The organism is Luteibacter sp. P1_D3 (assembly GCF_056406135.1).
Genome location: NZ_JBFUAT010000004.1, coordinates 113,344 through 168,791 on the forward strand (window position 1 = coordinate 113,344; position 55,448 = coordinate 168,791).

Consider the following 55,448-nt stretch of genomic DNA (forward strand, 5'->3'; position numbering starts at 1 on the left):
TTCGCGCCGACAATGTCGAGTCCTTGATCCGCGATCACGACGTGGTGATCGACGGGGCCGACAACTTCGCCACCCGCTATCTCCTGGCCGCGGCGACGCGACAGCTCGGCATCCCGATGGTCTATGCGGCGATCGAGCGATTCACCGGTCAGGCGAGCGTCTTCGATCCGCGTCGTGAGGACTCGCCGTGTTATCGCTGCCTGTTCCCCGAACCGCCGTCAGCTGCCGACGCCCCGAACTGTAGCGAGGCCGGCGTGCTCGGTGTCTTGCCCGGTCTGGTCGGGCTCGTCCAGGCGACCGAGGCGATGAAGCTCATCCTGGGTATCGGCCAGCCGCTGGTGGGGCGACTGCTGACGTACGACGCCCTCGGTATGCGTTTCCGGGAATTGACGCTGAAGCGTGATCCGGCGTGCCCGGGATGCGGGAGCGATGCCCGGTTCGCAGGCTACGTCGACCTCGAGCGGATGTGTGCAGCGGCGGGCTAATGGCCAGCGTCATCGCGTCAGTAGCGGGCGTCCGAGTAGCTAGAGAAGATCGTCCGGAACCAGCGAATACATCGCAGCGTCAACCGATGATCCGTTAACAACCAATCGGTTACGCAATACTCCTTCGAACTTACCTCCGATCCGTTCAGCCGTTTTTCGGCTCGGAAGGTTGTCGTGGGCCGCGACGATCTCCAGGCGTGACACGCCGACGGTTTCGAAGGCAAATCGCGCTGCCAGTCGGCCACAATGTCCCGCAATACCAGTGCCTTGGGCCGACTCCCTCACCCAATACCCGAGGTTGGCAAAGCGGTGCTCGCGGTTGAGATGGTTGACGCCCATGCCGCCGAGGATGGCGTCGGTGGCCGCATCGACGATGAGCATCTCGAAGCCGTCGCCGAGCAACCAGGTCTGCCGACAGAGCCCGATCCAGCTTTCGGCGGCAGCGTCGTCGTAAGCCTCGGTGCACCAGTCCTGCCAGCGGCCCACCGTGGCCACCGATTCGCGCACGGCCTCGGCCAGCAAGGGGGCGTCCGTCATGCGGTGAGCGCGCAGGCTGAGAACGCCGTCGGTGAGGTCGTGCGGGTAGGGAACGGTATCGAGGGTCATGCGGGGAGTATGCGCGTCCCGACTATCTACGCATGGTGCTTTGCAGCGATAATGTGTCGTTTCCGTAGGGCGAATTCTTCATGACGGCACGTATCCTCGACGGTAAGCGCATCGCCCACGAACTGCTCGAGCACATCGGGCGTTGCGTCGCCAAGCGCGTTGCCGAAGGCCGTCGAAAACCCGGGCTCGCGGTGGTGCTCGTGGGGGAGGATCCGGCCTCGGCCGTCTACGTCAAGAATAAGCGCAAGGCTTGCCAGCAGGTGGGCTTCGAGTCGTTCGCTTACGACCTGCCGGCAACGACCACGCAGGAAGAGCTGATCGCGCTCATCGACGAGCTCAATGCCGATCCCGCCGTCCACGGCATCCTGGTCCAGTCCCCGCTGCCCGGCCATATCGATGAAGACGCGCTGGTCGACCGGATCGATCCGGGCAAGGATGTCGATGGCTTTCAGGCGGTGAATGTCGGCCGCCTCGCGCTGCGTCGCTTCGGCCTGCGTCCGTGCACGCCCAAGGGCGTCATGACCCTGCTTGGCCACACCGATCATCCGGTACGGGGCCGCCACGCGGTCATCGTCGGCGTGTCCAACCATGTTGGCCGGCCGCTCGCGCTTGAGCTACTTATTGCCGGTTGTACAGTGACTTGCTGTCATAAGTTCACGCAGAATCTCGAAGGCTTCGTCGGTCAGGCGGACATCCTCGTGGTAGCTGCCGGCAAGCCGGGCCTGGTCAAGGGCGAGTGGGTCAAGCCGGGTGCGGTGGTCATCGATGTCGGCATCAACCGGTTGGAGGATGGCCGGCTCGTCGGCGATGTCGAGTTCGCACCAGCGGCGGAGCGGGCGTCGTGGATTACGCCGGTGCCCGGTGGCGTGGGGCCGATGACAGTCGCCACGTTGATGGAAAACACGCTCGAGGCCGCCGAGGCTATCGACGCGTAGGATGTCGAGCGTCATTGCGCTGTCGCTTTGTTGCAACGCACGGTATAATGCCGCGATTTACTCGCGGGACTAATGCTCATGCGCATCCTTGCTGAGGCACTCACTTACGACGACGTGTTTCTGGTACCCGGCCACTCCACGGTCATGCCTCGCGACGTGGACACCTCCACGCGGTTCACGCGCGGTCTTCGCCTGAATATCCCCATCGTGTCCGCTGCCATGGACACCGTGACCGAGGCCCGCCTCGCCATCACCATGGCGCAGAACGGCGGCATCGGCATCATCCACAAGAACATGACCCCGCTGCTCCAGGCCGCCGAAGTGCGTCTGGTGAAGAAGTTCGAAGCCGGCGTCATCCGCAGCCCGATCACGGTCCGCCCGGATACGTCGATCGGCGATGTCATGGCGCTGACCCGCGCACACAACATCTCCGGCGTGCCGGTGGTCGACGGCGAAAAGCTCGTCGGCATCGTCACCAGCCGCGACCTGCGCTTCGAGCGCAAGCACGACGACCCGGTCCGTAACATCATGACCCGGGAAGATCGCCTGATCACGGTCAAGGAAGGCGCTTCGCACGACGAAGTGCTGGAACTGCTGCACCGCAACCGCATCGAGAAGGTCCTCGTCGTCAACGACGGTTTCCAGCTCCGCGGCCTGATCACGGTCAAGGACATCCAGAAAGCCCGCGACAACCCCAACGCCGCCAAGGACTCGCATGAGCGCCTGGTGGTCGGTGCGGCGGTCGGCGTCGGCGGCGACACCGAGCAGCGTATCGAAGCGCTCGTCGATGCCGGCGTGGACGTGATCGTGGTCGACACCGCCCATGGCCACTCGCAGGCGGTCATCGACCGTGCGGGCTGGGTCAAGAAGCATTATCCGCAGGTCCAGGTCATCGCCGGCAACATCGTTACGGGCGAGGCGGCGCGTGCGCTGCTCGACGCCGGTGTCGACGCGGTCAAGGTCGGTGTCGGTCCCGGTTCCATCTGCACCACCCGTATCGTCACCGGTATCGGCGTGCCGCAGATCACTTCGATCGACCTGGTCGCGACCGCCCTCAAGGGCGAGATCCCGCTGATCGCCGATGGCGGCATCCGCTATTCGGGCGACATCCCCAAGGCTCTCGCCGCCGGTGCCTCCTCGGTCATGCTCGGCTCGATGTTCGCCGGTACCGAAGAAGCCCCGGGTGAGGTCGAACTGTTCCAGGGTCGCTCGTACAAGAGCTACCGCGGCATGGGCTCGATCGGTGCCATGCAGCTCGGCTCCAAGGACCGTTACTTCCAGGACGAAGCCGACGCCGACAAGCTCGTGCCGGAAGGCATCGAGGGTCGCGTGCCGTATCGCGGCCCGATTCGCAACATCATCCACCAGATGATGGGCGGCCTGCGTGCCTCCATGGGTTACATGGGCGCGGCCAACATCGACGAGATCCACGAGAAGGCCCAGTTCGTGAAGGTGACCGGTGCCGGCGTGCGCGAAGCGCATCCGCACGACATCCAGATCACGAAGGAAGCGCCGAACTACCGCCTGACCGACGCCTAAGGCGCTCGCTCCAGGTGACCCAGGACGCCCGCCACAAGTGGGCGTTCTGCTTTTTCAGACTTTCGAACTGCAGGCTGCCCCGATGACCGACATCCACAGCGACAAGATCCTCATCCTCGACTTCGGTTCGCAGTACACGCAGCTGATCGCCCGCCGCATCCGCGAGATCGGTGTGTACTGCGAAGTCTGGGCCTGGGACCATGCGCCCGACGAGATCCGTGGCTTCAACCCGCGTGGCGTGATCCTCTCCGGCGGCCCTGAGTCGGTCACCGAGGACGAATCCCCGCGCGCGCCGCAGCTGGTCTTCGAGCTGGGCGTGCCGGTGCTGGGCATCTGCTACGGCATGCAGACCATGGCCGAGCAGCTCGGCGGCAAGGTCGAAGCCGGTCACCACCGCGAATTCGGTCCGGCCACGATCACGTTCGGCAGCTGCGCGCTGTTCGACAGCGTCGTCGAGGACGGCGAGGCGCTGGGTGTGTGGATGTCCCACGGCGACCGCGTGACCGCGATGCCCGACGGCTTCACCGCGACTGCTTCAACGTCGAGCCTGCCGCTGGCCGCCATGGCGGACGACGAGCGCCGCTTCTACGGCGTGCAGTTCCACCCGGAAGTGACCCACACCAAGCGTGGCATGGAGCTGCTGCGCCGCTTCGTCGTCGATATCGCCGGCTCCGCCACGCTGTGGGATGCCGCCCACATCATCGAAGATGCCGTTGCCCGCGTGCGCGAGCAGGTCGGCAGCGACCGCGTGCTCCTCGGCCTCAGTGGTGGCGTGGATTCGTCCGTCGTCGCCGCGCTGCTCGAGAAGGCTATCGGCGACCAGCTCACCTGCGTCTTCGTCGACACCGGCCTGCTGCGTTACCAGGAAGGCGACCAGGTCATGGCCACCATGGCCGAGCACATGGGCGTCCACGTCATCCGCGTCGACGCGCGCCAGCGCTACTTCGACGAGCTCGCCGGTGTCGAAGACCCGGAAGCCAAGCGCAAGGTCATCGGCCGCCTGTTCATCGAGATCTTCGACGAAGAATCCGCCAAGCTCGAAGGCGTGAAGTGGCTGGCCCAGGGCACGATCTACCCGGACGTCATCGAGTCCGCCGGCAGCAAGACGGGCAAAGCCCACGTCATCAAGAGCCACCACAACGTCGGCGGCCTGCCGGAGCACATGAAGCTCAAGCTGGTCGAGCCGCTGCGCGAGCTGTTCAAGGACGAAGTCCGCCGCATCGGCGTCGAGCTCGGCCTGCCGCGCGACATGGTCTATCGCCACCCGTTTCCGGGTCCGGGCCTGGGTGTGCGCGTGCTGGGCGAAGTGAAGGAAGAGTACGTCGACCTGCTGCAGCGCGCGGATGCGATCTTCATCGAAGAGCTGCGCAAGCATGGTCTGTACGACCGTGTAAGCCAGGCGTTCGCCGTGTTCCTGCCGGTGAAGTCGGTGGGCGTGGTCGGCGATGGCCGGGCTTACGAGTGGGTGATCGCGCTGCGTGCAGTCGAGACGATCGACTTCATGACGGCGCACTGGGCGCACTTGCCGTACGACTTCCTTGATACGTGTTCGACGAGAATTATCAATGAGTTGCGTGGTATTTCTCGTGTGGTTTATGACATCTCGGGGAAGCCGCCGGCAACGATTGAGTGGGAGTGATTGAGCCCACCCGCGTGTCGATTCCGACATGACGGGCCATGCAAGCCACGCCCGTCACGTCGTTCTCCAGGCCCAGCCTCGTCGGCGCCAGCGCAGCTAGATACTGTTTTTCCAATAAGGCGGCTCGCCAGGGACGGCTGAGAATGATCGCAGTGACATTATTCTTTCATTTTCCCGTGGAAAGTGATTGAATAATGTCATTATGGCTAACAAGACCTCTCACCTCCTCCCTTCGAGCGAACTGCGCCTGCAGCAGTTCGGTGAGCGCTTGCGTCTTGCGCGGCAGCGGCGTCATCTCACGGCAAAGCAAGTGGCCGAGCGGGCGGGGATGACCGTCGTCACACTCAGGAGCCTTGAACGGGGGAGCCCAGGCGTCACGGTCGGCGCCTATCTGTCCGTCATGCAGGTGTTGGGTCTGGAGCAGGATCTGGATCTTGTGGCGATGACTGATGTCACAGGGAGGGCCATTCAGGATGCCTCCCTGACGCGCCGGCCATCGGCGGCGACCTTGCCCAGTCCCAGCAACGATCGATATCGCCGGGTAGAGCCGCCGGCGCCTGCGTCGGTAAACGAACCGCGTGCCTCGTACGCCGCCAAGATCGAGTCCCCCCAAGACGACGAATTCGTCAGTTCGAAGGACCTGATCTCGCTGATCGTCCCGCTTGCCGCGCGCGAAGAGGACTGAGCCATGGCTGATGATGTCATTGCCGTGTACACGGACTGGGACAGATCGCGTGATCCCCGACACCTCGGTCGTCTTTATTCGCATCGGACGAATGGTCGTGAGGTCTTCGAGTTTGAATTCGACCACGCGGCGCTCGGCGATTCCCAACTGCTGAATCCGCGATTGGATCCGCGGCTCGGCTTATACGCGGGCCGACAGTATCCGGCGCAGAACCAGGGATCGTTCGGGCTATTCGCTGACGCCAGCCCCGATCGATGGGGAAGAATGCTTATGCGTCGTCGACTGGAACGTGAGCAGAGGGCAGGGCGTCAGGACCCGAGACGGCGTTTATATGAGTCGGACTACCTGTTGGGCGTTCACGATAGCTACCGCGTGGGTGCGCTTCGGTTCCGCCTTAATGACGAAGGTCCCTTTCTTGACGATCAACACGGCATGGCTGCGCCACCATTCGTGCAGTTGCGCGCCCTCGAAGCGGCAAGTCTTGCGCTGGAAGACGACGACCAGAACACATCCCCACACGCGGACGAGTGGCTGCGCCTGCTGATTGCACCTGGCGGATCCCTCGGAGGCGCTCGCCCGAAGGCTAGTGTCGTCGATCCTGAGGGTGCCCTCTGGATAGCCAAGTTCCCCAGCGTCCGAGACGAACATGATGTCGGGGCGTGGGAAATGGTCGTTCATACCCTCGCCGGCGCATGCGGCCTGACCGTGTCCGAAGCGCTGGTACGCCGGTTCAACGGGCAGCACCACACGTTCCTGGTAAAGCGATTCGATCGAACCGGCGCAGGCTCGCGTTTGCATTTCGCTTCGGCCATGACACTCACGGGCCATGTCGATGGGGATGATGCATCAAGTGGCGTCAGCTACCTGGAACTCGCACGTGTACTGATGAACGAAGGATCGTCGACCGATGCCGATCTACGCGAGCTCTGGTCGCGGATCGTGTTCAACCTGATGGTTTCGAATACCGACGATCATCTGCGGAATCATGGATTCCTTTTGCATCCGGGGCGCGGGTGGGGCCTGTCGCCAGCGTACGACATGAATCCCGTCACCGGCGCCCAAGGCCTGAAGTTGAACATCAGTGAGTTCGATAATGCGATGGACCTGGATCTCGCGAGATCGGTCGCTCCTTACTTTCGCATTTCACAAGACGACGCCGACCAGATCATTCGGCGCCAGCGAGCTGTCGTGGCACAGTGGCGTGCTTTGGCGAATCGACTTGGGATTCCGAGTAGGGAGCAAGCAAGCATGGAAGAAGCGTTTCGCGCATCGACCTGACGCCGATGGTCGGGAGCACTATCGCGCCCCCTTCCCCAACCACCGTGCCAAATTCGCCACATAAAGCTCCGTCGACCGCTTCGCCTCCGGCGTCACACGCAACGTCCCACCCGGCGCCTCACTGACAAAACTCGGCTTCCCATGATCCGGATCCCAGTTGTAGTCGGCAAAGTGGTGAAACGTCGATTGCGCCACGGCGGGGCCCATGCCATCAGGTTGCGGCTCGAAGGCAACCGCAATCGCGAACGGCGCACCGGTCACCTCGCTCTTGCCCGTCGCGATCACGCGAGCACTGGCATCGCCAGCCGGCGCCGTCACATCGCCTTCGTGCGGATGGGAGGGCAGGTAGCGCAAGGCGAGCCCCGGGGAGTCTGGATCGGCCAGGATCGGGTGAACTTCGCCCACCGGCTCGATTTCCTGGAAGTCGCCGTTGGCACCCGAGTGGAAATTCGGCCAGAGGATCGCGGTGGTGTACGGGTCATCGACAACGCGGCGCGACACATCCGGGTCGGGATTGTGCGTATGGAAGTGATGGGCCTTGCCCACGCCCTGCAGGTCACACACTGAGCAACCCAGGTCCATGTGATCGCGCGCGACCAGCAGGCCGCCGCCGCGCTGACGGAACCGGTCGATCGCCGCGCGCTCCTCATCGTTGAGCCCATCGCCGACATCCACGGCGAACAACCACAACTGGTCGAAGTCGCTGCTGTCGAGACCCGCCAGAACAGGATCGGACACGCCTGGCGGGGCCCCGCGATCCCGCGCCACCACGTCGTAAAGCGGCTCGCCATCGGCGGCCCGTGCCCGCCCGAGAACCTCGCGCAGCAATGAGAAGCGCGCGATGCTCCAGTCGTCGGCCGTGGGTTCGATGGTGGTCTGTAGAAGAATGCGTTGCGAAGTCATGGCAGCAAGTTTACGTGACGATGGAAGAATGATCGGCAAGGGAGAGATCAGCCGAGACGAGCCTGCGCAAGCGTATTACCGATCCACTGCACGATGGCCTGCGTCGGCATGGCGCCCGAGGTGCGGGCTATCTCGCGACCTTTGTGGACCATGATCATCGTGGGGATGCTGCGGATGCCGTAGCGGGCGGAGATTTCCGGCATGGCCTCGGTGTCGAGCTTGGCCATGCGAACGCGCGGCTCGAGTACTTTCACCGCCGCCTCGAAATTCGGGCTCATCGTCCGGCAGGGGCCGCACCATGCCGCCCAGAAGTCGATAACGACAGGTAGCTCGCTCTTCGCCGTGTGGCGTTCGAAATTCGCCGCGGTCATCTCGACGGCCTTGCCCGGAAAGAGTGCGTTATGGCACGTGCCGCATTTCGGGTCTTGTCCCAACCTGTCCCGCGGGACGCGGTTGAGCGCGGCATCGACGGGGCAGGCGACGATGACCGAGTCGGTACGGCTAGTCGCCGTGGACGCTGCAGGTTGTTCGGACACGCGATGTTCCTCGTTCGAGCGTTGCGATCCAGAAGGCAAGGGCAGTCAGACTGACGGCGGCGCCCAACAGGCAGACGCCCGTCCATCCGCCGGTCGCGTAGACCGTGGTCGTCGCCATCGCGCCCAGGCCGCTGCCGGTTGCATAAAACAGCATGTATACACCGACCATACGACTGTGGGCGTCGGGTCGTCTTGTGAAGATCATGCTCTGGTTAGTGACATGAATGGCTTGCGCGCCGAGGTCGAGCAAGACGATGCCGAGCAGGAGCGCCGCGATCGAGGTACCCATCAAGGCCAGCGGCCCCCATGCGACGAGTAGCAGGACGAGCGCGACCCCCGTCGTGCGTTGACCGAGCCCCTGGTCCGCCCACCGGCCCGCGCGGGCGGCGGCGAGAGCGCCGAGGGCGCCCATCAACCCGAACGCGCCGATCGCGGTATGGGAGTAGTCGAAGGGCGGACCGCTCAGTGGCAGGACCAGGGCGCTCCAGAAGATGTTGAGCGCGGCAAACATGAGCATGGCAAGCGTGCCGCGCACCCGGAGCACGCGCTCGCTGCGCAGCAGCTCGAACATCGAGCCAAGCAGGCGCAGGTAGCTCATGGGTTGGGCAGCGACAGGCAGACGAGGCAACGCACGCCAAAGCAAGGCGGCGAGAACCAGCATGGCCATCGCCGAACCGGCATAGACCGCGCGCCAGCCCGCGAGGTCACTGATGCCGCCGGAAAGAACACGGGCCAGCAACAGGCCGACGAAGACACCCGACTGCGCGGCGCCGACGACGCGACCGCGCTCGTCCGGGCCGGCAGCGCTGGCCGCGTAGGCGATCAGTCCCTGGGTCATGGCCGTACCCAGCAAGCCGGCACCAAGCATCCCGACGAGCAGCGCCACCGGCGCCGTGGAGAGGCTGATGCCGGTCAGGACGACGGCCAGCAGGATGGCCTGGGCCAGCATCAATCGGCGACGGTTCCACAGGTCGCCCAGGGGCACCAGCAGGAGCAAGGCCAGCGCGGAGCCCAGCTGTGTGGCCAGCACGACGGCGCCGATCGCGGCGCGGGGGATCGCGAAGTCGTTCGCCAGCGCGTCCAGTAGCGGCTGCGCGTAATAGACGTTGGCGACGCTCAGTCCGCTCGCGCACGCAAATAGCGCAACGAGGCCGCGGGGCAGGGCAACAGGCATGACCCTTCCTTTAATCTAGTTGCAAATCGAAACCTGTTGAAGGGTAGGCAGTGTAGTTGCAAAATGCAACTTCAGTAATGAAGAGCCGAAGGATCTCCCATGACAACGAACCTCATCGATAACGATCGAACCTGCCCTGTAGGTCGGGCGCTCGACGTCATCGGCGATCGCTGGTCTCTGCTGATCGTCCGCGAGGCGTTCGACGGCGTCAGTCGTTTCGGGGACTTCCAGCGCGAGTTGGGTGTAGCTCGCAACATCCTGACCGATCGTCTGCGCAAGCTGGTCGATGCCGGCATCCTGCTCAGCCAGCCGGCGGCCGATGGCAGCGCCTATCAGGCCTACGTGCTCACCCCGAGCGGCGAAAGCCTGTTCCCCATCGTCGTGGCACTGCGCCAGTGGGGTGAAAAACATCTCTTTGCGCGTGGCGAGAAATACTCTCGCCTCATAGACATCGGCACGGGCAGGCCGGTGCCGCTCATGACGCCGCGTACCGGTGAGGGACGCGCGCTATCGGCCGGCGAAACTCGGGTGAAAAAGGTGGTATGAGCCAACGGCTCAATCCCGCCGGAACCAATCCTCCGACGCTGGCACCCGCTCGGCGAGGAAATCCACGAAGGCCCGTATGCGCGTCGCCAGATGCTCATGACCGACAAACACGGCATGCGTCACCTGGCGCTCGCCGGCATTGAAGTCCTCGAGGATGGGCACCAGTCGACCGGCGGCGATGTCCCTGTCCACGTGATACGACGACAGCCGGCCGATTCCCAGGCCGTCGACAGCCATGCGCCGCAGCGTCTCGCCGTTGTTGGCCTGGAAGTTACCGCTGACCGGTACGGATCGGCTCTTCCCGGTGGCAGGATCCAGGAACGGCCAGGCATTGAACGACCGGGCCAGGTTGAAGACCAGGCAATTGTGCGCGGCCAGATCGTCAGGGCTGGCCGGCGTGCCGCGTTGCTCCAGATAGGCCGGTGAGGCAAACACCACATGCCCCGCCTCGCTGATCTTGCGCGCCTTCAGGCCGGAGTCGGGCAACACGCCGACACGAATCGCAACGTCGGCTCGGTCTTCCACCAGGTCGACGATGCTGTCGTTGAGCGACAGGTCCAGCTCGACCAGCGGGTAGGCAGCGAGAAACTCGGGAATGAGCGGGACGATCTTCCAGACCCCGAATGACACGGAGGAATTCACCCGCAACTTTCCCGAAGGCGTCGCGGCGCCGCCATGCGCCACCAGGCGCTCGGTCTCGTCAATGTCAGCCAAGACGCGTAGCGCCCGCGCGTAATAGGTTTCGCCCTCGGAGGTGAGTTGCAGCGTGCGTGTGGTGCGCACGATCAGGCGCGTACCCAGGCGGCTTTCCAGCCGCGCCAGTAGCTTGCTGATTGCCGAGGGCGACAGGCCGAAACTGCGCGCGGCGCCGGCAAAGCTTCCCGCCTGCACGACGCGCATGAAAGCCTCCATCTCACCCGCCCGGTTATCCATGCCGCCACCTATTCGTGAATTCAAAGCATGAGTGTCGATAGCCGCGACCGCCTTGCCGCCAACACTCCCGGGTTTCATATTACTCGTCGTACACCGTGATGAGGCCAGCTGCTGGCCTCCCGTGTCGATTCCCCCAAGGTCACATTCGTGATGACACGGAACGAATCGGCCGCCACGGCCCCCTCTTTGAACTGGAGACACACACCATGACCATCCGCGACAAGCTCCTGGCCGGCCCACTGGGCTTCGGTACCGCCCCGCTGGGCAACATGTTCCGCGACATTCCCGAGGACGAGGCCACGGCGACGGTCGAGGCGGCCTGGGCGCAGGGCACCCGCTTCTTCGACACCGCACCGTTCTACGGCGCCGGCCTCGCCGAGATCCGCCTGGGCAAGATCCTGGCGAACCACCCCCGCGACGAGTACACCTTGAGCACCAAGGTCGGCCGCATCGTCCTGGACGAGGTGGAAACCGGCGCGCGCGAGTTCGGTGAGAAGGGCGGTGTGTTCGCCCACGGCCGTCCGAACAAGGTCATCAACGATTACTCGGAAAAAGGTACGTACCAGTCGATCGAAGACAGCCTGAAGCGCATGAATGTCGGGCATATCGACTTTGTCTGGGTGCACGACATCGCACAGGATTTCTACGGCGACGAGTGGCTGGCCATGTTCGAGACAGCACGTACGGGCGCGTTCCGCGCGCTGGACCGCATGCGCGACGAGGGCGTCATCAAGGGCTGGGGTCTGGGTGTGAACAAGACCGAGCCGGTGGAAATCCTGCTGGGCCTGAGCAACGCCCGTCCGGATGCCACACTGCTAGCCGGTCGCTACACGCTGCTCGATCACGCCCACGCCCTCCAGCGCCTGATGCCCGCCGCGGCTGAGCGGGGCGTCGACATCGTCGTCGGCGGTCCGTACAGCTCGGGCATCCTCGCCGGTGGCGCGAACTTCGAATACCAGGCGGCGTCGCCCGAGATCATCGCGCGTGTCGACCGGATCAAGGCCCTGGCCGCGAAGCACGACGTCCCGGTGAAGGCAGCTGCGGTGCAGTTCGCGCTGGCTCATCCGGCCGTCGCGGCAGTGATCCCCGGCGCGAGCAAGCCGTCGCGCATTGCCGAAGACCACGCCGCTGTGAAGGCCGTCATTCCCGCCGACTTCTGGCGCGACATGCGCGCGCAGGGGCTGGTGTCTCCGGATGCACCGTTGCCCGGAAACGCCTGAACGGGGCCTTTTGTTCAAGCCGCCGACACCCCACCACAGGTATCCAGCAGCATTCCGTTAGTCGTTCCCGAGGAGACATCTTCATGGCGCAACCCGCGCTGTTCAAACCGATCCGCGTACGCAACCTCGACCTGAGCAACCGGATCGTGATCGCGCCGATGTGCCAGTACTCGGCCGAGCATGGCCGGATGAACGACTGGCACCTGATGCACCTTGGCCAGCTCGCGAACTCGGGCGCGTCCCTGATTACCATCGAAGCCACCGGTGTGTTGCCTGAAGGGCGCATCACCTGGGCCGATGTCGGCCTGTACGACGACGAGACGGAAGCGGCGATGCGGCGGACGCTGGAAGGCGTGCGCAAGTGGTCCAACGTGCCCATCGCCATCCAGCTCAACCACGCAGGGCGCAAGGCGTCGACCGACACACCCTGGGTCGGCGGTGCGCAGCTGGCGCCTGACGATGCCCACGGCTGGCAGACCGAGGCGCCGTCCGCGATTGCCTTCCTCGACGACTACGTGCCGCCCACCGCGCTGGATCGCGAAGGCCTTGCCCGTATCCGTGACGCCTTCGCCGCCGCCGCGGTGCGTGCGGCGCGGCTGGATATCGACGTCGTCCAGTTGCACGGGGCGCATGGGTACCTGCTGCACCAGTTCCTCTCGCCGATCTCGAACCAGCGCACCGACGAGTACGGCGGGTCGCTGGAAAACCGCATGCGCTTCCCACTCGAGGTGTTCGACGCCGTTCGCGCCGCGTTCCCGTCCGATCGTCCCGTTACGATGCGAGTGTCGGCGACCGACTGGGTCGAGGGTGGCTGGGATCTGGAGCAGACGATCGTCTTCGCCCGCGCGCTCGAAGACCACGGTTGCGACGCCATCCATGTGTCCACGGGCGGCCTCGACGCCGCGCAGAAGATTCCGGTCGGCCCCAGCTACCAGGTGCCTTTCGCCCGTGCGGTCAAGGCGGCGGTGAAGATGCCCGTGGTCGCGGTGGGCCTGATCACGGAGGCCGAGCAGGCCGAGGCGATCGTCGCCACCGGCGATGCCGACATGATCGCCCTGGCGCGGACGGTGCTCTACGACCCGCACTGGCCGTGGCATGCGGCGGCGCAACTGGGTGGGCAGATTCACCATCCGCCGAAGCAGTACCTGCGGTCGCAGCCCTCTCGTCACCGCCATCTGTTCGCCACACCCGAGCACATGCGGGCCGAGGCGGGCTGGACCGAAGACGGCGAGGGGCATTTTTCCTAAGCTTTGCCGCCGCCCGCTGCGACAAGATGCGCCAAGCGCGCCAGTGTACCGATCGGTACACTGGCGACTCCTAACCCACAGGAGTGCCTCCGATGGCCGCGCCCGTTCCCCCGTTCACCCACGAATCCGCCGTGCAGAAAGTCCGTCTGGCCGAAGACGGCTGGAACAGTCGCGACCCGGCCAAGGTCGCCCTCGCGTACACGGTCGACACCCAGTGGCGGAATCGCGCCGAGTTCGCCAGCGGCCGTGACGAGGTCATCGCCTTCCTGACCCGCAAGTGGAAGAAGGAGCAGGAGTACCGGCTGATCAAGGAACTGTGGGCCTTCACCGGCGACCGTATCGCCGTGCGCTTCGCCTACGAGTGGCATGACGACAGCGGCAACTGGTTCCGTTCCTACGGCAACGAGAACTGGGAGTTCGATGCCGCGGGCGAAATGCATCATCGCTACGCCTGTATCAACGATCTGCCCATCGCCGAAAGCGAGCGCAAGTTCCATTGGCCGCAGGGGCGTCGTCCGGACGATCATCCCGGTCTTTCCGACCTGGGCCTCTGATGGCGCGTGCCGTTTTCGAGCGCGCCGACGTCATCCCGTTGGTCGCGGAGGCCTTTCGTGAGCTCGGGTACGACGGCGCAAGCATGAGCCGGATCACGGAGCGCACCGGGCTGGGCAAGGGCAGCCTTTATCACTTCTTTCCGGGTGGCAAGGAGGAGATGGCGGCGGTCGTGCTGGCCGACGTGGACGACTGGTTCGAACACCATGTCTTCGTGCCCTTGCGCGAAAACGAGCCGCAGGCGGCTATCGCCGCCATGTGGCGGGATGTAGACGAATACTTCCAGTCGGGTGGCCGTGTGTGTCTCGTCGGTGCGTTTGCCCTGGACGAGACCCGTGACCGTTTCGCCGCAACGATATCCGGCTATTTCGTCCGCTGGATCGAGGCACTGGCTTCGGCCCTGGTCCGCCTGGGACATGGCGAGGCGGACGCGCGCGAGCAGGCCGAAGACGTGGTGCTCGGCATCCAGGGCGCGCTCCTGTTGTCCCGCGCGACACAGGATCCGGCAACGTTTCGGGCGGGGCTGCAACGGATGGCGCGGCGCCTCGGAACCACGCATCATGCCCAGCTGTGAATGCATCCGGGAATGATCGATGAGCAAGGACATCAAGCGCTGCGCGTGGGCTGGCAGCGATCCGCTATATACCGACTACCACGACACGGAGTGGGGCGTCCCGCTGCACGACTCGCGGATGCTGTGGGAGCAACTGATGCTGGAAGGCTTCCAGGCGGGTCTCGCCTGGATCACCGTCCTGCGTAAACGCGAGACCTTCCGCAAGGCCTTCAAGGGATTCGATCCGGCCAAGGTCGCGCGTTTCACCGAGAAGGACATCCTGCGCCTCCTCGACGATCCGGGCATCATCCGCTCGCGCGCGAAGATCGAAGCCACGATCAACGGCGCGCGCGTCTATGAAGAGATGAAAGCGCGGGGCGAAAGCTTCGATGCCTATTGCTGGTCGTTCACGAATGGCAAGGTGCTGCGCGGCGACGGACGTACCGTGCACGCGCAGACACCTCTGTCGGTAACGATCTCGAAGGACCTCAAGAAGCGGGGCTTCAAGTTCGTCGGCCCGACGATCACCTACGCCTGGATGCAGGCCGTCGGCATCGTCGACGACCATGCGATCGGCTGCTTCAGGCGTTGATTACAGCTTGACCTTGACACCCAGGTTGAAGAACCGGCCGATGGCGCCGTCCTGGGCGTAGGTCGGGTTGTAGTTGTTGCCTGCATAGTTGGCCACGTCCAGCGGCGCCTTGCGATCGAATGCATTCATGACCGACGCGGTCACGGCGATCTTCGGCGTGAACTGGTAGCTGCTGGTGAGGTTGAACTCGGTGAACGAGCCGACGCGGCAGCTGGAATAGCCGTCGGGAATGCAGTCGCTGCCATACACGTCCGGCGCCGTGTTGGTCATCCCACTGGTGTGATAGAACGTGCCGGTGACGGTGAGGTTGTTCCAGATCATCGTGTTCGACCACGACTCGCGATAACGCGGTGTACCGGCGCCTGAGGACAGGTTATACGGACCATGCGTGCCCGCGAACGATTCCACCGTGCCATCGGGCAGCGTCAGCTTCCACGTGAAGATATCCGTACCGCTGAAATCGGAGATGTACTGGATACCGTTGTCGAAGGTGAAGTGCGCCTGCAGATCGACATCGAGGCCGTTGGTCTTTAGCGAATTGGCATTGATATAGCTGCCAATCACCTCGATCGGGCGAGCCAACGCGGTGGGATTGAGCGGATCGGGTTTGTCGGCGATGACCTGGGTGCCCGCGGGCAGGGGTTGGCCTGCGTAGTACGCGTCCAGGATCGAACCGGCGTCGGTCGACGTGATCACATCGGTCTTCTTGATGTGATAGTAGTCGAATGACGCGTTCAGCCAGGTCGTCGGCTGCAACACGATGCCCAGCGTGTAACTCTTCGCCCGCTCCGGTTTGATGTTCTTGTTGGCATCGGTGAACTGGGCCAGCTGGTACGCCTGGACGTAGCCGTTATTGCCATGCGCGGCCGCGAAGTCTGCCGGCGGGTTGTACGTGACGAAGCCTTCATTGGAGCTGGAGCCATTCTCGGAGAAGCTCGGCGCACGCACGCCCTTCGAGAACGTGCCGCGCACGGCCAGCCAATCGAATGCCTTCCACTTCAGGCCCAGCTTGGGCGCGAACTCGGTGCCGATATCGGAGTAGTGATCGACGCGGCCGGACAGGTCCGCCTCGAGCGAATCCAGCAACGGTGCATCGAATTCGAGATAGGCGCCCTCGACGTCGCGGCTGCCCTTGGTCTGCGCATTGCCCAGACCCTGGAACTCGTTGTCCGGATTCAGCGTCGGGTCGTTCTGTGCTTCGTGACGCAACTGAATGCCGGCGGCCATACCGAGGGCGCCACCGGGCAGGTCGAACAGCGTGCGATTGGCCGCCAGGTCGATCGCATCGAGGTCCGAGGTCGAGGTCTTGTTGTAGCCGGGCGCGAGGGCATTACGTACAGCGGCGCTATTGGAGGAGGGGTTGAGGAAGTTGTAGCTGCCGGTATTGACCGCATTGATCAGGCCCGCATACGTCAGATAACCGTAGAGCTGGGTATCCAGGCTGGTGTGGTTGAGGACCAGTGACGCGTCGTAGTTCCACTCGCCCCAGGTGCCGGCGACATCGCCGACGATGCGCAGGTTGTGGTTGTCGTAGGTACCGCCGCGGGGGATGTCACCGAAGGCATAGTTGATCAGCGCGGCCTGGCCGCTGGCTGCGTAGGGGTTGTTCGGGTTGAGACTGCCGTTGCTCAGATAGGCAGGGAGCGCGATGTTATTGGTGTTGTTCGGCGTCGATCCCTGGATCTGCGCCGGCGTGGTCACCGTATCGGTCTTGGTCTCCATGTAGCTGAGCGACACGTACGCCTTGGTCGTGTCGTTGATCTTCACGGTGAAGCGGCCGTAGACGCCGCCTTCCTTCATCTTGGCCTGGATCTGGTCGTACTGCGCCACGGTGTTCTGCTGGCAGTAGGTGCCCGAGCTGTCGTTGGTGAGCTTGCCTTTGGGACCGCAACCGCCGGTCAGCAGGCTGGCGGTCGCACCGGTATTCGGAACGCCCGTGGTGACATCGCCGGGCGTACCCAGGGTGCCCGGGGTGACCGAACCATAGATTGACCCGGAGCCGTTCGCCGGCTGGCCGGTCTGCAGATTGGCACCACCGATGCCGCTCAGATCCGCCGTGTTGTAAGGGAAGCCGCGGTCGCCCGCGCTGATCGCGTTGTCTTCCTGGTACTGGGCACTGAAGTAGGCGTTGTAACCGTCCTTGTTCAGATCGCCACCGCCTGCCAGGAAGGTCGCCTTGCGAGTGAAGCCGCCACCATGCGCGGAGTTGCCGACGTCGGCGGTCGCCTCCATGCCTTGATAACCCGGCTTGAGGATCACGTTGACCACGCCGGCGATGGCGTCGGCGCCATAGAGCGAGGAAGCGCCATCCTTCAGCACTTCGATGCGATCGACCGCAGCCAGCGGAATCGTATTCAGATCGACGAACGAACGCTGGCCGTCGTCGGCGACGGCATAGTTGGCGGCGCGGTGCCCATCGATCAGCACCAGGGTGGAATTCACCGTCAGGCCGCGCAGGGCGACACCCGACGAACCCGCGGCAAAGCCGTTGGTGAAGCTGTTGGGAATCGAGCCGCTGTTATCGGCGGAGATCGAACGCACCACGTCGGAAATCGTGGTGTAACCGCTACGCGCGATGTCCTTGGCGGAGATCGTCGTCACCGGCGAAGCGGTTTCGGTATCGATACGTGGAATCGCCGAGCCGGTCACCGTGATGGTCTGCAGCGTGCTGGGATTGGCAGCGGTGTCTTGCGGGGCGGCATCACTAGTGGCCGACTGCGCCCACGCGCTGCTTGCGACAGGTGCCAGAAGGAGCGCGGCCAAGGCGCACGCGAGCTTGTTACGTTTCATGGTGACGACCCTTACGCTTATTTTAGGCAAAGTGAGCTCGCCCGACACGATTGTCGGGTGGCTGGACGGCGCTTGAAATAACGAGGTCGTTACTAGGGGAAGGCCTCGTCTGGTATCGAGTCTTTCATCATCACCAGGCGTATACAAGCAATTAACAGCTGCACGGGGAATTGCGACGACGCTCGCTTTTTCGACGCAGATCGCAGGCTCGTGCGAATGGCGCGGTCGTCGATATGGCCGTTTTTCAGGCCTTTACCGAACGCGCTCGCAAGATCGTGAAATGAATTCGCGTCAAGATCCCACGTTGGTTTCGTTTTCATTTCGTCTAGATGAATCGCAGCCAACGCGACGTTGAACCCGGCGGAATCTCGGGTTCCATTGTCACGTGCAGGTGACCAACGTGGGGGCGTCGACTCAATACGAGCCGGGCGGTGCTTTCTCGCCCAGCCACCCCTCGTCGGGACGCTTGTGTGCTTTCACACCGTGCCAGAAAGTCAGGGCGCGCAATGTCCATTGCCGGCCGATCGCGAACGCGAGGCCGAGGGGTGCCTTCATGGCATCGCGCCATGGCGAGACGCCCGGGTCGCTCGGTACGACATGCAGGTATTTCCGACAGGCACGATTGAACTGATGCACGCGGGCCAGATGCACGGTGTGTCGGGTATAGAAGGTGACGCCGACGGAGACCGAGACGCCATCGCCCGGCTTCACCCAGTCCGTCGTAGTATGGGTCATGTGCGGCGACGTGGTCGGGAAGTACACGCCGTCGCCGGGGCCGCTGTCGAATTCATGGCTCGATGCGCGCGAGGATGCCTTGAGCCTGACATCGCGCAGTGTGTGGCTGACGATGAAGTCTTCGACATGGGCGGCCGTCACGGCCTCACGATCGGACGGTTCCCAGACGCTCAATACTTTCCGGCCATGCAGCTGGAGCCAGAAGTTGTTCTCGCGATCGATGTGGAATGGCGTCACCGAGGGTGGCGCCGAGATGAAGATGAAGCCCGTGACGTTGAAGATGCCCGGCTGCTCCCGCTCGATCGTCGCGCGGACCCCGTCGATGATGGATTCCAGCAGGGCGCGATAACGAGGTATCGACTCCACGTTGTAGAGCGCGATCCACGAGCCGGTCTCTTCGATCCGCGCGAACACCTCGTCGATGTCTTTACCGTCGGGATGTCGCGCGTCATGACGGAAAGCCGAGGCCTGGGTCATGCCCGGCTTGACGAAGCGGCATTGCTCCCGCGGCATGAGCTCCTTCGCCAGTCGCGCGAGTTCCGGCAGTTGGAACAGCGGATGCGTGTCGAAGTCATGGCGCAGCCGGTTGATCCGGTGCGTCGAAAATCCGTGTGGATCGAGAGGCCGCACGCCCATGATGATCGCTCCCCTGATGGCCAGAGCCGCCCTGCCAGGCTTGGGAAAAGCGTCGTACTAACCGGTGCGCATCGCCACATCACCAACGGTCTAACCGCAAGGTATTGCGTATTCTTACCGGTTGCCGTCGCACGGCACGGTAACGGAAAGAGGCCCTTGCGGGCCTCTTCATCGTTTCCGGAAACGCTCAGGCGGCCCTGGCAAGCCGCGATGCCGTCACCGGTTTATTACGAAAGGCCACTCCCATTCGGTTGAACGCACTCATCAGCGCGATCGCAGTGGAGAGGTCGGCGAGTTCCTTGTCGCTGAACTCGGCGGCAGTGGCCTCGTAGTCTGCGTCCGGCACGCCGGTGTCGGCCACCAGGGCGAGCGATTCGGCCCAGGCCAGGGCGACCTGTTCCCGCTTGCTGAAAACATCGCCGGCTTCGCGCCAGGCCGACGTGAGGATCAGCTTTTCGAACGGAACGCCGTGCTTGTGCATGTCCTGCGAGTGCATGTCGATACAGAAGGCACAACCGTTGATCTGCGAGACGCGGAGGAAGACGAGGTCGATCAGGTGCTTGTCCAGGCCGCTCTGCGCCAGGTAGCCGTAGACGGCGACGAAACCCTTCATGGCGTCGGGAGCGATCTTCATGTAGTCGATGCGGTGGCTCATGGCATGTACTCCGGGAGAGGAAGAGGGGTGATTCGGTACGGGTCTAGCTTGCGATCGGTACGGGTCACCGAAAAGAGCCAAGAACATACTTTTTGGATGTACCATCCCGGCCATGGACGAATCGTTCGGCATATCCATCGATCGGACCGGGCGGCTCTCGCTGTCCGATCAGATCGCGGACGGCATCCGAGACGCCATCCGCGAAGGGCGCCTCGCGCCCGGTGCGCGCCTGCCGTCGTGGAACGATCTCGCCACCCAGTTGGGCGTGGCCCGTGGCACGGTGCGCAGCGCCTACGAGCGGCTGGCCGACAGCCAGTTCATCGTGGCGGCTGGCGCGGCGGGCACGCGCGTCGCGCGACGCCCGCCAGGGACGCGGCCGGAGCCGGAAGCACCCCGGCCCCGCCGGGCCTTCGGCGCCTTTGCTTCCGGACCCACGCTACCGGCGCCGTTCCAGGTCGGCGTGCCGGCGGCGGACTTGTTTCCCACCGCACTGTGGTCACGCCTGCTTGCCCAGGCCGCACGCGATGCCGCCATGGTTCCGGCGGGCTATCCCGATCCTCGTGGCGAGCCGCGCCTGCGCGCGGAGATCGCCGGCTACCTCGCCGTGGCACGCGGTTTTGCCTGCCATCCATCCCAGGTGTTCGTCACCAACGGCTTCGCCGGCGCCCTCAGCATCGTCGTGCGCGCGCTCAAGCTCCACGGCGCACAGGCCTGGGTCGAGGATCCCGGCTATCCCTTCGCACGCACGGCGCTGGCCTGGGCCGGGCTCACATGCGTGCCGGTTGCGGTCGATGGCGAAGGGATGAACGTCGCGGCGGGTATCGCCCGTGCGCCCGACGCGCGGGTCGCCCTGGTGACGCCGGGGCAGCAGGCGCCGCTAGGGGTCACGCTTTCGCTGGATCGGCGGCATGCCCTGCTGGACTGGGCCCATGCGGGCGATCGCTGGATCATCGAGGACGACTACCTCGGCGAGCTCCAACTGGCCCGTCGCGCCGCGCCTGCGCTGGCCTCCATGGATGCGCGGCGCGTCGTCCATATCGGCACCTTCAGCAAGACGATGTCCCCCGCCTTGCGGGTGGGCTATCTGGTCGCGCCACTCGACCTGATCGATCAGGTCGCCGAGGTCGTCGGCACCCTCGATCCCGCGCCGCCGCCGTCGGTGCAACTGGCGCTGGAGGCGTACATGCGCGGCGGACATTACCTGCGTCATCTGCGTCGCATGAAACGCGCCTATGCCGAACGTCGCGACGCCCTCATGGCGGTGCTTACCAGCCTGGGCATCGACCACGAGCCTGCCGGGCTCGCGATTCATCTCCACTTGCCCGACGGTGCGGACGACGTCAGCGTGGCGCGGGATGCACTGGCCGAATACCTGTCGCCGATCCCGGTATCGCCCTGGTACGCCGGCGGCGTCGAACCGCGAAGTGGATTGCTCCTGGGCGTGACTAATGTGCCGCCGGAGCACGCCGTGGCTTTCGCCGAGCGACTCTGGCGCATCGTGCAGCGCCAGGTCACATGAGATAATCGTCCTTTCACCGGAACCCTCGCTTGTCCATCACCCTCGATACCCTCCCTGAGCCGACCGCTCCCTTCAGCGACGCCGACCACGCGTGGATGACGCGCGCCCTCGCGCTGGCTGAGCATGCGCGTGACGTCGAGGGCGAAGTCCCGGTGGGGGCCGTGCTGGTCATGGATGGCGTCATGGTCGGTGAGGGCTGGAATCGCAACATCACGCTCAACGACCCGACAGCGCACGCGGAGATCCAGGCTTTGCGGGCCGCCGGGCAGGCGGTGTCCAACTATCGCTTCCCGGGCTCGACGCTGTACGTGACGCTGGAGCCTTGCGCCATGTGTGCGATGGCCATGGTCCATGCGCGCGTCGGGCGGGTCGTGTTCGGTGCCACCGATCCAAAGACGGGTGCGGCAGGCAGCGTCTTCGATACGCTGGTGTCTGAGCGGCACAACCATCGGGTCGCCGTGCAGGGTGGCCTGGAAGCCGAAGCAGCCAGCGCGATGCTGCGCCAGTTCTTCCGCGCGCGCCGCTAGGCGTAAGGCGCCAGCGCTTCGGCGCAGGATTGCTCGATTTTCAGCGTTATCAACGCATCGGCGCGCGTCACACCGAGATTGATCGATGCGATGGGAAGCCCGCGCCGTGAGGCTTCGAGCACGAAGCGATATCCCGAATAGACCATCAGCGACGAGCCGACGACGAGCATGGCGTCGGCGCGGGCCAGATGAGCCCATGCGGTATCCACTCGCGCGCGTGGCACGTTCTCGCCGAAGTACACGACATCGGGCTTGAGGATGCCGCCGCAGACGGTGCATTCGGGGACCTCGAAACGGGAGAAATCCACGCCGTCGAGATCTGCATCGCCATCCGGTGCGATCCGTGCATGAAGCGATAGCCAGTCCGGGTTCGCTGCTTCGAGCCGGGCCTGCATGCCGTCGCGACGGGTGATATCCCCGCACTGCATGCAGCGCACGCGATCGAGGCGCCCGTGCAGGTCGACGACGTTAAGGCTGCCGGCGGCCTCATGCAGGCCATCCACGTTCTGCGTGAGCAGGAGCTCGATGCGTCCCGCGTGCTCCATCGCGGCGAGGGCGCGGTGGGCCACGTTGGGTTGCACGCTGCCGAAGTGTCGCCAGCCGATCATGCCGCGCGCCCAGTAGCGCGCTCGCGCCGGTGGGCCGCTCATGAACATCTGCAGGGTCATCGGCGGACTGCGTTTCCACGCGCCCTGGACATCGCGGTAATCGGGGATGCCGGAGTCCGTGCTGATGCCGGCGCCAGTGACGACGAACAGGCGCGGATGCATCTGCAGGAACGCGCGAAGCGGATCGTCGTCGTCGAGGGCGGGCAGGGTGTTCACGGCCCGGAAACTATAGCCGATCGCCGTCACGGTGTTCACGAAGCAGGGCCAGGACGGCACCGGCATCGTCACCGAAGTCGCGGATGGCACGGTCGGTGAGGTTGTGGCGGCCGGCAGCGAGGTCGCGCTCCAGCATCAGCCCGGCATGCGCCAGTCCCGTGGCTTCCGCCATGCCGAGTACCCCCGACACACGGTGCAGCCAGGCCTGGAGATGATCGACGCCGGCTTTCGCGAGCAGGTCGTCGAGTGCGACGAGATCGCGGCCGAGTGCCTGGTCGAGGGCGGTGATCACTTCGGACAGGGCGGCCTGTCCACCGAGCGTCGATCTCAGCGCGTCGACATCCACGCGAGGCAGGCGTCGCGGCATGGCAAAGGTCAACTCGACGATGACGCGCGTGCCGACATCGGGGGCCGGCTCGACATGGAGGCGACCGCCGAGCCCTTCGATGATGGCGGCAGGTATGAGGAATTTCGTATCGTCCGCGGTCGTGCGATCGCCGTCGTCGGCGACGGTAAGGTGCACCGTCTGGCTCGTACGGGTTTCGCCGACGAGGTCGACCTGGAGCGCTGCGTAGCCGCCGGCGGCGACCTCGATCGCACGCTCCAGCAGGCAACCGAGAACCCCTCCCAGCTCATCCATTGACCCGGTCAGGTCCGGTGCCAGGGCTGGGTCCACGTCCAGTTCCAGCGCCGTTCCGCGCTTGCGGGCCAGGGGTGAGTAACGACGGCCGAGGTCGGTAAGCAGCGTGGGCAGGTCATGCGGCCGGTGGCGTCGACGGAAGCGTGACGCGAGGCTGCCGAGCCATCGCGACACGGACGCGAGTACGTGTTGCACGCGTGGCGTCGGCGGCTGCGATGTGCTCAACTTCGCGCCCCGTCGGCGGCGTTCCGGAAGGACGTGTCGCGGTATGGACCGCACATCGGGAAAGGATCACTCATGGTGTACCGCGTTATCCTGGCCGACGATCACCCCGTCGTGCTCAAAGGTCTCAGTCTGGCGTTGGCGAAAGACGGTCTGGCGACCATCGTCGGTGAAGCCCAGTCGCCCGATGAATTGCTCGCGCTGCTCGCCGAGACACCGTGCGATGCATTGATTACCGACTTCAGCATGCCCGCACCGGGCCGCGACGGCCTGGCCTTGCTTGCCGAGGTGCGCACGCGCTTTCCGGAGATGCCGGTCATGGTGATTACCACGCTGGCGAACCCCGCGCTTTACCGCGAGATCCTCGCGACGGGCGTGCGCGGCCTGATCGGTAAATCCGGCGATGCGCGGGAGATTCCGGAGGCGCTGATGGAGATCGTGTCGAACCATGTCTACCTCGGATCATCGGTGCGGACCTTGCTCGGTGCGCCGCAGGGCGCGCCGATAGGGAAGTCGGGAACCCTGGCGGACCTGTCGCCACGCGAGTTGACGATCCTTCGCCTGTTCGCCGGGGGCAACAGCGTGACGGACATCGCCCGGGAAACCGGGCGAGGCCTTTCGACCATCAGCCAGCAGAAGACCAACGCGATGCGCAAGCTCGGGCTCGAGACCGACGCGGAAATCTTCGAGTACATCGACCGCTTGCGGCTGTAGAACGTGCAGGCGAGGGACCGCCATCACCATAGCGGCGTGACGGGGCAGGGACCATGGAACAAATCTGAAAATCTGCACGCCCGTTTGACAACGCGGGCGGGCCGCGGGGCCTACAATGCCGGGTCGAGGTGCCGCGCGCGCACCGCCCAAGGAGATAGCATCGGTGAGTGCCAAGATCAGTCCGCTCGCGGGCAAGCCTGCGACAGAAATCCAGCCGGTCGACATCGCTGCGCTCCTGGCTGCTTACCGCGATCTGCGACCCGATCCCTCGGTTCCCGAGCAGCGTGTCGTGTTCGGCACCTCGGGCCATCGCGGTTCGTCCTTCGATCGCTCGTTCAACGAGTGGCATGTCTGGGCCGTGGTCCAGGCGATCTGCGAATACCGTGCCCAGGCCGGCATCGACGGCCCCCTGTTCGTCGGTATCGATACCCATGCGCTTTCCGGTCCCGCCTTCGAGAGCACGCTGGAAGTGCTTGCCGCCAACGGCGTCGAGACCCAGGTGTCGAAGGGGGGCGAGTTCACGCCGACGCCCGCCGTGTCGCATGCCATCCTTGCTTTCAACCAGGATCGTGAGCGCGGCAAGGCCGACGGCATCGTGATCACGCCGTCGCACAATCCGCCGGAAAGCGGCGGCATCAAGTACAACCCACCCCACGGCGGTCCCGCCGATACCGATGCGACCTCCTGGATCGCCGCGCGCGCGAACGCGCTGATCGAAGGCGACCTGCGCGAGGTCAAGCGCATGACGTTCGCACAGGCGCAGGGCGCCGCGACGACGCGGGAATACGATTTCCTGCAGCGCTACGTGCACGACCTCGGTGATGTGCTCGACCTCGACCTGATCCGGGGCAGCGACGTTCGCATGGGCGTCGATCCGCTGGGCGGCGCGGGCGTGCATTACTGGGCCGCTATCGGTGAGCGCTACAAGCTCAACCTGACCGTGGTCAGCGATGTGGTGGACCCGACGTTCTCCTTCATGTCGCTGGACTGGGACGGTCGGGTACGCATGGATCCGTCGTCGTCCTATGCCATGCAGCGGCTGATCGGGCTCAAGGACAAGTTCGACGTCGCCTTCGCCTGCGATACCGACCATGACCGCCACGGCGTCGTCGCACCCAGCGTGGGGCTGATGCCGGCGAACCATTACCTCGCCACGGCGGCCTGGTACCTGTTCCAGAATCGTCCCGGCTGGCGCGATGACGCCGCTGTCGGCAAGACCGCGGTGAGCACGGGGCTGCTCGACCGCATCGCCAAGCATCTCGGCCGCCCGTTGCTCGAAGTGCCGGTGGGCTTCAAGTATTTCGTCGCTGGCCTCTACGACGGCAGCCTTGGCTTTGGCTGCGAGGAGAGCGCGGGCGCTTCGTTCCTGACCCGTAACGCCGGTGCCTGGTCGACCGACAAGGATGGCATTGCCGCCGCCTTGCTGGCCGGTGAGATGACCGCGAAGCTCGGCCGCGACCCGGGCCAGGTCTATCGCGAAATCACCGACAAACTGGGCGATCCGGCCAACGCACGCATCGATGCGCCGGCCACGCACGCGCAGAAGGGCCGCCTGGCCAAACTGGCGCCGTCACAGGTCACCTCGAAGACACTGGCGGGCGATCCCATTGTCAGCGTCGTGAACCAGGCGAACGGGCAGGCCATCGGTGGCATCAAGGTCATGTCCGAGCAGGCCTGGTTCGCGGCACGCCCGTCGGGCACCGAGGACATCTACAAGGTCTACGGTGAGAGCTTCCGCGGCAAGGACCACCTGGCGAAGGTGCTCGAAGAGGCCCAGGCGATGGTCGATGGTGCGTTGGGTTGAGTAAGGTTTGAGGCGTGAGGCCGGGGCAGACATGACCCAGCAGAATGCTGCCCTCGTCGAAGAAGCTGCCGCGGCAGCCAGGGCGATGGAAGAGCAGACGCATAGGCTGGAAGAGATAGTCGGCGGTTTTCGGCTCTGAAACGTGGGGTGCGCCTGCTAACATCGCAGGCGTCCCCAACAGGTTTCCCCGCCATGGCCGTTCACGACACGGCGCCGATCCGCGTACTCGTCGGCTCGCGTAATCCCGTCAAGATCGGTGCCGTGCGTAACGCATTGGCGCCGTTGTTTCCCGGCAGGCTGGTGGAATGCGAGGGCATGCATGCGCCATCCGGCGTGCCCGATCAGCCGATGACTGCCGCTGAAACGCGCGAAGGCGCGATCAACCGGATGAACTTCTGCCGACAGCACGGCGATGCGGAGTTCTACGTTGCGCTGGAAGGCGGCGTCGATGTGACGCAGGATGGCCCGGGCACGTTCGGCTACGTGGCGATCGCCAGCCAGGGCTATGTATCGGTGGGCTGCAGCGCGTGGTTGCCGCTGCCTCCGGCGGTGTACGAGTCCCTGCTCGATGGCGAAGAGCTCGGTCACGTCATGGACCGGCTGTTCGGCACGGTCAACATCAAGCAGCAGGGTGGGGCGATCGGCCTGGTCACCAATGGTCACGTCACGCGTGAGAGCGCGTATGCGCAGGCCATGGTTTTGGCGATGGCGCCGTTCCTGCATCCGGAGCTTTATGGGCTGCTGGATTCGCTGGACTGAGGCTGGAAGCATCGCCGATGAATCGGCTCCTACAAAAGAGCGGCCGGATTGCTCGAGCCACGGTAGGAGCCGACTTCGTCGGCGATGCTTTTGTCGCCTGACGAAATCGCTTAACGCATGCCACCCGAACCGAGGATCAACTCGCCCGTCACCCAACCGGCGTCATCCGACGCGAGGAAGGTCACGATCGGCGCGATGTCGCCCACCTGGCCGATGCGGCCGAGCGGGGTCTGGCCGGCGGCCCAGGTCTCGAAGTCCGAACCGACGAAGCCGGCGGTCTCGGTGCCTTCGGTCTGCACCATGCCCGGGTTCACCGAGTTGACGCGGATGCCGCGCGGGCCAAGCTCGCGGGCGAGCACGCCGGTAATGGCGTCGACGGCGCCCTTGGTGCCCGTGTAGACGGCGCTCTCGGCGGGCGTGATGCGGGTCACGGCCGAACCGATGTTGATGATGCTGCCACCCTTGCCCAGATGCTTGGACGCGGCCTGGGTCACCTGGATCAGGCCGAGCACGTTGATGTTGAACGTGCGATGGAACAGCTCTTCGGTGGTCGTGTCGATCGAGGCGAACTCATAGACGCCCGAGTTGTTCACCAGGATGTCCAGACGGCCAAAGTGTTCGATGGCGGCATTGACGATGCCTTCGGCGTCCTTCTGCTTGGAGACGTCGCCACCCACGGCGACGGCCTTGCCACCGGCCGCCTGGATCTCGGCGACGACCTTGTCGGCACCGGCCTTGCTCGAGGCGTAGTTCACGACGACGGCAGCGCCCTCGGCGGCGAGCGACTTGGCGATGGCGGCGCCGATGCCCTTGGAAGCGCCCGTGACGACCGCGACTTTCTCTTTCAGCTTGCTCATGGTTCGGTGTTCCTGGTGGTTGGATGGAATGACTTCCACCATCCATGGGGACGCCCCGTCGCCACCTGTCATACGCGGCCGGTCATAACACTTATGCCTCCCGCGCAAGATTCATTTAGATCGAGGCACTTGAAAGGACGCCAGCGCACCGCATTCATTCACCCGTCCCGTGACGGCGAGTGCGCCGCCCCAACTCCAGCCTCCCCGGAAATCCTTCGTCATGACCGCTTCAACCCAGCTCGAACCCGTCGAATCCTTCGATTACGTGATCTTCGGCGCCACCGGCGACCTGACCATGCGCAAGCTGCTGCCCGCGCTGTATCGCCGTTTCGCCGAGGGCCAGATCACCGCCGACTCGCGCATCATCGGCACGGCGCGTTCGCCGCTGGACGACGAGACCTACCGCGAGCGCGCCCGCAAGGCCCTGGGTGAGCATGTTCGCGCCGACGAACTGATCGACGCGACGGTAAACCGGTTCCTTCGCCTGGTTCACTATGTGAGCCTCAACGGCGCCGAATCCTCCGGTAACTGGGATGGCCTGAAGACCCTGCTCGAAGCCAACGCCAGCGCCGATCGCGTCCGCGTGTTCTACCTGGCGACGGCGCCGGATCTGTACGGCGAGATCGCCCGCAACGTCTCCGAGAAAGGCCTGCGCAGCGACAGCTCGCGCATCGTGCTGGAGAAGCCGATCGGCACCGACCTGGATACCGCGCGCAAGGTCAACGAGAACGTCGGCCGCTATTTCCCCGAGAACAGCATCTTCCGTATCGATCATTACCTCGGTAAGGAAGCGGTGCAGAACATCATCGCGCTGCGTTTCGCCAACCCGATGCTCGAGCGCATGTGGGACCGTGAGTCCATCGACTACGTGCAGATCACCGCGGCGGAAACGGTCGGCCTCGAAGGCCRTGGCGGCTACTACGACGGCTCCGGCGCCCTGCGCGACATGATCCAGAACCACCTGCTGCAGGTGCTGACGGTGGTCGCCATGGAGCGTCCGGATTCGCTGGACGCCGATGCCTTGCGTGACGAGAAGGTGCGCGTACTGACGTCGCTCAAGCCGCTCGATCGCAACAACCTTCGCGCCAACGTCGCCCGCGGCCAGTACGTGCAGGGTACGGCGGGTGGCAAGACCGTTCCGGCATATCGCGAGGAGCTGCCGGGCGAGACCGAGAGCAACACCGAGACCTTCGTGGCGCTCAAGGCCGAGATCGACAACGAGCGCTGGCAGGGCGTGCCGTTCTACCTGCGCTCGGGCAAGCGCATGCCGGAGAAGGTCACCGAAGTGGTGGTCCAGTTCCGCGCCGGCGAGCCGGGCCTGTTCGGCGAGGCGCGTCCGGGCAGCCGCCTGGTGATTCGCGTGCAGCCGAATGAAAGCGTGACGCTGCCGCTGTTCGTCAAGCACCCGGGCAACAGCTTCGGCCTGGACGAAGTCGACGCGCTGTCCAAGCTCGGTCAGCCGGAACGCATCCGTTACCGCGATTCGTATGAAGGCCTGATGCTGGACGCGGTGAAGGGCAGCCCGGCGCTGTTCGTGCGCAAGGACGAGACCGAAGCCGCGTGGAAGTGGGTCACCCCGATTCTCGAGGGTTGGAGCCAGGACGAGAACGGTCCGGACAGCTACGAAGCCGGCACCTGGGGTCCGGAGTCGGCGCGCGAGTTGCTGCAGCAGGCGGGGCATGCCTGGGTGGAAGATATCGCTGCCTGAGCTAGCTCGGTAGGAGCCGATTCATCGGCGATGCTCTTAGATCACCACGGCATCAACGCTCGGATCCCCCGCCTCCATCACCTGCATCAACCGATCGAGGCCCTGCTTCAGGCGCATGCGATCCTTCACGCCGCCCAGTGAAATGCGGATGGCCTGCTCCCGCGGCGCGCCGGGAGAAAATGCATCCGATGGCGTGACCGCGAGGCCTTCCAGGCGCGCGGTCATCGTCAGTGATCGCGCCGTCCAGCGGCCCGGCAAGGGCAGCCAGAGATGAATGCCTTCGGTCGGCGGAGCCTCCACGCCCGCGTCCACGCCGACACCCGTTCCTATGCCGCCGGGACGCAGGATCCGCATCGCCATCGTCTGCCGTTCCGCGGCTTCCGCACGCACGCCGGCAAGGAGCCGTGCCGCCGTAGCGTCGTGGATCCATTGCGTCGCCAGTGAGGTCATCACCGGCGTCGACATCAGCGTGACGGCGCGCAGGCGGCTGAGGAAGGTGGAACGCGCGGCGGCATCCGGTGTCACGACGTACGCCGTGCGCAGGCCCGGCGTCAGCGCCTTGGACAGGGTGGCGATGTAGTACGTCCGTTCCGGCGCCAGACGCCCCAGAGGCGGTGCTGCGGCGTCGCACAGCGGCCAATAGGGGTCGTCCTCGATGATGCGCAGGTCGTGCTTCCGCGCCATGGCGACGATCTGTTCGCGGCGTCCCGAGGGCATGGTCGTCGCGGTCGGGTTGCGCAGGGTCGGGTTGAGATAGATGACGCGCGCGCGATGCGCGATGGCTGCGTTCGCAAGCGCATCGGGGAGCATGCCCTCGGCATCGCTGTCGACGCTCACCAGGCGCCGGCCGAGATGCGCGGCGGCGCTGATCATGCCCGGGTACAACACCGGTTCGACCAGCATGGCGTCGCCGGCATCGCTCAGGGCGAGGACGAGTGCGGCGAGGGCCGCCTGCGCACCGGGGCAGGTCACCACCCGCGCGTCATCGAGCCGTCCGAGCATCGGGGTGAGCCATGTCACACCTGCTGAGCGATCGGCTTCGCTGCCACCGCCGGGGTGGTAACTCATCAGGAGGTGCGAGTCGGTGTGGGTCATTACCTGGTCCACGCCGCGCTTGAGCAGGGCGGTGAAGTCGATGCCCTGCGGCGGCGGCGGGATGTTCATGCCCAGATCGACGACCTGCGCGGTGTCGAAACGGGGCGCGGACACGAAGCTTCCCATCGCACCCTTCGCATGCAGCAGCTTGCGCTCGCGCGCTTCGGCGTAGGCCCGGGTCACCGTGGTCAGGTCCATGCCCAGCGCCGTCGCCAGTTGGCGTTGAGGCGGTAAACGGTCGCCGGGACGCAGGCGCCCATCGGTGATGGCGCGCTCCAGGAAGCGGACCACCTGCAGGTAGCGCGGCCCTTCCTCGTCGAGGACACCCGCCCAGTCCAGCCCGTGTAGAGAGCTTGTCCGTGTCACAACGCCACCGATGCATGGATAAGGTCGACGCCTAGTATGCGCCGTGCCTCTCCAGGGATGCCTACATCCCTGCGCCATCGATGATGCATGGGTCGCTGCGCGCTACCGGTTACGTTCCCCGGCGGCCACGGCCTCGAGCAGTGAAATCACCCGCTCGCCGTCCCCGGCAAGCGCCACCTCTACCGCGGTGCGCCCACCCAGCTCCTTGATCGGCGTGAGGAGGAGCCAGTCCCAGACCGCCTGGCGGTCGGGCTCGATGCCGTAGGCCAGGTCCGCTATCCGTCGCATGATCCGTTTGCCCATCGCTCAGAACACGTGGCTGAGGGAAACGAAGAAGCTGCGGGTATGGTCGGCACTGACCATGGGGCTGTCGGTGACGGCATCTGGCAGGATCGTGTAGCGCATGCCGCCGGAGGCGACCCACGACGGCGACAGGCGATAGATCGCCATGAGGTTGACGTAGGGCGCCGTGCCGCTGTCGGCGTGGTAGGCGGACAGGCCACTACGCAGGGCCTCGCGACCGCTCACCCCGTAGTAATAGTCGTTGAGCGCGCTGTTGCTGCGCGCGACGCCCACCGTCGGAATGAAGGTGACCACGCCCTTGCGCAGCGGATAGCTGTAGCCGGCATCGAGCAGGGTACCGCCGCCGTGGCCGGTGAATTCCTTCTGCGCGCTCGTCGAGATGACGCCCCATTCCGCGGTGTGCCGCCAGGCCACGCCGGCCATGCCGGAGATGTTGCGGTTGGACAACTGGCGAAGCCGCGCATCGTCAGTGTCCTGGTGCCGGAAACGGTTGGCGAAGGGCGACACCAGGATCGAGAGCTCGTCGCTGCGCGTCGAGAGCAGCTTGTAGCCGGCCGAGGTGCCACGGAAGTAGAAGGATTTGCCTTCGTAGCTGACGACGGGCAGGGGCAGGGCCTTGTTGTCGTAGTTGCGGTAGGGACTGGGTGCCCAGGCGGCACCGACGCCGAGGCTCCAGCCGGGCGCGCGCTCGTCTGCGGATTGGGCGGAAACGGCGCCAGACAGGCCGATTCCGGCGATCAGGGCGAGCAGGGAGGCGGAGCGCGAACGGAATACCGACATGCGGGGACACTCGTGGGGACGATAGGCCGCGGATGGTGGGGAGCGGACATTGCCCCAACATTGCGTGGCCGGATAGGCGTTTAGCGCGTGTTAGGATCGCGCCCCTTCGGGAGGGCACATGCGCATACTGCTGGTGGAAGACGAGCCGGAGATGGCCGCCGCGCTGCAGGCCGGCCTGCACCGGCACGGCATGCTGGTGGATATCGCGCCGGATATCGCGCACGCCACCGAGGCCCTGCAATGCAAGGTGCACGATCTGCTTCTGCTCGACCGGCAACTGCCGGACGGTGACGGCGCGACGCTGTTAATCAAGGCACGGGCGACGCATGCCGACCTGCCGGTGATCATGCTCACGGCGCGGGGCTCGCTCGCCGATCGCATCGATGGCCTCGATCTCGGTGCGGACGACTATCTGGTCAAACCCTTCGCGATCGAGGAGCTGCTCGCACGTATCCGGGCGATTTCGCGTCGTCCCGCGAAAATCGCCTTGCCGCTCGCGACGGTAGGCAATCTCTGCTTCGACTTCACCGCGCGCGAAGCCCTGGTGGATGGCCAACCCCTGCGCTTGCAGCGGCGGCAGTTGCTGCTGCTCGAGACGCTGGCGTACCGCCACGGGCGAACGGTGCAGCGCGAGGTCCTGCAGGAAGCCGTTTACGGCTTCGACGATGCGATTCAGTCCAATGCGCTGGATGCCCACGTGTCCAAGCTGCGCCGCGCCCTCGTCGAAGCGAGCGCGAGCGTGGAAATCCACGTGATCCGCGGTGTCGGTTACCTGCTTCGGGAGGTTCGCGATGGGCAGGCACGCTAAGTCGCTCACCGTCCAGCTGGGCGTACGGCTCAGCGTGCTGCAGATCGTGATCCTGGTCGCGACGATCGCTGCGTTGACCTGGAGCATTCTCGACACGCGGGCAGCCTATATCGACGAAGACCTGGCGCGCGGCATCGCACGTGCCGTGACCGTCGACGAGGGGACCATGCGGTTGCGCACCGGAGACTGTCTACGCAAGGAGCTCGACGCCGCGCCGCAGCTGTGGTTCGTGGTCACCGACGAGCAAGGTCATCGCCTCAGTCATGGCGCCGTCCCGGAGGCTTATCGCTCGCTGGTGGCGTCGCTCGCCACGCTGCAGTCCTCCGAGGTGCATACGACGAGCGCACCTTATGAGCTGGCCATGCGGGTGGTTGTCGAGAACACCGCCTACGGTCGCCTCCATGTCATCGTCGGTGGTGCGCCGCTGGTCGGCCTCGGACGCGTCTTCGTCAAGATTTCGGTCTACCTCGGCACGCGTATCGGTTTGCCGCTGGTCCTGGTCACGCTGATCGCCGTGCCGTGGCTCATTCATCGTTCGATGGCCGGTGTCGGCAAGGTGGCGGACCAGGCGCAGCGGATCAACATCGACGAGCGCGGCGCCCAGCTGGAAGATGGCGCGGTGCCGCGTGAGCTGCAGCCGCTGGTGCGCGCCTTCAACCTTGCGCTGGAACGACTGGGCGAAGGCTACGATGCCCGCGACCGTTTCCTCACCGATGCCGCGCACGAGTTGCGCGCGCCCATCGCGATCCTCGAAGCCCGACTCGATACCTTGCCGCCAGGGGACGCCCGCAGCCGCCTGCTGACCGACCTGGCCCGCCTGGCCAACATTGCCGAGCAGCTGCTCGACCTGCAACGACTGGGCAAACAGGTCACCGAGTTCGAACCACTCGACCTGGTGACCCTCGTGCGCGAGGTCAGTGCGGACGTGGCGCCGCTGGTGCTGGACGCGGGCTATGAACTGGCCATGGACGCGCCCGAGCACGCGGTCGTGGTCATGGGCGACCGTCTTTCCCTGTCCCGTGCGGTCACCAACCTGATCCAGAACGCCATCGCCCATGCCGGTGGCAAGGGCCTGATCCATGTCGCGGTGATGGAGGAGGGTGTTTTCGAGATCAGCGACGAAGGCCCGGGCATTCCCGAGGCCGAGCGGGCCAGGGTATTCACGCCGTTCTATCGTCTGCGGCCAAGCAGTGTGGGCGCGGGGCTCGGGCTGCACCTGGTCCAGGAAATCGTCGCGCGGCACGGCGGCGAGATCGTCGTCCTCGACGCCCCCGGCGGCGGTGCGCGTTTCTCGGTCAGGTTACCGCGAGCACCCGATCGCCGATGAATCGGCTCCTACAAAGGCAGGGTAGCTCCCGCGGCAGCGGGCCAGGGCAAGCCTTTACTATTGTTTCCGGTGTGTTCGCCCGCATTATGGGACGAGCGGTGGAGCGGGCCCGCCACTGGCCTGCAGCCCCCGATCTTCGTCCCTCTGGAGGTCCCCATGTCCGACTACCGCAAGACGCCTGAAGCCCTCGCCAAGTTGACGCCCGAACAGTTCCGGGTGACCCAGCAGAGCGGTACCGAGCGTCCGTTCCACAATGCATTCAACGACAACAAAGAGCCGGGTATCTACGTCGATATCGTTTCCGGTGAGCCCTTGTTCTCGTCGTTCGACAAGTTCGACAGCGGCTGTGGCTGGCCCAGCTTCACGCGCCCGCTGGAGGCCGATCATGTCGAGGAGAAGCGCGACATCACCCACGGCATGATTCGCACCGAAGTGCGTTCGGCCAACGGTGACAGCCATCTGGGTCATGTCTTCCCGGATGGTCCGCGCGATCAGGGCGGCCTGCGCTACTGCATCAATTCGGCGTCGCTGCGTTTCATCCCGGTGGCCGATCTCGAGAAGGAAGGCTACGGCCAGTACATCCACATGTTCGACAGCGAAACCGGAGGTGTCCTATGAGTTCGCGCGCCATTCTCGCCGGCGGTTGTTTCTGGGGCATGCAGGACCTGATCCGCAAGCAGCCGGGCGTCATTGCCACGCGCGTGGGCTATTCGGGCGGTGACGTTCCCAATGCGACCTACCGCAACCACGGCAGTCATGCCGAGGCGATCGAGATCGAGTTCGATCCCGCCCGGATCAGCTACCGGAAGATCCTGGAGTTCTTCTTCCAGATCCATGATCCGACTACGCTGAATCGGCAAGGGAACGACCGGGGCGAAAGCTATCGTTCGGCCATCTTCTACCTCGACGACGAGCAGAAAGCCGTCGCCGAAGACACGATCGCGGACGTCAATGCGTCGGGTCTGTGGCCGGGCAGGGCGGTGACCGAACTGGCGCCGGCAGGCCCGTTCTGGGAGGCCGAGCCGGAGCACCAGGACTACCTGGAGAAGTACCCGAACGGCTACACCTGCCATTTCATCCGTCCGGACTGGGTCCTGCCCCGGCGCGCCGCCTGATCCCGCCTGGCGTGCCGGCTCTGGTATAAGGGCCGGCACGCAAGACAGGCTGGGGGGCCTCGACATGAAGACAGGGAAGAAAGGCTACGCCGCGATCCTGTGGATCGCGTTGCTGGTGGCCATCGGTTTACTCAGGGCGACGAACCGGTATCTCATCGATATCGCCAATCATGTGCCTTCGTTGTTTGCGCCGAAGCTGATCGACGAACTCACCGGTTCGTTGAGCTTCGGCGTTTTTCTGCCCGTGTTGTTCTTCGTGTTGCGCCGTATCGCCCGCATGGCGTCGGCACCGGGACGGCTGTTCTCGCATCTCGGGTTGTTCCTCTCTCTGTCCCTGGCGCAGACCAGCCTGATGCTGGGGCTGCGATTGCTGGTGTTTCCGCTCGCCGGCTTCGCGCGTTTCGCCGCGATGCCGACCGGATGGCGTTATCTCATGGAGATGCCGACCCAGCTGTTCTTCTACGCGGTGATCGCGCTTGGCCTGTGGCTGGTCGATCGCTACCGCGAAGGGCAGGCCAGGGAACTGCGTGCCGCGCAACTGGAGTCGGCGCTGTCCGACGCACGCCTGGAAGCCTTGCGCCTGCAGCTGAATCCACACTTTCTGTTCAACACGCTCAACGCCGTCTCTGAGCTCATGTACGAGCGGCCGCAGGTGGCCGATGAAATGCTCTCGCGTATCGGCGCGCTGTTGCGTGCAACGCTCTCGGCGACCGCGCAGGAGCATCGGCTGGCCGACGAGTGGCAACTGCTGTCGCTGTACCTGGACATCCAGCGTGCGCGTTTCGGTAGCGGACTGGACGCGCAGGTCGAGGGCGATGCGGCACTCGACGATCTCCACGTGCCCTTCCTGATCCTGCAACCGTTGGTCGAGAACGCCATCGAGCATGGCGGCGGTGGCGATGGCAGGCGTGTGGCGGTCGACGCCAGGCGCGAAGCGGGGAGATTGACCCTGCGCATTCGCGACTTCGGCGGCGGTACGTCGCGTCCTGGCCATGGCATCGGCTTCGCCAATGTCGACGCTCGCCTGCGTCATCTCTACGGCGACGATGCCGGCGTGAGCCGCGACGCGGCGGTCGGAGGCGGCTCCGTGGTAACCGTATGGCTGCCCGCGCGGCGCTGGGCAGCGGCATGAGCCTGCGTGCGGTGGTCGTCGATGACGAGGCGCCCGCACGGGCCAAGTTACGTCGTTACCTCGCGACGGCAGAGGGTCTGGAGTGGGTGGGTGAGGCGAGCGATGGCATCGCGGCCATCGACCTGATCCGTCGATGTCGCCCGGACGTGGTCTTTCTCGACATCAGCATGCCCGGCATGGACGGCTTCGCCGTGTTGCAGGCCCTGGGCGAACCCTTGCCGGCGGAGATCGTCTTCGTGACGGCGCATGACACGCACGCCGTGCGGGCGTTCGACGTGCATGCGTTCGACTATCTGCTCAAGCCCGTGGGACCCGAGCGTTTCGACCGTCTCGCCGCGCGGCTTCGCAAGCTGCTGGTGCCTTCCGCGAGCCTGGGCGTTCGCATGGACGGCCTGCTGGATGCCTTGCCGCCGCCGGCACACTACGTGGAACGCCTGCTGCTTCCGACCGGCGATAGCGCGGAGTTGGTGCATGTCGATCGCATCGACCGCATCGAGTCGGACCGCAATTACATCGATGTCTACGTGGAAGGCACGCCGCGCCGCTTGCGCGGCACGCTGGATGCCATGCAGGCGCGTCTGTCGCCTGCGCACTTCGTCCGGATCAATCGATCGACCGTCGTCCGGCTCGATGCGATCCGTGAGCTGAAGCCCTGGCCCGAAGGGGAGCAGCGCCTGTTGTTGCGCGATGGTGCCCGGGTCACCTGGACCCGTCGCTACCTCGACCAGTTGCCACCGGGTCTCGCACTCGAGATCTGACTCGTCCCCGGATCGCGGGTTTTCGTCCCTGTGTGTGCCCCGTATCGCGCTGGCGGCAGGCAGACTGCGCAGAACCTCTCGGGAGAAGACCGTGGGCAAGCGAGCGTGGATCGTCGGCGGCATCGTCGTTGCAACTGCCGCCAGCGCCTGGGCGATGTTCCGTCCGGACCAGGCCCTTCGCGTCGCAGCAGGCGTAGCCGCGCACCATGTCTGCTCGATGACCTTCATCGGCCACCAGGATCCGGGGCGCACCTACGACGAACTGGTTGTGCCGATGATCGGCGGCGTGGCCGGTCGCCTGCTCACCGTGCATGTCTCGCCACAGACACAGAGCGTCGAGGTATCGAGCCCACTGCGCTCACTAGCCCGCGCGTCCTTTACTCCCGGCTACGGTTGCCGTCTCGATCTGGCGGGCAACGTGCCCCTGCCGGTCGAGCCGCCCACGGTGACGAAGGCGACACCGTTCGACGATGACTTCGCGCCGGACGAAACGGTCATCGCGCGCAAACCGGCGATGGCGGCGGCGCTCGATCGCGTGTTCGCCGAACGTCCCGGCGAGCCGGTAAAGCACGTCAAGGCCGTGGTCGTGGTCAAGGATGGCCTGGTCGTTGCCGAGCGCTACGCCGACGGTTTCGATGCGCGTACCCCCTTGCTCAGTTTCTCCGTGGCGAAGTCCTTTACCAATGCACTGCTCGGCATGCTCGTCAGCGAAGGCAAGCTGCGCGTCGAGCAGCCGCTGGACGCCCCCGAGTGGCGTGCGCCGGGCGATCCGCGCGCGACGATCACCGTCGAGGACCTGATGCGCATGCGTAGCGGACTGGCCGCTGAAGAGGCCGAGTCGGCCTTCAGTCCTGTCGCGCAAATGGAGTTCCTGCACCCGGACATGGCCGGTTTCGCCGCCGCGCAACCGGCGAAAGAGGCACCCGGCAAGACCTTCGAATACACCTCGGCGGACACCGTGCTGCTCGACCGGAAGATCGGCGAGCTGATCGGCGGCGGTGTCGCAGGCGTCCGCGATTACGCCCGAAACCGACTGTTCCGCCGCCTGGGCATGCACGATGTCACCATGGAGTTCGACGGTAAGGGCACCTTCGTCGGTTCCACGTACGTCTATGCCAGCGCGCGCGACTACGCGAAGTTCGGCCTGCTCTACCTCAACGACGGGGTCGCCCCGACCGGCGAACGACTGCTCCCGCGCGGATGGGTGGACTGGTCGCGCACGTCAACGCTCGGTGCGCCTTACGGTGCCGGCTTCTGGACCAACGACGGACCCAGCCAGCCGGCAAAGTGGCGCGTCGAGGGTGGCTTTCCCAAGGACGGTTTCTTCGCCAGCGGCACGATGGGCCAGCGCATCTATATCGTGCCGTCGGCCCACCTGGTGGTGACACGCTTCGGTTATTCGGCGCCGCCGGACTATGGCATTCAGGACGATGTCGCCCTGATCAAGGCGGCTATCGAGAGTTATCGATAGTGAGCAGGTCGGGCATCCGGTCGATCACGGCGAGTGCGCCGATCGCGTGCAGGTCGAGCGACTTGCGATAGCCGTAGCTGACCATCACGAAGGGCAGTCCGGCGTCACGCGCGGCAAGCACGTCGCTCTCCGAATCGCCGACCATGAGTGTTTCACTCGGCGAGACACCCGCCTCGGTCGCCAGGTGCAGCAGGGGTACGCCACTGGGTTTACGCTCGGGCAGCGTATTGCCGCCGACGATGCCATCGATGTACGGAAGCATCCCGCGCGCCTCGAGCAGGGGGCGGACGAACTCCTCGTTCTTGTTCGTGCATACGGCGAGCTTCACGCCCTGCGCGTGCAGCGCAGCGAGCGTATCCACCACGCCGTCGTAAGCGACCGCATCCAGCGCGGTCTCCGCGTAATGCACCAGGAAACCCGGCATCACCTCGTCGATGTCGACCTCGCTACCGGCGTGGCGAAAGGCATAGGTGATGAGCTTGCGCGAGCCTTCGCCAATCCATTCGATGATTTGCCCGACATCGTAGGTGGGCAGTTTCCAGTCGATCAGCGTGCGATTGACCGATTCGGCAATGTCGGCCGCGCTGTCCACCAGCGTGCCGTCGAGGTCGAAGATGACCAGGGAGAAGGGAAAGGCCAAGGGGATCACTCCGCGCGTAAACCCGACATTCTACGCCTTGGCCGGACCGACACCGTGGCGGAGCAGGGCGAGGGCGTGTCGGACGATCTGCTCAGGGCCGATGTGATTGCGCAGCGGATCGTCGCGCCATTTGCGTGACGCGGTCATCGGCAGCACCGTCAGGCTGAGCACCGAACCGATGATCAGCGCCGGGTCCAGGTCCTTGCCGAGCAGACCCTCGTCCTGCCAGCGCTTCATGGTGTCCAGGACCGTGACCTGGCGGCTTTCGCTGAAGCGCCGGTGGATGTGCTGCTTGAACAGATCGTCCTCGCGGAGCATCTCGCCGAAGAACACCGGGCCGATCCACGGGCTTTCCGCCGCCAGTTCGACGAAGCGTTCAGCGAGCGTGGTGAACGCGGCGACGGGGTCGTTGGCGTTTTCCAGGAAGATGCCTTCGATATGCCGGCGCATCGGCGCGATCCGCTCGTCGAAGAGCACATCGAACAGTTCGTCGCGGGTCTTGAAGTAGTAGTGCACGGCGGCGGGCGTCATGTCGGCGGCGCGGGCGATCGCGGCCAGGGTGGTCTCGGCGTAGCCCTGCCGCGCGAACAGCTCCAGGGCGATGCCGACGAGACGCTGCCGTTGATCGGGGCCATCGGGCTGTGCGGGCGGGCGGCCTGGGCGGCGGCCTCGGCTGAGGGTTGGTTCGACCACGTTTTTCTACCTTGGACTCTGTGGCGCATGGATACCACGACGAAGGCGGATTTGACGCCGATCCTGTGGTGGACATATATTAACTCACCACTTAATTAATTGTCAGGTCACTGCCTCGTGAGCACTGAAACGCTTGAGCCACCGGCCCAAACGCCCGATGCCGTGCTCCCGACGGCCGCGCCCCCGCCGTCCCAGCCGGCGCCGCCCTCGTTGCGGCTGCTGTTCCCCGCGCTGATGCTGGTCATGCTCCTGGCCGCCCTCGACCAGACCATCGTCTCCACCGCGCTGCCGACCATCGTCGGTGACCTAGGCGGGCTCAATCAGCTGTCCTGGGTGGTCACTTCGTACCTGCTGACATCCACCGTCGTCGTGCCGCTGTACGGAAAGTTCGGCGATCTGTTCGGCCGCAAGATCGTCCTGCAGACGGCGATCGTCATCTTCCTGGTCGGTTCCGTGCTATGCGGGCTCGCGCAGGACATGACCCAGCTGATCCTCATGCGCGCGCTGCAGGGCCTGGGCGGTGGCGGTCTGCTGGTGATCACCATGGCGGCGATCGGCGACGTGATTCCTCCGGCGGACCGGGGCAAATTCCAGGGTCTGTTCGGCGGGGTGTACGGGCTGGCGACCGTGATCGGCCCGCTGATCGGCGGCTTCATGGTCGACCACCTATCCTGGCGCTGGATCTTCTACGTGAACCTGCCGCTGGGCATCCTGTCGCTGGTGGTGATCGCGGCGGTGTTCCATCCGCACGTGCGCCACGTGAAGCACAAGATCGATTACTGGGGCGCCGGCTGGCTCGCCTTGTCGCTCAGCTGCCTGATCCTGTTCACGACCGAGGGCGGCACGCTATTGCCCTGGAACGCGGCCGAGCTGTGGTTCATCCTCGCGTTCGCCGTGGTCGGCGTCGCCGGTTTCATCTACGAGGAAACCATCGCCGAGGAACCGATCATCCCGCTCGGGCTCTTTCGCCATCGCACTTTTCTGCTCAGCTGCCTGATCGGCTTGTTCGTCGGCGCGGCCTTGTTCGGCTCGACCACTTTCCTCCCGCTGTACCTTCAGGTGGTCAAGGGCGTGTCGCCGACCGGCGCGGGCATGCAGTTGTTGCCCCTGATGGGTGGCGTACTGGTCAGCTCGATCGTCAGCGGCCGCGTGATCAGCAAGATCGGGCGCTATCGCATGTTCCCGATCGTCGGTACGTTCATTGCGACGATCGCGCTTCTCCTGCTGGGTACGCTCGAGGACGAAAGCCCGATCGCGCTGATCTATGCCTACGCAGGGCTGCTCGGCCTTGGCCTTGGCATGGTGCTGCAGGTGCTGATCCTGGCCACGCAGAACAGCGTCGACATCAAGATCATGGCCGTCGCGACCTCGGGCGTGACCATGTTCCGCTCCATCGGCGGTTCGATCGGCGTCTCCGTGTTCGGCACGATCTTCACCCATGGCCTGCAGTCGCGCACGGCCGATTTCATGACGCCGGGCGCGGGCTCGCCGCGTTCATTCGGACCGGACGCCGTCGCCAAGTTGCCGCCAGACATCCACGCCCGTTACCTGCACGCCTTCGGTGCGTCGTTGCACACGGTTTACCACGTCGCCGCAGGCGTCATCGCCGTCGCATTCGCACTGGCCTGGTGGATGAAGGATGTGCCGCTGAAACGCGGACTCAAGCCTGCTGCAGCAACTTCGCGTCCCGCCGCGGGGGAAGACCGAACATCCGCGAGTACTCGCGACTGAACTGGGACGCGCTTTCGTAGCCGACGGCGAAGGCCGCCGCTTCGGCGCTGACGGCTTCGCCGACCATCAGTCGCCGGGCTTCGAGCAGGCGCATCTGCTTCTGGTACTGCAGTGGCGTCATCGACGTGAGCTGGCGGAACTGGCGATGGAAGGCCGATGCGCTCATCTGCGCACTGGCCGCCAGATCGTCGATGCGCATGGGCTCGGTAAAGCGATCGCGTAGCCGATGGATGGCGGCGATCACGCGATGGGCGTGCGTGTTCGCCAGGACCATGCGGGCCACCTCGACCCGGTGTGGGCCACTGAGGAGCCAGTAGGCGATTTCGCGCATGATCGACGGGTACAGCAGCGGAATGGCCTGTGGCGTATCCATCAGGCGCACCAGGCGCAAGGTGCAGTCGGCGAGTGGGCCGTCGAAATCGGTGACGAAGACACCCGAGCGAGGACCGTCGCCGCCGGGTGCCGGCGTGCCCAGCGTGTCGGCCACGTCGCGCATGATCGCCAGATCGAATTCGATGATGATGCCGAGATAAGGTTCGGTCGGGCTGGCTTGCGCCACGCGCCCGAGCGCCGGCGTTTCCACGCTGACGATGAGTGCCTGTCCGGCGCGGTAATCCATGTGACGATCGCCGAACACGGCCCACTTCGCGCCTTGCACCACGATGCACAGGGCGGGTCGGAAGATCAGGTGACTCGGTGGCCGTTCGTGATCGGACCGCAACAGCACCATGCCTGGGACGTTCGTCAGCATCGGTCCATAGGATGCCTGGCTATCCGTGTGGCGGAGCAGGGCCTGGATCAATTCGGAAGTCATGGACCCCATGCTAGTCCCGCTGGCAGGATCAGGCAAGAATGGAGCGAGTTCACGCATTCAGTCCGACGCGTTGGAGGCCTATCTTCTGTGCAGGCCCCACACTCCCGAGGACACATCGTGACCAACGAAAACGCTAACAAGATCGCCATCGTCACCGGCGGCAGCCGCGGCATCGGCCGCAGCACCGTGCTTCACCTGGCTGCGCTTGGTGTCGATAGCATCTTTACCTATCGCGAGAATCAGGCAGAAGCGAACAAGGTGGTCGCCGCGGTCGAGGCACAGGGCCGGCGCGCCATCGCGCTGCCCCTGGACACCGGTGTCGCCAACTCGTTCGACGCTTTCGTCGCACGTGCGAAGACGGCGATCGCCGAGCTCGGCGCGGAGCGGTTCGACTACCTGGTGAACAACGCTGGCCAGTCGTTGCACAAGCCCTTCGACCAGACCACCGAGGAAGAGCTCGACGGCATCTACAACGTGCACTTCAAGGGCGTGTACCTCCTCACGCAAAAGCTGCTGCCGCTCATCGCCGACGGTGGACGGATCATCAATATCTCGTCCGGTCTTGCGCGCGTCTCGATGCCGGGCAGTTCAGCCTATGGTGCGATGAAGGGCGCCGTGGAAGTGCTGACGCGTTACATGGCGGCCGAGCTCGGTCCTCGCGGCATCGCGGTGAACACTGTCGCACCGGGCGCCGTCGCCACGGACTTCAGCGGTGGCATGGTGCGCGATACCCCGGCCGTGGCCGAGCGTATCGCCGGCATGACTGCGCTGGGCCGGGTCGGCCTGCCGGACGACCTCGGCGCGATGATCGCGTCCCTGCTCTCGGACGCCAACCGCTGGATCAGCGGTCAGCGTATCGAGGTTTCTGGCGGCATGTTGGTTTAGTAGGCCGAGGCGGGCTTATGCCCGCCGAAGCCGAACAGCAGCCCCAGCGCCACGACAACGGCGACGCCGCCGACGACCAGTGCCGGTACGACACCGGCACTGTCTACGACGCGGCCACCGACGAAGGAACCGGCCGCGATAGCGAGCTGGTAAGTGGTGACGAACAGGGCCGAGCTGGCCTCCGGGTGATCGCCGGCGTAACGCGACATCCACACGCTCAATGCGACCGGCAGCGCGCCGTAAGCCATGCCCCAGAGCAGGACGTCGGCACTCGCGGCGATGTGCGACATGCCCAGCAGCGGTAGTGCAAAGATCGTCGCTCCGAGCAGCAGCATCGCGCCGGCCAGCGACCAACGCAGGTCCTTCGCGATCGCCCTGGGGGCGAGGAAATTACCGATGAAGCCCAGCGCACCGAAGCCAAGCAGTACCGCGGTGATGCCATGCTCGTCGAAGCCTGCACGCTCGATCAGGAAGGGGGCGATGTACGTATAAGCCGTGAAGTGCGCTGCGATCACCACCGCCATCATGATCAGGCTGAGGCGCGAGCTGGGTCGACGCAGCAACGTACCGAAGTCCATCGTCTTCACCACGGTATCCGAAGGCAGGCGGGGCAGCAGGAAGCACTGCGCGATGAGGGCGATCAAGACCAGCGCACCCGTGGCGAGGAAGGCGTCACGCCACGACGCCACGCTACCGATCAGGGTGCCCAGAGGCACGCCGATGATGGTGGCGAAGGTGATGCCGGCGAACATCGTCGCCGTTGCGAGGGCCGCCTGCTCGGGACGCACGAGTCGACTCGCCGCGGCCAGGGCCACGGCCCAGAAGCCGCCCAGCGCGATGCCGAGCAGCGCACGCGCGACCAGCATGGTGGCGAAGCCCGTGGCCGACGCGGCGACGATGTTGGCGGCCATGAGCAGCACCGAAAGGAGCAGCAGCACATTGCGGCGATCCAGGCGGCCCGCCAGGACGGTCGTCAGCGGCGCGGCGACAGCGGCGACCAGCCCCGTCGTCGTGACCATCAGGCCGCCGATACCGGTCTTGAGGTGAAGCTCGCCCGTGATCTGCGGCAGCAGCCCGATGGGCAGGAACTCGGTGGTGACGAAGGCGAACGCCGCCAGCGTCACGGCGGCGACCGCCAGCCAGCCACCTTTGGCAGGGCTGGCAGTGTTCGGCAGGGATTGCGTACTCATGGTCTTGGCCATCGCGAGAAAGGGATGGCACCTATATGCCGTCGCCTTTTGCGGAGCACAGGCTGGGCAATGTCCGGACACTTCGTCCTCCGGGGATAAAGCGGACATGAAGGAATCTTAATCGACGCGGTGAAAAACGATGGCCGAATTTCATGCACACATAACATGACGACCGTTAGCTTTCTCGGCAGGTATTCGCTGGTGAGAGCATGATCGACACACAGGTTCGCGAGCGCGTGGAAGCGCTCATGGCGCGCGGAGGTCGCCGGATCCTCGGCATCGCCGGTGCGCCGGGAGCAGGGAAGTCCACCTTGGCGGCGCAGTTGGTCGCTCATCTTGGCAAGGCGGCTGTCATCGTTCCGATGGACGGCTTCCATCTGGCCAACGCCGAGCTGAAGCGACTGGATCGTGCCGACCGCAAAGGCGCGCACGATACGTTCGACGGTTACGGCTATGTCGCCCTGTTACGACGGCTCCGAAGTCCGCGTACCGGCGAAACCGTTTATGCGCCAGCCTTCCATCGAGAGATCGAGGAGCCTGTGGCGGGAGAAATTCCCATCGCATCCGACGTCCGCCTGGTTATCACCGAGGGCAATTACCTGCTCCTCGACGAAGGCCCCTGGTCCGAAGTCCATGGGCTCCTCGACGAGGCCTGGTATGTCGACGTCGACGGCGCGCAGCGCAAGGCACAGCTCCTGGAGCGCCACATGCGCTTCGGACGCAGCCGCGAAGACGCGCTCGACTGGATAGAAAACACCGACGAGCCGAATGCCCGCCTCATCGCCGCGACCGCCAGTCGCGCCGACTTCCGCGCCCGCATCGAGCTGGAGACGAAACATGCGCACTCTGAGTGACACGATGGACGCCCCCGCAGCGGCTACGCCGAATCTGGGGCTGGTAGTGGGTATCGCGGTGGTAGCCGCGCTGGGCGGCCTGTTATTCGGTTACGACACCGGCATCATCGGCGTTGCGCTGCTGGGCCTGGGTCGGCAATTCGCGCTCGACGACACGGCTAAGCAACTGGTCACCGGCGCGATCATCTTCGGCGCATTGTTCGGCTGCCTCGGCACCGGGCCGCTGTCCGATCGCTTTGGCCGCAAGCGCATGGTCGTCTTCGTCGGCGTGCTGTTCGCGCTGGGCTCGATCGCCTCGGCGATGTCGCCGAACGTCGAGCTGCTGATCGCCTCGCGTTTCCTGCTCGGCCTCTCCGCGGGTAGTTCGACCCAGATCATCCCGGTGTACATCGCTGAGGTCGCGCCGCCCCAACACCGCGGCAAGATGGTGGTGCTGTTCCAGTTCATGGTGGTGTTCGGTATCACCATCGCGTACTTCACCGGCTTCGTGCTCGGCGAGCATTGGCGCTGGATGTTCGGCCTCGGCGTGGTGCCTGCGATCGTCCTGCTCCTGGGCATGCTGGTACTGCCGGAAAGCCCGCGCTGGCTGGTGGTGAAGGAGCGCCAGAAGGAGGCCGTCGCGGTACTCGAGCGTGTCCGTGGCACGCATGCCGCCGCCGAAGCTGAAGTAGCCGAGATCCAGACGGTGACGCAGAACCAGGAGGTCGGCACGTGGAAGGACCTCTTCAAACCGTGGATCCGCCCGGCCGTGATCGTCGGTGCGAGCATCTCGATGTTCTCGCAGATCACCGGCAACAACGCGCTGATTTACTACGCGCCGACCATCCTGACCAAGGCCGGCTTCTCCGATAAGGTCGCCGTGCTGGCGACGGGCGGCAGCACGATCCTCGTCGTCATCATGACGGTCTTCGGCAGCTTCCTGGTCGACCGCATCGGTCGCCGCAATTACCTGCTCTGGATGATCCCCGGTTCGATCGTCGCGCTCGCGGTGATGGGCTACCTGTTCCAAGGCGCGGGCCCGACGACGGACGTCAGCCGCTGGGCGGTGGTCGCCTGCCTGGCCGCTTACCTGATGCTCAACTGCGGCGGCTTCGGCGTCTGCATCTGGCTGATCAACTCCGAGGTGTATCCGTTGTTCGTGCGCGGGAAGGGCGCCAGTCTGGGCGCCTTCAGCCACTGGTTCTTCGACTTGATCGTCACCCTGACGACGCTTTCGCTGGTGACCTGGCTCGGCGCGGCACATACGTTCTGGCTGTATGCGGTGATTTCGCTGTTCGCCTTAGTGTTCATCTACTACCTCGTCCCCGAGACTAACGGCAAGAGCCTGGAACGCATCGAACACGAGTTGCGCGAGAACCGCTTTTATCCGTATCAGCAGCGTAGGGCAGAGGCTCGCGGGATGTCGTAGGAGCCGCTTCAGCGGCGAACCCTCAGCGTATCGAACAAGCGAGTGAGGCCGGGTGGTGAGGCGAGCGGTCAACCGCTCGCCCGATCCGACGCAAGGCCTCACTCGCGATAGCCGTGCCCTGAGGATTCGCCGGCGCAGCCGGCTCCTACAAAAGACCGGCCGACAGGCACATAATCCCGCCATGAGTATGTCGCCCGACAATCCGCTCGGCAGTTACCTCAAGGACCGCCGCGCCAAACTCGATCCCGCCGCCTTCGGTATGCCGACCACCCGGAGGCGCACGCCGGGCTTGCGGCGGGAAGAGGTCGCCTTGCGGGCGAACGTGAGTGCCACCTGGTACACCTGGCTGGAGCAGGGGCGGGGTGGCGCGCCGTCCAACGAAGTGCTCAATCGCCTCGCCACTGCGCTCGCGCTGACGGCGGTCGAGCGTGAGCATCTGTTCCTGCTGGCCCAGAACCGCCCGCCCGAGGTGATCTATCAGGCATCCGAAGCCATCACACCACAGCTTCAGCGTGTGCTGGATTCGCTTCAGTTCAGTCCGGCCATCGTAAAAACCGCGCAATGGGACATCGTCGGCTGGAACGCGGCGGCCGCGGCCGTGCTTACCGACTACGGAACGCTGCCGCCGGAACGACGCAATGTGCTGAAGCTGCTGTTTGCCAGCGACCGTGTGCGTAGCAAGACACGGCACTGGGAAGCGCACGCGCGTTTTGCCGTCGCCGCCTTTCGCGCCGATACCGCCCGCCTGGGTGCGACCGAAAAGGTCAAGGGTTTCGTGGACGAACTCATGGCGCTCAGTCCCGAGTTCGAGACCATCTGGAACGATTACGACCTGCAGAGCTACGGCGAAGGCAGCAAGCAGTTCGCGCATCCGCTGGTGGGCGAGCTGACACTGGAGTATTCGTCGTTCGCCGTGGACGGACGGCCCGAGCTGGGTCTGATCATCTACACGCCGGCGACGCCGGTCGACAGGGAACGTGTCGGCATGTTGATCGAGGCGCGACGGCCGGCCTCGCCCTGACCGGATCCGACCTTACCGGCGGACGGCGAGCACGCCATCCAGCGCCAGTTCCGCCTTGAAGCCAGCCTTCTCCAGCCGTTTGGCCACCTCGCGCGGCACGTCCCGGCCGCTGGTCAGCTTGTTCGGGCTGCCGGTGTAATGGAACAGACGGCCGCCACGACGGAGGACACGGGCCAGTTCGTTGTAGAACACCTGCGAGTAGAGCTCGCCGGCGATGCCGAAGCGCGGCGGGTCGTGCAGCAAGGCGTCGACAGAGGCGTCTGGAATCGCCGCGATCGCCTGCGACACGTCGCCGTGGGTCAGGCTCAGGCGGCCGTCGGTGGATGCAGCGTCCGGATCCGGCGACCACGGGTTAAGCGTGCGCAACCAGAGCACGTCTTCGTTCTTTTCGAACGAGAGGACCCGGGCTACGCCGCCTTCGAGGCAGCAGGCGGCGAAATAACCCAGCCCGCCACAGGTGTCGAGCACGACCTTACCGCGAGGTTCGATGAGGGCGACCTTGCGGCGCGCGTCCTCGAAGGGCGACTCCTTCGCCGTCGGCAGCATCTTGATGCCGTCGATCTCGAAGGTCGGCGCACCCCAGGGTGTGGGCACCAGCTTGATCAACGAGCCAGAGAAGCGCGACACCGGCGAGAAATCCTCGCCGTCCCAGACGTAGACCGTGCGGTCCTTTAGCTTGCCCGGGTAGGGGTACGCGTGGCCCTTCCACTGCCACGTGTCGGCCTGCAGGGTGACCGGTTCCTCCGTACGGCCCAGGTCCATGGATGCCGTCCATCCGGTGACACCGTCGTCGCGCGCGCCAAGCAGTGCCTGGGCGAGCGGCAGGGTCAGAAGTGGACCGGCATAGTGCGACAAGGAAGCTCCTCGCACCGCTATGAGCGGCGGAATCGGTGGGGGCGCACATTCTAGGGTGATTGGCCGGTTGTGCGTACAACTACGGATGGAACCCGCCTGCAGCGCGGCGCTTAATGGCTGTCGACGTTGACGTAAGGATAAACGGGCATGCGCGCCGCGTGGCTCACGATGGTGGCTCTGATCCTGCCGTTCGTGGCGGTCGCCGCCACGCCACCCGGCGCGGTGAGTGCCGTGGCAGCCGTGCGCGCGGGTGTGCCGGCCACGTCAGTCCTCGATGTCCCCCGGACCATCCCGCGCGCTGCGCCGATCACCGACGAACTCATTCCGCCGATTCCCTATTCGGCCCGGACCGTCGCCTTCGTGCAGACCTTCGTCGTCACGGCAATGTACGACGACAAGCCGTACCGGATCATGGTCGTCATGGTGGACTCCCAGAGGCTCGTCTATTCGGCGTCCCAGCAGGGCGGTCGCGGCGTGAAAGATGCCGAAAGCCGAGACACCCTGAACGTCAGCGTCACCAGCCTCTCGCCCGTCGTGTTCGATGTGGCCGTTTACAAGGCGGAACCGAACGCGACGGCCAAGCGCGATCGCGTGGCCGTGGGCGATCTGGAACAAGGCCATTCGGCCTTCGCCCTGCGCGAAAACAAGCTGGCCGTGCGCGTGGAGCGGCTGGAGGACGAAGTCGACTTACGCTGAGATCGTCATGCCTCGCGACTCACCTGGCGTATCTCGTGAACACGAAATCGTGACCGCGTACGCGCGCCTGGTGGCAGGCAAAACACGTCTGGTGCTGTGCTTCGTCGACCGCCTGCCCATTGACGAAACGACCGAATCCCCAGCCACCGGTGGAAGCATATTTCTTCGAGTCCTTGACCATCACCTGTACCGTGGTCGCCTCGCCGGGGATGGTCGCCGGCGCGAACTCGGGGGATGGCGCTTTCTTCCACGCGAGCTTTACCAGGACCGTGCCGTCGGGAAAGGGCAGGTTACCGCTGCGGTAAGCCTCGACCGCCTTGCGGTTACCCAGGACGGAGCGGATCTCATTGAGCGGATCCGCTTCGATCGCCGGCGCGATCAGTTCCCACTGCCGGTAGCCGTCGGGAATGGTCACGCCGTAGATAGGAGACGCCGATGTTGGCTTCTCCCCGGCCCTCGCGGACGATCCAGCCATCCATACGGCTACCAACAGCAGGGTCGCGGCGGGCACGGCAAAATAGACAGGCTTCATCACAGCTTTTCAACGTCGATGATCGCCTTGGCAAAGGCTTGCGGGGCTTCCTGCGGAAGGTTGTGTCCGATGCCACCCGTGATCAGCCGGTGCTCGTACTTGCCGGTGAACTTCTTCGCGTAATTGGCCGGATCTGGATGCGGTGCACCATTGGCATCGCCCTCCATGGTGATCGTCGGCACGCCGATCGTCGGGAAGGTGGCGAGCTTCGCTTCCAGCGCGTCGTACTTCGCTTCGCCTTCGGCAAGGTCCAGACGCCAGCGATAGTTGTGGATCGTTATCGCCACATGGTCGGGGTTGGTGAACGCGGGCGCCGATCGTTCGAAGGTGGCATCGTCGAAATGCCACTGGGGTGAGGCCTGCTCCCAGATCAGGTGGACGAAGTCGTGGGTGTGCTGGGTATAACCCTCGCGGCCGCGCTCAGTGGTGAAGTAGTACTGGTACCACCACTGCAGCTCGGCCTTCGGCGGGAGCGGCTTTTTGTTCCCTTCCTGGCTGCCGATGAGGTAACCACTGACCGAGACCATCGCCTTGCACCGCTCGGGCCACAGGGCCGCCATGATGTTGACCGTGCGCGCACCCCAGTCGAAGCCGGCTAGGGTGGCTTTCTTGATCTTCAGCGCGTCCATCAAGGCGATGATGTCGGAGGCGATCGCGGCCTGCTGGCCATTACGCGGCGTGTCCGCCGAGAGGAAGGTGGTGCTGCCATAGCCACGGAGATACGGCACGATCACCCGGTAGCCCGCGGCGGCGAGGATCGGTGCGACATCCACGAAGCTGTAGATGTCGTAGGGCCAGCCGTGAACAAGGATGACTACCGGGCCCTTCGCCGGACCGTCTTCGGCATAGCCGATGTCGAGCACACCGGCCTTTACCTGCTTGATCGCACGGAACGAGGTCGCCGACGTGCCCGGCGCCCCCGGCGTATCGGCGGCACCGGCGGAAGGCCCCGTGCCAGCGGCGGCAGGCCTGGCGCTGGCGAGGCTTGCCAGCCCGAGCGGGGCAAGGGCGACACCCAGCGCCGCGGCGCCCATGAATTTCCGGCGCTTTTGATCGAGTGCATCCGACATCGTCGACTCTCCTGTGGTCTGGAGAACGACGATAACGCTGCGTGCCCGGGCTTGATTGCACCTGCCGTTGCGGTTTTGAAACACTCTGTATCCGGCGATTCCACGGATACGTTCGGATACAAAAAAGTCGCCGCCGCAGTATCCTGCGGGCCATTCTTAATGGGACGACGCCGTGATCGAGAAAAAACAGCTTGAATTGATGTTCGAACAGATTGCCGACAATACGGACTGGGACCTGTCCGCGCCGCTGATCTGGGGCTATTTCTTCACCGACGCATCGGCCGATAAGCTGCGCGCCGCGGCCCCATCGCTCGAACAGGACGGTTATCGACTCGTCGACGTCTTCCTGGCTGACAAGGATGAGCCGGGCGACGCCGACCTCTGGATGCTGCACGTCGAAAAGATCGAAGTGCATACGCCAGACAGCCTGGACAAGCGCAACGGAGAGCTCTACGCGTTTGCCGCCGCGCATGGCCTGGGTGCCTATGACGGCATGGATGTCGCCCCCGTCGATCCCGAAGAAGACTGAGCGACGGCGCTCGTCGTGTGAAGGTCACTTCACGGAGCGCCGGGCCAGAGGCAGTACCTTGACGCATGACCACGCACCGAGACTCCGCACGCATGGATGATTCCGCCTACCGTCGTCTTGTCGAAGGCATTTCCGACTACGCCATCTTCTGGCTCGAGCCGGGAGGGGCTGTCGCGACCTGGAACGCCGGCGCGCTGCACGCTACCGGATATTCCGCCGCCGACATGATCGGTATGCCGTTTTCCTTGCTGTTTTCGGGCGAGGACAATGGGGCGGGGGCGTCGGGGGCCCTGCTCGATACGGCGCTTCGCGAAGGGCGCAGCGAGCTCGATGGCTGGCTGGTGCGTAAGGATGGCACCCGATTCTGGGCGCAGATACTCATCGACCCCGTGCGCGACGGCGATACGCCGCTGGGCTTTGGCGTGGTCATGCGCGACCGCACGGAGCGCAAGCAACTCGACGAGGAACTCAGGCGCAGCCAGGAACAATTCCGCGTGCTGGTCCAGGGCGTTGCCGACTATGCCATCTACATGCTCGACCCCGGCGGCCACATAACGAGCTGGAACTCGGGCGCGGAGCGAATCAAAGGCTATGCGCCCGAGGAGGTCATCGGGCGGCATTACTCCGCATTCTTCACCCCCGAAGATGTCGCGCGCGATGAACCGACCACCAACCTCGAAGCCGTGGCGCGTGAGGGACGGATCGAGACCGAGGGTTGGCGGTTGCGCAAGGACGGCAGCCGATTCTGGGCACATGTGGTGATCGACCGGATTACGGACGACACCGGCAAGCTCGTCGGCTTCGCGAAAGTCACCCGCGATGTCACCGAGCGGCGCGCTTCCGCGCAGGCACTGGAACAGGCGCGCGAAGCGCTCTTCCAGTCGCAGAAACTCGAAGCGGTGGGCCAGCTGACGGGCGGCGTGGCGCACGATTTCAACAACCTGTTGATGGCCGTGCAGGGCAACCTGGAGCTGATGCGCGACCACGCCGAATTGCCCGAACGCCTCAACCGGCTCGTGGGAAATGCGCTGACCGGCGTACGCCGTGGCGTCAGCCTGACGCAGCGCATGCTGGCCTTTGCGCGTCGCCAGCAACTCCATCTCGAGCCGGTGAATGTCGTGACACTCGTCTCGGGGATGTCGGACCTGTTGCGGACCTCGCTCGGCCCGTCCATCGCGATCGAGGTTCGCTTTCCACTGGCTCTTCCGGATGTCATGGGCGACATCAATCAGCTCGAGCTGTGTGTCCTCAATCTTTGCGTGAACGCGCGCGATGCGATGGGGGAAGGTGGAATCATCACCATCCAGGCCGCGACGGAGGCGATCGATAAACCGCATCTGCTGCATCTGGAGCCGGGTGATTACGTGCGCCTGTCGATCGCCGACAACGGCTCGGGGATGGACGCCACGACCCTCGCCCGGGCGACGGAGCCTTTCTTCACCACGAAGGGCGTCGGCAAGGGCACCGGTCTCGGCCTGTCGATGGTGCACGGCATCGCCCAGCAGTCCGGTGGGGCCCTGCAACTCGAAAGCGACGATGCCGGCACGACCGTTTCCATCTACCTTCCCGTGGCGCCATCGGAGGCGACGGCCTTGCCGGTGCCCACGCATACCGAACCCCGCCGCGTAAGCCGGCAGGCTGTCGACGTCAAGGGTCCGCTGCCGGTGATCCTGGTGGTCGACGACGATCCGCTCGTCCTCTCCACCGCGGTCGAGATGCTCAATTACGCCGGTTACGACGCCCGCGGCGCCGCTTCGGCCAACGAAGCACTGCGTCGGCTGGAAACGATCGACGAGCTCGTGGCTGTCGTGACCGACCACGCGATGCCCGGCATGACGGGATCCGAGCTGGCCACCCGACTGGCCTCGATCCGGCCGGGGCTCCGCGTCGTGCTGGCGAGCGGTTACTCGGAGTTGCCCGCGACGGCACCCGGCATCGCGGTCCAGTTGCAGAAGCCGTTCGGCCGCGACGCGCTGCTGGCGGCCATACGTGGAGGCGGTTGAGGGGGCGTCAGCCTGGATCCTGGGTCGAGGCGACCGGCGCCGACCGCTTCATCCGCGCCAGGAGCATGACGAAGAAGGGCGTCAGCATAAGCGGCAGGTTGCTCAGGCCCGGCCACCTGATGGCCAGCAAGAGGGCTACCAGCGCCATGCCGGGCATGCCCAGGCTGCGGCGTATCGCGACGGCGACATCGTCTTTCGTGACGTCTGGATAGAGATACGGCGCCTGTAGTGCACGTTTCAGCAAGCGGTACTGGCACAGGCCCGCCACGATCAGGGTGATGGCGTAGACCATCTGTGGCACGCGGTCGGTGAAGTGTGTGCTCATCAAGGCTGTCGGAAACGGAATGAAGGCCACCATCATCAGCAGGGTCAGGTTGGGCCAGACGACCGCTGGATCGTAATGGCGAAGTCGTCCGAACGTACGGTGATGTGCGGCCCACAGAGCGCCCACCACATAGAAGGTAAGAACGAAACCGACGAAGTGCGGGATGAGATCGGCCAGTGCCTGCAACCAGGCCGCGTCGGTGTCGGCAGCAGGCTCCGGCACCTTGATATCGATGACGAGCAAGGTCATGGAGATAGCGAACACGGCGTCCGAGAAGAACGTGAGACGTTCGACCTGTTGATCCTGATGCGGCATGCGAAGTACCCCCTTCGTGACCCCTGGCCCGATCATCCCGCGAGCCGGGCTTCAGGGGAATAGGGCAGGGACCAGGGCGGACTCCTGTAGAATCGACCCCATGGCACTCAAATCCACGGTCTTCAAGGCCGATCTGCAGGTCAGCGACATGGACCGGCACTACTACCAGGCGCACCCCCTGACCATCGCCCAGCACCCGTCGGAAACCGACGAGCGCATGATGGTCCGCGTGCTTGCCTTCGCTCTCAACGCCGACGATTCGCTGGCCTTCGGCAAGGGCATCAGCTCTGAGGACGAGCCGGACCTGTGGCGCAAGGAGCTCACCGGCGAGGTCGATCTGTGGATCGAGGTCGGCCAGCCCGACGAGCAGCGCATCCGTCGTGCCGCGGGTCGCGCCAATCGCGTCATCGTCTACACCTATAGCGGGCGCAGTGCCGAAGTCTGGTGGAAGAAGACCTCGGCTGCCGTTGCGCGGACGAAGAACGTCTCAGTGATCGATATCGCGCCGGCAACGGTCGAGGCACTCGCCGCGCTCACCCAGCGCACTATGCAAATCCAGTTCATGGTCCAGGATGGGCAGGCGCAGATCATCAGCGGTGACACGGTGTTGCCGGTTGAACTGACCACGTTGGCCTGAGCTTCAGTTTCGCTGCACCGGATTTGCAGCAAACCATCGTCGCTTGGTGTCGCGGCCGCCGCGTTTACAGGGCCGTCATTTTCGAGAAAGTTTTCGGTAAGGCGCAGGGCACAGCATGTGTCCACGTTCTAACTCACGCCTATCCGAGGACAGCTACGATCATGCGCACCACGACAAAGACGTTTCTTTTTTCCGCCGGCCTCGTGCTCGGTGCCGCCGTCATGAGCAACCCGGTCATCGCGGCCACGCCGGTGAAAAACATCGTGCTGGTGCACGGTGCCT

The 55,448-nt window shown here is 64.9% G+C and carries 56 protein-coding genes and 3 pseudogenes (2 of these 59 only partly in view); 37 read left to right on the plus strand and 22 right to left on the minus strand.

Annotated features, from left to right (window positions below):
- Positions 1-485, plus strand: partial view of a molybdopterin-synthase adenylyltransferase MoeB gene (gene moeB / locus AC1DYM_RS04730; protein ID WP_477336438.1) — the 3' portion only. Its footprint begins 685 nt before the window's first position; only the last 485 of its 1,170 coding nucleotides appear in the window; its start codon lies beyond the left edge, outside the window; the stop codon is at positions 483-485.
- Positions 486-524: 39 nt separating this feature from the next.
- On the opposite strand, the gene AC1DYM_RS04735 is transcribed toward moeB, so the two are convergent.
- Positions 525-1,091, minus strand: coding sequence for a GNAT family N-acetyltransferase (locus AC1DYM_RS04735; protein WP_477336440.1), 567 nt, complete (start codon positions 1,089-1,091; stop codon positions 525-527).
- Between the two features lie 80 nt (positions 1,092-1,171).
- Between AC1DYM_RS04735 and folD the strand changes: the two genes are divergently transcribed.
- From folD to AC1DYM_RS04760, 5 genes are all read left to right on the plus strand, one after another.
- Positions 1,172-2,026 carry a bifunctional methylenetetrahydrofolate dehydrogenase/methenyltetrahydrofolate cyclohydrolase FolD gene (folD, locus tag AC1DYM_RS04740; protein ID WP_477336442.1) on the plus strand — a complete coding sequence of 285 codons (855 nt, stop codon included), beginning with the start codon at positions 1,172-1,174 and terminating at the stop codon, positions 2,024-2,026.
- A 78-nt stretch (positions 2,027-2,104) separates the two neighbouring features.
- Complete coding sequence (gene guaB, locus AC1DYM_RS04745) at positions 2,105-3,565, plus strand: IMP dehydrogenase (RefSeq protein ID WP_046969088.1); 1,461 nt, start codon at positions 2,105-2,107, stop codon at positions 3,563-3,565.
- 82 nt (positions 3,566-3,647) lie between these two features.
- Complete coding sequence (gene guaA / locus AC1DYM_RS04750) at positions 3,648-5,204, plus strand: glutamine-hydrolyzing GMP synthase (RefSeq protein WP_046969089.1); 1,557 nt, start codon at positions 3,648-3,650, stop codon at positions 5,202-5,204.
- A gap of 202 nt (positions 5,205-5,406) precedes the next feature.
- Positions 5,407-5,889 (plus strand): helix-turn-helix domain-containing protein, encoded by a 483-nt coding sequence (locus AC1DYM_RS04755; protein WP_477336445.1) that lies wholly within the window; start codon positions 5,407-5,409, stop codon positions 5,887-5,889.
- Between the two features lie 3 nt (positions 5,890-5,892).
- Complete coding sequence (locus AC1DYM_RS04760) at positions 5,893-7,167, plus strand: type II toxin-antitoxin system HipA family toxin (protein WP_477336447.1); 1,275 nt, start codon at positions 5,893-5,895, stop codon at positions 7,165-7,167.
- 18 nt (positions 7,168-7,185) lie between these two features.
- On the opposite strand, the gene AC1DYM_RS04765 is transcribed toward AC1DYM_RS04760, so the two are convergent.
- The 3 genes from AC1DYM_RS04765 to AC1DYM_RS04775 are packed head-to-tail and all read right to left on the minus strand — an operon-like array spanning position 7,186 to position 9,780.
- Positions 7,186-8,070: a hypothetical protein gene (locus tag AC1DYM_RS04765; protein ID WP_477336449.1), complete on the minus strand. Its 885-nt coding sequence runs from the start codon at positions 8,068-8,070 to the stop codon at positions 7,186-7,188.
- Between the two features lie 47 nt (positions 8,071-8,117).
- On the minus strand, positions 8,118-8,606 hold the full coding sequence (gene trxC, locus AC1DYM_RS04770) for a thioredoxin TrxC (RefSeq protein WP_477336451.1): 489 nt from the start codon (positions 8,604-8,606) through the stop codon (positions 8,118-8,120).
- Complete coding sequence (locus AC1DYM_RS04775; protein ID WP_477336453.1) at positions 8,572-9,780, minus strand: MFS transporter; 1,209 nt, start codon at positions 9,778-9,780, stop codon at positions 8,572-8,574. The genes trxC and AC1DYM_RS04775 overlap by 35 nt, the downstream gene beginning before the upstream one ends.
- 99 nt (positions 9,781-9,879) lie before the next feature.
- Here AC1DYM_RS04775 and AC1DYM_RS04780 point away from each other — a divergent pair, with 99 nt between their 5' ends.
- Positions 9,880-10,326 carry a winged helix-turn-helix transcriptional regulator gene (locus AC1DYM_RS04780; protein ID WP_477336455.1) on the plus strand — a complete coding sequence of 149 codons (447 nt, stop codon included), beginning with the start codon at positions 9,880-9,882 and terminating at the stop codon, positions 10,324-10,326.
- A 9-nt stretch (positions 10,327-10,335) separates the two neighbouring features.
- On the opposite strand, the gene AC1DYM_RS04785 is transcribed toward AC1DYM_RS04780, so the two are convergent.
- Positions 10,336-11,226: a LysR family transcriptional regulator gene (locus AC1DYM_RS04785; RefSeq protein WP_477336457.1), complete on the minus strand. Its 891-nt coding sequence runs from the start codon at positions 11,224-11,226 to the stop codon at positions 10,336-10,338.
- Between the two features lie 239 nt (positions 11,227-11,465).
- Here AC1DYM_RS04785 and AC1DYM_RS04790 point away from each other — a divergent pair, with 239 nt between their 5' ends.
- The 5 genes from AC1DYM_RS04790 to AC1DYM_RS04810 all read left to right on the plus strand — a co-directional run bounded on the left by AC1DYM_RS04790 (position 11,466) and on the right by AC1DYM_RS04810 (position 15,423).
- Entirely contained in the window at positions 11,466-12,479 is a 1,014-nt protein-coding gene (locus AC1DYM_RS04790; protein ID WP_477336459.1) for an aldo/keto reductase, read from the plus strand.
- A gap of 83 nt (positions 12,480-12,562) precedes the next feature.
- Entirely contained in the window at positions 12,563-13,726 is a 1,164-nt protein-coding gene (locus AC1DYM_RS04795; RefSeq protein ID WP_477336461.1) for an NADH:flavin oxidoreductase/NADH oxidase, read from the plus strand.
- Positions 13,727-13,818: 92 nt separating this feature from the next.
- Entirely contained in the window at positions 13,819-14,280 is a 462-nt protein-coding gene (locus tag AC1DYM_RS04800; protein ID WP_477336463.1) for a nuclear transport factor 2 family protein, read from the plus strand.
- A complete protein-coding gene (locus AC1DYM_RS04805; RefSeq protein ID WP_477336465.1) occupies positions 14,280-14,852 on the plus strand; it encodes a TetR/AcrR family transcriptional regulator in 573 nt (190 codons plus the stop codon). Before AC1DYM_RS04800 ends, AC1DYM_RS04805 begins: the two co-directional genes overlap by 1 nt.
- A gap of 19 nt (positions 14,853-14,871) precedes the next feature.
- Positions 14,872-15,423, plus strand: a complete 552-nt coding sequence (locus tag AC1DYM_RS04810; RefSeq protein ID WP_477336467.1) for a DNA-3-methyladenine glycosylase I — start codon at positions 14,872-14,874, stop codon at positions 15,421-15,423.
- Here AC1DYM_RS04810 and AC1DYM_RS04815 read toward each other — a convergent pair whose 3' ends face one another.
- The 3 genes from AC1DYM_RS04815 to AC1DYM_RS04825 all read right to left on the minus strand — a co-directional run bounded on the left by AC1DYM_RS04815 (position 15,424) and on the right by AC1DYM_RS04825 (position 20,239).
- Positions 15,424-18,213: a TonB-dependent receptor gene (locus tag AC1DYM_RS04815; protein WP_477336469.1), complete on the minus strand. Its 2,790-nt coding sequence runs from the start codon at positions 18,211-18,213 to the stop codon at positions 15,424-15,426.
- A 414-nt stretch (positions 18,214-18,627) separates the two neighbouring features.
- Complete coding sequence (locus AC1DYM_RS04820; protein ID WP_477336471.1) at positions 18,628-19,584, minus strand: hypothetical protein; 957 nt, start codon at positions 19,582-19,584, stop codon at positions 18,628-18,630.
- Positions 19,585-19,771: 187 nt separating this feature from the next.
- A complete protein-coding gene (locus tag AC1DYM_RS04825) occupies positions 19,772-20,239 on the minus strand; it encodes a carboxymuconolactone decarboxylase family protein (RefSeq protein WP_477336473.1) in 468 nt (155 codons plus the stop codon).
- 112 nt (positions 20,240-20,351) lie between these two features.
- Between AC1DYM_RS04825 and pdxR the strand changes: the two genes are divergently transcribed.
- On the plus strand, positions 20,352-21,758 hold the full coding sequence (gene pdxR / locus AC1DYM_RS04830) for a MocR-like pyridoxine biosynthesis transcription factor PdxR (protein ID WP_477336475.1): 1,407 nt from the start codon (positions 20,352-20,354) through the stop codon (positions 21,756-21,758).
- Between the two features lie 29 nt (positions 21,759-21,787).
- On the plus strand, positions 21,788-22,285 hold the full coding sequence (tadA, locus tag AC1DYM_RS04835) for a tRNA adenosine(34) deaminase TadA (RefSeq protein ID WP_477336477.1): 498 nt from the start codon (positions 21,788-21,790) through the stop codon (positions 22,283-22,285).
- On the opposite strand, the gene AC1DYM_RS04840 is transcribed toward tadA, so the two are convergent.
- Complete coding sequence (locus tag AC1DYM_RS04840; protein ID WP_477336576.1) at positions 22,282-23,109, minus strand: NAD-dependent protein deacetylase; 828 nt, start codon at positions 23,107-23,109, stop codon at positions 22,282-22,284. The two genes, tadA and AC1DYM_RS04840, sit on opposite strands and share 4 nt — an antisense overlap.
- Positions 23,110-23,119: 10 nt before the next feature.
- Positions 23,120-23,974, minus strand: coding sequence for an ATP-binding protein (locus tag AC1DYM_RS04845; protein ID WP_477336478.1), 855 nt, complete (start codon positions 23,972-23,974; stop codon positions 23,120-23,122).
- A gap of 72 nt (positions 23,975-24,046) precedes the next feature.
- Between AC1DYM_RS04845 and AC1DYM_RS04850 the strand changes: the two genes are divergently transcribed.
- From AC1DYM_RS04850 to yjjX, 3 genes are all read left to right on the plus strand, one after another.
- Positions 24,047-24,685, plus strand: coding sequence for a response regulator (locus AC1DYM_RS04850; RefSeq protein WP_477336480.1), 639 nt, complete (start codon positions 24,047-24,049; stop codon positions 24,683-24,685).
- A 163-nt stretch (positions 24,686-24,848) separates the two neighbouring features.
- Positions 24,849-26,489 (plus strand): phosphoglucomutase (alpha-D-glucose-1,6-bisphosphate-dependent), encoded by a 1,641-nt coding sequence (pgm, locus tag AC1DYM_RS04855; protein ID WP_477336482.1) that lies wholly within the window; start codon positions 24,849-24,851, stop codon positions 26,487-26,489.
- A 192-nt stretch (positions 26,490-26,681) separates the two neighbouring features.
- The gene (yjjX, locus tag AC1DYM_RS04860; protein WP_477336484.1) at positions 26,682-27,248 is read left to right on the plus strand and encodes an inosine/xanthosine triphosphatase; all 567 of its coding nucleotides are present in this window, start codon (positions 26,682-26,684) and stop codon (positions 27,246-27,248) included.
- Between the two features lie 110 nt (positions 27,249-27,358).
- Here the strand turns inward: yjjX and AC1DYM_RS04865 are convergent, their stop codons facing one another.
- Positions 27,359-28,105, minus strand: coding sequence for a glucose 1-dehydrogenase (locus AC1DYM_RS04865; protein WP_477336486.1), 747 nt, complete (start codon positions 28,103-28,105; stop codon positions 27,359-27,361).
- Between the two features lie 220 nt (positions 28,106-28,325).
- Between AC1DYM_RS04865 and zwf the strand changes: the two genes are divergently transcribed.
- The gene (zwf, locus tag AC1DYM_RS04870) at positions 28,326-29,813 is read left to right on the plus strand and encodes a glucose-6-phosphate dehydrogenase (RefSeq protein WP_477336488.1); all 1,488 of its coding nucleotides are present in this window, start codon (positions 28,326-28,328) and stop codon (positions 29,811-29,813) included.
- A 36-nt stretch (positions 29,814-29,849) separates the two neighbouring features.
- Here zwf and AC1DYM_RS04875 read toward each other — a convergent pair whose 3' ends face one another.
- The 3 genes from AC1DYM_RS04875 to AC1DYM_RS04885 all read right to left on the minus strand — a co-directional run bounded on the left by AC1DYM_RS04875 (position 29,850) and on the right by AC1DYM_RS04885 (position 32,357).
- Positions 29,850-31,274, minus strand: coding sequence for an aminotransferase-like domain-containing protein (locus AC1DYM_RS04875; protein ID WP_477336490.1), 1,425 nt, complete (start codon positions 31,272-31,274; stop codon positions 29,850-29,852).
- 102 nt (positions 31,275-31,376) lie between these two features.
- Positions 31,377-31,577 (minus strand): hypothetical protein, encoded by a 201-nt coding sequence (locus AC1DYM_RS04880; protein WP_477336492.1) that lies wholly within the window; start codon positions 31,575-31,577, stop codon positions 31,377-31,379.
- Between the two features lie 3 nt (positions 31,578-31,580).
- A complete protein-coding gene (locus tag AC1DYM_RS04885) occupies positions 31,581-32,357 on the minus strand; it encodes a MipA/OmpV family protein (RefSeq protein ID WP_477336494.1) in 777 nt (258 codons plus the stop codon).
- A 118-nt stretch (positions 32,358-32,475) separates the two neighbouring features.
- On the opposite strand from AC1DYM_RS04885, the gene AC1DYM_RS04890 reads away from it, so the two are divergent.
- The 7 genes from AC1DYM_RS04890 to AC1DYM_RS04920 all read left to right on the plus strand — a co-directional run bounded on the left by AC1DYM_RS04890 (position 32,476) and on the right by AC1DYM_RS04920 (position 38,968).
- Positions 32,476-33,165: a response regulator gene (locus tag AC1DYM_RS04890; RefSeq protein WP_046969082.1), complete on the plus strand. Its 690-nt coding sequence runs from the start codon at positions 32,476-32,478 to the stop codon at positions 33,163-33,165.
- Positions 33,149-34,492 carry a sensor histidine kinase gene (locus AC1DYM_RS04895; protein WP_477336497.1) on the plus strand — a complete coding sequence of 448 codons (1,344 nt, stop codon included), beginning with the start codon at positions 33,149-33,151 and terminating at the stop codon, positions 34,490-34,492. Before AC1DYM_RS04890 ends, AC1DYM_RS04895 begins: the two co-directional genes overlap by 17 nt.
- A 156-nt stretch (positions 34,493-34,648) precedes the next feature.
- Positions 34,649-35,110 carry a peptide-methionine (R)-S-oxide reductase MsrB gene (gene msrB / locus AC1DYM_RS04900; protein WP_477336499.1) on the plus strand — a complete coding sequence of 154 codons (462 nt, stop codon included), beginning with the start codon at positions 34,649-34,651 and terminating at the stop codon, positions 35,108-35,110.
- On the plus strand, positions 35,107-35,607 hold the full coding sequence (gene msrA / locus AC1DYM_RS04905) for a peptide-methionine (S)-S-oxide reductase MsrA (RefSeq protein WP_477336501.1): 501 nt from the start codon (positions 35,107-35,109) through the stop codon (positions 35,605-35,607). Before msrB ends, msrA begins: the two co-directional genes overlap by 4 nt.
- Positions 35,608-35,671: 64 nt before the next feature.
- Complete coding sequence (locus AC1DYM_RS04910) at positions 35,672-36,739, plus strand: sensor histidine kinase (RefSeq protein ID WP_477336503.1); 1,068 nt, start codon at positions 35,672-35,674, stop codon at positions 36,737-36,739.
- On the plus strand, positions 36,706-37,497 hold the full coding sequence (locus AC1DYM_RS04915) for a LytR/AlgR family response regulator transcription factor (protein WP_477336505.1): 792 nt from the start codon (positions 36,706-36,708) through the stop codon (positions 37,495-37,497). Before AC1DYM_RS04910 ends, AC1DYM_RS04915 begins: the two co-directional genes overlap by 34 nt.
- A gap of 91 nt (positions 37,498-37,588) precedes the next feature.
- Complete coding sequence (locus tag AC1DYM_RS04920; RefSeq protein ID WP_477336507.1) at positions 37,589-38,968, plus strand: serine hydrolase domain-containing protein; 1,380 nt, start codon at positions 37,589-37,591, stop codon at positions 38,966-38,968.
- Here AC1DYM_RS04920 and gph read toward each other — a convergent pair.
- On the minus strand, positions 38,949-39,617 hold the full coding sequence (gph, locus tag AC1DYM_RS04925) for a phosphoglycolate phosphatase (RefSeq protein WP_477336509.1): 669 nt from the start codon (positions 39,615-39,617) through the stop codon (positions 38,949-38,951). The two genes, AC1DYM_RS04920 and gph, sit on opposite strands and share 20 nt — an antisense overlap.
- 21 nt (positions 39,618-39,638) lie before the next feature.
- Positions 39,639-40,301, minus strand: a complete 663-nt coding sequence (locus tag AC1DYM_RS04930; RefSeq protein WP_477336511.1) for a TetR/AcrR family transcriptional regulator — start codon at positions 40,299-40,301, stop codon at positions 39,639-39,641.
- A gap of 117 nt (positions 40,302-40,418) precedes the next feature.
- Here AC1DYM_RS04930 and AC1DYM_RS04935 point away from each other — a divergent pair, with 117 nt between their 5' ends.
- Complete coding sequence (locus AC1DYM_RS04935) at positions 40,419-42,032, plus strand: MDR family MFS transporter (protein ID WP_477336513.1); 1,614 nt, start codon at positions 40,419-40,421, stop codon at positions 42,030-42,032.
- On the opposite strand, the gene AC1DYM_RS04940 is transcribed toward AC1DYM_RS04935, so the two are convergent.
- Positions 41,962-42,846 carry an AraC family transcriptional regulator gene (locus tag AC1DYM_RS04940; RefSeq protein ID WP_477336515.1) on the minus strand — a complete coding sequence of 295 codons (885 nt, stop codon included), beginning with the start codon at positions 42,844-42,846 and terminating at the stop codon, positions 41,962-41,964. The two genes, AC1DYM_RS04935 and AC1DYM_RS04940, sit on opposite strands and share 71 nt — an antisense overlap.
- Before the next feature lie 117 nt (positions 42,847-42,963).
- Between AC1DYM_RS04940 and AC1DYM_RS04945 the strand changes: the two genes are divergently transcribed.
- Entirely contained in the window at positions 42,964-43,731 is a 768-nt protein-coding gene (locus tag AC1DYM_RS04945; RefSeq protein WP_477336517.1) for an SDR family NAD(P)-dependent oxidoreductase, read from the plus strand.
- Here the strand turns inward: AC1DYM_RS04945 and AC1DYM_RS04950 are convergent.
- The gene (locus tag AC1DYM_RS04950) at positions 43,728-44,921 is read right to left on the minus strand and encodes an MFS transporter (protein WP_477336519.1); all 1,194 of its coding nucleotides are present in this window, start codon (positions 44,919-44,921) and stop codon (positions 43,728-43,730) included. The two genes, AC1DYM_RS04945 and AC1DYM_RS04950, sit on opposite strands and share 4 nt — an antisense overlap.
- 209 nt (positions 44,922-45,130) lie before the next feature.
- Here AC1DYM_RS04950 and AC1DYM_RS04955 point away from each other — a divergent pair, with 209 nt between their 5' ends.
- The 3 genes from AC1DYM_RS04955 to AC1DYM_RS04965 all read left to right on the plus strand — a co-directional run bounded on the left by AC1DYM_RS04955 (position 45,131) and on the right by AC1DYM_RS04965 (position 48,204).
- The gene (locus tag AC1DYM_RS04955; RefSeq protein ID WP_477336521.1) at positions 45,131-45,775 is read left to right on the plus strand and encodes a nucleoside/nucleotide kinase family protein; all 645 of its coding nucleotides are present in this window, start codon (positions 45,131-45,133) and stop codon (positions 45,773-45,775) included.
- On the plus strand, positions 45,759-47,183 hold the full coding sequence (locus AC1DYM_RS04960; RefSeq protein WP_477336523.1) for a sugar porter family MFS transporter: 1,425 nt from the start codon (positions 45,759-45,761) through the stop codon (positions 47,181-47,183). Before AC1DYM_RS04955 ends, AC1DYM_RS04960 begins: the two co-directional genes overlap by 17 nt.
- A gap of 181 nt (positions 47,184-47,364) precedes the next feature.
- Positions 47,365-48,204, plus strand: coding sequence for a helix-turn-helix transcriptional regulator (locus tag AC1DYM_RS04965; RefSeq protein ID WP_477336525.1), 840 nt, complete (start codon positions 47,365-47,367; stop codon positions 48,202-48,204).
- Positions 48,205-48,216: 12 nt separating this feature from the next.
- Here the strand turns inward: AC1DYM_RS04965 and AC1DYM_RS04970 are convergent, their stop codons facing one another.
- Entirely contained in the window at positions 48,217-49,059 is an 843-nt protein-coding gene (locus AC1DYM_RS04970; protein ID WP_477336527.1) for a class I SAM-dependent methyltransferase, read from the minus strand.
- Positions 49,060-49,206: 147 nt separating this feature from the next.
- On the opposite strand from AC1DYM_RS04970, the gene AC1DYM_RS04975 reads away from it, so the two are divergent.
- Positions 49,207-49,755 (plus strand): hypothetical protein, encoded by a 549-nt coding sequence (locus AC1DYM_RS04975; protein ID WP_477336529.1) that lies wholly within the window; start codon positions 49,207-49,209, stop codon positions 49,753-49,755.
- A gap of 19 nt (positions 49,756-49,774) precedes the next feature.
- On the opposite strand, the gene AC1DYM_RS04980 is transcribed toward AC1DYM_RS04975, so the two are convergent.
- Both AC1DYM_RS04980 and AC1DYM_RS04985 read right to left on the minus strand, forming a co-directional pair.
- Positions 49,775-50,287 (minus strand): cytochrome P460 family protein, encoded by a 513-nt coding sequence (locus AC1DYM_RS04980; RefSeq protein WP_477336531.1) that lies wholly within the window; start codon positions 50,285-50,287, stop codon positions 49,775-49,777.
- Positions 50,287-51,357, minus strand: a complete 1,071-nt coding sequence (locus AC1DYM_RS04985; RefSeq protein WP_477336533.1) for an alpha/beta fold hydrolase — start codon at positions 51,355-51,357, stop codon at positions 50,287-50,289. The genes AC1DYM_RS04980 and AC1DYM_RS04985 overlap by 1 nt, the downstream gene beginning before the upstream one ends.
- A gap of 172 nt (positions 51,358-51,529) precedes the next feature.
- On the opposite strand from AC1DYM_RS04985, the gene AC1DYM_RS04990 reads away from it, so the two are divergent.
- The 4 genes and pseudogenes from AC1DYM_RS04990 to AC1DYM_RS05005 all read left to right on the plus strand — a co-directional run.
- Entirely contained in the window at positions 51,530-51,886 is a 357-nt protein-coding gene (locus AC1DYM_RS04990; protein WP_477336535.1) for a ribonuclease E inhibitor RraB, read from the plus strand.
- Positions 51,887-51,978: 92 nt separating this feature from the next.
- A pseudogene (locus AC1DYM_RS04995) lies at positions 51,979-52,344 on the plus strand (PAS domain-containing protein); the annotation flags it as partial.
- Positions 52,345-52,353: 9 nt separating this feature from the next.
- Positions 52,354-53,454 (plus strand): annotated as a pseudogene (locus tag AC1DYM_RS05000) (PAS domain S-box protein); the annotation flags it as partial.
- Between the two features lie 111 nt (positions 53,455-53,565).
- A pseudogene (locus AC1DYM_RS05005) lies at positions 53,566-53,889 on the plus strand (response regulator); the annotation flags it as partial.
- A 7-nt stretch (positions 53,890-53,896) separates the two neighbouring features.
- Here the strand turns inward: AC1DYM_RS05005 and AC1DYM_RS05010 are convergent.
- The gene (locus AC1DYM_RS05010) at positions 53,897-54,529 is read right to left on the minus strand and encodes a TMEM175 family protein (RefSeq protein WP_477336537.1); all 633 of its coding nucleotides are present in this window, start codon (positions 54,527-54,529) and stop codon (positions 53,897-53,899) included.
- 100 nt (positions 54,530-54,629) lie between these two features.
- Between AC1DYM_RS05010 and AC1DYM_RS05015 the strand changes: the two genes are divergently transcribed.
- Positions 54,630-55,166: a YaeQ family protein gene (locus AC1DYM_RS05015; RefSeq protein ID WP_046967632.1), complete on the plus strand. Its 537-nt coding sequence runs from the start codon at positions 54,630-54,632 to the stop codon at positions 55,164-55,166.
- Positions 55,167-55,327: 161 nt separating this feature from the next.
- Positions 55,328-55,448, plus strand: the 5' portion of a protein-coding gene (locus tag AC1DYM_RS05020) for an alpha/beta hydrolase (protein ID WP_477336539.1). Its footprint extends 650 nt past the window's final position; 121 of the gene's 771 nt are visible here — the first part of the coding sequence; it begins with the start codon at positions 55,328-55,330; its stop codon lies off the right edge, out of view.

What these genes read in the sequence shown, in the direction of transcription:
- AC1DYM_RS04800 (WP_477336463.1), top strand. Translation starts at nt 13,819, where the DNA reads ATGGCCGCGCCCGTTCCCCCGTTCACCCACGAATCCGCCGTGCAGAAA.
- AC1DYM_RS04910 (WP_477336503.1), top strand. Translation starts at nt 35,672, where the DNA reads ATGAAGACAGGGAAGAAAGGCTACGCCGCGATCCTGTGGATCGCGTTG.
- AC1DYM_RS04985 (WP_477336533.1), bottom strand. Translation starts at nt 51,357, where the DNA reads ATGTCGGATGCACTCGATCAAAAGCGCCGGAAATTCATGGGCGCCGCG.
- AC1DYM_RS04955 (WP_477336521.1), top strand. Translation starts at nt 45,131, where the DNA reads ATGATCGACACACAGGTTCGCGAGCGCGTGGAAGCGCTCATGGCGCGC.
- AC1DYM_RS04760 (WP_477336447.1), top strand. Translation starts at nt 5,893, where the DNA reads ATGGCTGATGATGTCATTGCCGTGTACACGGACTGGGACAGATCGCGT.
- AC1DYM_RS04765 (WP_477336449.1), bottom strand. Translation starts at nt 8,070, where the DNA reads ATGACTTCGCAACGCATTCTTCTACAGACCACCATCGAACCCACGGCC.
- guaA (WP_046969089.1), top strand. Translation starts at nt 3,648, where the DNA reads ATGACCGACATCCACAGCGACAAGATCCTCATCCTCGACTTCGGTTCG.
- AC1DYM_RS04810 (WP_477336467.1), top strand. Translation starts at nt 14,872, where the DNA reads ATGAGCAAGGACATCAAGCGCTGCGCGTGGGCTGGCAGCGATCCGCTA.
- AC1DYM_RS04785 (WP_477336457.1), bottom strand. Translation starts at nt 11,226, where the DNA reads ATGCGCGTCGTGCAGGCGGGAAGCTTTGCCGGCGCCGCGCGCAGTTTC.
- AC1DYM_RS04885 (WP_477336494.1), bottom strand. Translation starts at nt 32,357, where the DNA reads ATGTCGGTATTCCGTTCGCGCTCCGCCTCCCTGCTCGCCCTGATCGCC.
- yjjX (WP_477336484.1), top strand. Translation starts at nt 26,682, where the DNA reads ATGGCCGTTCACGACACGGCGCCGATCCGCGTACTCGTCGGCTCGCGT.
- msrB (WP_477336499.1), top strand. Translation starts at nt 34,649, where the DNA reads ATGTCCGACTACCGCAAGACGCCTGAAGCCCTCGCCAAGTTGACGCCC.
- AC1DYM_RS04880 (WP_477336492.1), bottom strand. Translation starts at nt 31,577, where the DNA reads ATGGGCAAACGGATCATGCGACGGATAGCGGACCTGGCCTACGGCATC.
- AC1DYM_RS04960 (WP_477336523.1), top strand. Translation starts at nt 45,759, where the DNA reads ATGCGCACTCTGAGTGACACGATGGACGCCCCCGCAGCGGCTACGCCG.
- AC1DYM_RS04865 (WP_477336486.1), bottom strand. Translation starts at nt 28,105, where the DNA reads ATGAGCAAGCTGAAAGAGAAAGTCGCGGTCGTCACGGGCGCTTCCAAG.
- AC1DYM_RS05010 (WP_477336537.1), bottom strand. Translation starts at nt 54,529, where the DNA reads ATGCCGCATCAGGATCAACAGGTCGAACGTCTCACGTTCTTCTCGGAC.
- AC1DYM_RS04850 (WP_477336480.1), top strand. Translation starts at nt 24,047, where the DNA reads ATGGTGTACCGCGTTATCCTGGCCGACGATCACCCCGTCGTGCTCAAA.
- msrA (WP_477336501.1), top strand. Translation starts at nt 35,107, where the DNA reads ATGAGTTCGCGCGCCATTCTCGCCGGCGGTTGTTTCTGGGGCATGCAG.
- AC1DYM_RS04735 (WP_477336440.1), bottom strand. Translation starts at nt 1,091, where the DNA reads ATGACCCTCGATACCGTTCCCTACCCGCACGACCTCACCGACGGCGTT.
- pdxR (WP_477336475.1), top strand. Translation starts at nt 20,352, where the DNA reads ATGGACGAATCGTTCGGCATATCCATCGATCGGACCGGGCGGCTCTCG.
- AC1DYM_RS04915 (WP_477336505.1), top strand. Translation starts at nt 36,706, where the DNA reads ATGGCTGCCCGCGCGGCGCTGGGCAGCGGCATGAGCCTGCGTGCGGTG.
- AC1DYM_RS04825 (WP_477336473.1), bottom strand. Translation starts at nt 20,239, where the DNA reads ATGAGCCACCGCATCGACTACATGAAGATCGCTCCCGACGCCATGAAG.
- AC1DYM_RS04895 (WP_477336497.1), top strand. Translation starts at nt 33,149, where the DNA reads ATGGGCAGGCACGCTAAGTCGCTCACCGTCCAGCTGGGCGTACGGCTC.
- guaB (WP_046969088.1), top strand. Translation starts at nt 2,105, where the DNA reads ATGCGCATCCTTGCTGAGGCACTCACTTACGACGACGTGTTTCTGGTA.
- AC1DYM_RS04815 (WP_477336469.1), bottom strand. Translation starts at nt 18,213, where the DNA reads ATGAAACGTAACAAGCTCGCGTGCGCCTTGGCCGCGCTCCTTCTGGCA.
- AC1DYM_RS04975 (WP_477336529.1), top strand. Translation starts at nt 49,207, where the DNA reads ATGCGCGCCGCGTGGCTCACGATGGTGGCTCTGATCCTGCCGTTCGTG.
- folD (WP_477336442.1), top strand. Translation starts at nt 1,172, where the DNA reads ATGACGGCACGTATCCTCGACGGTAAGCGCATCGCCCACGAACTGCTC.
- AC1DYM_RS04805 (WP_477336465.1), top strand. Translation starts at nt 14,280, where the DNA reads ATGGCGCGTGCCGTTTTCGAGCGCGCCGACGTCATCCCGTTGGTCGCG.
- AC1DYM_RS04795 (WP_477336461.1), top strand. Translation starts at nt 12,563, where the DNA reads ATGGCGCAACCCGCGCTGTTCAAACCGATCCGCGTACGCAACCTCGAC.
- AC1DYM_RS04950 (WP_477336519.1), bottom strand. Translation starts at nt 44,921, where the DNA reads ATGAGTACGCAATCCCTGCCGAACACTGCCAGCCCTGCCAAAGGTGGC.
- AC1DYM_RS04820 (WP_477336471.1), bottom strand. Translation starts at nt 19,584, where the DNA reads ATGGGCGTGCGGCCTCTCGATCCACACGGATTTTCGACGCACCGGATC.
- AC1DYM_RS04890 (WP_046969082.1), top strand. Translation starts at nt 32,476, where the DNA reads ATGCGCATACTGCTGGTGGAAGACGAGCCGGAGATGGCCGCCGCGCTG.
- AC1DYM_RS04965 (WP_477336525.1), top strand. Translation starts at nt 47,365, where the DNA reads ATGAGTATGTCGCCCGACAATCCGCTCGGCAGTTACCTCAAGGACCGC.
- AC1DYM_RS04790 (WP_477336459.1), top strand. Translation starts at nt 11,466, where the DNA reads ATGACCATCCGCGACAAGCTCCTGGCCGGCCCACTGGGCTTCGGTACC.
- AC1DYM_RS04940 (WP_477336515.1), bottom strand. Translation starts at nt 42,846, where the DNA reads ATGACTTCCGAATTGATCCAGGCCCTGCTCCGCCACACGGATAGCCAG.
- AC1DYM_RS04755 (WP_477336445.1), top strand. Translation starts at nt 5,407, where the DNA reads ATGGCTAACAAGACCTCTCACCTCCTCCCTTCGAGCGAACTGCGCCTG.
- AC1DYM_RS04980 (WP_477336531.1), bottom strand. Translation starts at nt 50,287, where the DNA reads ATGAAGCCTGTCTATTTTGCCGTGCCCGCCGCGACCCTGCTGTTGGTA.
- AC1DYM_RS04775 (WP_477336453.1), bottom strand. Translation starts at nt 9,780, where the DNA reads ATGCCTGTTGCCCTGCCCCGCGGCCTCGTTGCGCTATTTGCGTGCGCG.
- AC1DYM_RS04780 (WP_477336455.1), top strand. Translation starts at nt 9,880, where the DNA reads ATGACAACGAACCTCATCGATAACGATCGAACCTGCCCTGTAGGTCGG.
- AC1DYM_RS05015 (WP_046967632.1), top strand. Translation starts at nt 54,630, where the DNA reads ATGGCACTCAAATCCACGGTCTTCAAGGCCGATCTGCAGGTCAGCGAC.